A 56,995-nucleotide genomic window follows, 5' to 3' on the forward strand; every position below is an offset into this window, starting at 1 on the left:
TGCGCACGGATCGCGGCGGCCTCCGTCGCACGCACGAGCTCGAGGGCCAGGTTGCGGTCGGGCTGGAGGAACAGGGAACCGGTCTCCGTAGAGGGCTCGTCAGCGAGTGAAGGCATGGCTCCCATCATGTGACCTGCAACGATTTTTGTCTAGACAGTCCAACGCGTATAGACACAAGCAGCAATCTCGTCGTACTGTGTGTCAGCGGCTCGCCCAACGACGTAGCAGTCTCCGGGAGAACGCCCTGAAACGGCGGGTGCAACGCATCCGCGACGCGACTCCCGAGAGGATCAACGAAGATGCGCGCAGTAGTGCTCGACGGCACAGGCTCGATAGAAATCGCGGACATCCCCGCGCCGACGCCCGGCCCGAACGATGTCGTCATCGCCCCCGAGGCAGTCGGCATCTGCGGTACCGACATCCACCTTGCCTCCGGCGACTACCCCACCGGCACGTTCCCCGTCGTCCCCGGGCACGAGTTCGCCGGTACCGTCACAGCCACTGGTGCTGAGGTCACGAAGTTCGCCATCGGCGACCGCGTGTCGGTCGACCCGAACGTGAACTGTGGCCACTGCGAAGAGTGCCTCGCCGGCGCGACGAACCTGTGCGAGAACTTGGACCCGATCGGCGTGACCGTCAACGGCGCGTGCGCCGAGTTCGTCGCCGTGCCCGAAAAGGTCGTCTTCAAGCTGCCCGAAGGGGTCGATTGGGCAACTGGCGCCCTCATCGAACCACTCGCATGCGTGCTGCACGCGTTCGGGCGCATCAAGCCGATCGAAGGCCAGCGAGTCCTCATCTACGGAGCCGGCTCCATCGGACTGCTCGCTCTCGCGGTTGCGAAGGCGCGTGGCGCGAAGAGCATCGAGATCATCGAACCGAGCCCCGTCCGTCGCGACGCCGCGATCGATTTCGGTGCGGACTCCGCTGGGGCGCCTGGTACGAACTCCGGCGTGCAGGACATCGACCTCGTGATCGAAGCCTCCGGACACCCGGCGGCGGTCTCCGACGCTCTGACCCGACTGGCGAAGCGCGGCACGCTCCTGCAGATGGGCGTGGTCAGCCCCACCGCCACCATCGATCTCCGCCCGTACGACCTGTTCGACCGCGAACTCTCCATCGTTGGCTCGCAGTCCCTCGCTACCTCCTACCCCGACGCGGTCACCGAGATCGTCACCCTCGACGACCTCGCCCCCCGCACCGTCACCCACACCTTCGGGCTCGACGACTACGCCGCCGCGCTCGAGGCAGCGAAGTCCGAATCTGCCCGCAAGGTGCATCTCCTCCCGCAGCAGTGACGCTGCCCTCACGGAAGAAACCCGCCATGTCCACCACGCACATCCGTACCAGCGGCCCGGCCTCGACCGGCTTCATCGACCGACTCGGACTTCCCCGCCCGCTCGTCTGGGGCTTCGTCGGCCTGCTCCTCTTCATGATCGGCGACGGCGTCGAATCGGGCTACATCGCGCCGTTCCTCGCGAACAACGGCGCGGGCACCGAGACGAACGCCGCCATCATCATCTCCGTGTACGGCGCCGTCGTCACCATCGGCTCTTGGTTGTCCGGAGCCTTGTCCGACGTCTGGGGCCCCCGACGCGTGATGATCATCGGCGCCGTCACCTGGGCCGCACTCGAGGTGCTCTTCCTCGCCGTGGCACTCCCCACCCAGAACTACTGGCTGATGCTGGTCATCTACGGCCTCCGCGGTATCGGCTACCCGTTCTTCGCCTACGGATTCCTCGTCTGGGTCCTCGCGGGCAGTCCCGCACACCGGCTCGGATCGGCAGTGGGCTGGTTCTACTTCGCCTTCACCGGCGGCCTTCCCACGCTCGGATCCCTGCTCGCGAGCGGTACCGAGCCGCTCATCGGCGAGTACCTGACCCTCTGGATCTCGTTGGTCCTGGTGGCGCTCGGGGCCGTCGTCTCGCTCGTCGGACTGCGGGGCGCCAAGGGAGGGAACCGACTCGCCCGACCAGAGGTCACCACGGGACGCAGCATCGTGAACTCCGTCGCCATCGCCTTCACCAGCCCGCGTGTCGGCCTCGGCTGCCTCGTGCGGATCGTGAACACCGCGCCGCAGTTCGGTCTGTTCGTCTTCTTCCCGACGATCTTCGCGAAGGACCTCGGCTTCGGAACCGCCGGCTGGCTGCAGCTGGTCTTCGTCCTCGGGGCGGCGAACATCTTTGCGAACCTGTTCTTCGGAGTGCTCTCCGACCGGCTTGGGTGGCACCGCACGCTGCGGTGGTTCGGCTGCATCGGGTCGGCGGTCGCGGTCCTCGCGTTCTACTTCATCCCACAGGCCACCGACGAGTACTGGGTGTCCGTGCTGTGCGCTGCGTTCTTCGGTGTGACGTTGGCCGGCTTCACACCGATCTCCGTGCTCATGTCCCTCATGGCACCGGGGCAGAAGGGCAACTCCATTGCAGTGCTCAACCTGGGTGCCGGCGCTGCGACGTTCGTCGGACCGCTGATCGTTGCGATCTTCCTCGCACCGCTCGGAGCTGGCGGTGTGACGATCATCTTCGCCGCGCTCTACGTCCTCGCTGGCATCTCCGTTCGTTGGCTGCGCGTCCCGGAGGAGTCCGCGAAGGTCGTTGCCACCGGCGGCACGCTGCAGGACCTCGCCGAAGACCCTGAGATGGTCGCTGGCACGCCGGCTCCGGGAACGCCGGAGCAGCTGAAGTAACGACTTCTCGGCCGCACCGTTCGGCGGCCGGGAGCTACGAGGGTGGACGCGATCGCGTCCACCCTCGTTTCATGTGCGACCGCGCGCGATGCGACAGGCCACGCAACCGGCTCAGAGGTTGATCATGTGGCCGGTCAGTCCGTGGAACGCTTCTTGGAGCGCTTCTCCGAGTGTCGGGTGGGTGTGCACGTTGCGGGCAAGCTCCGCGGCCGTGAGGTCCCACTTCTGCGCGAGCGTGAGTTCGGGCAGCAACTCTGCGACGTCGGCACCGATCATGTGTGCGCCGAGGAGTTCGCCGTGGGCGGCGTCGGCGATGAGTTTCACGAACCCGCTCGGCTCGCCGAGGCCCTGCGCTTTCCCGTTCGCGGTGAAGGGGAACTTTGCGACGATGATCTCGTGGCCGTCGTCGCGAGCTTGCTGTTCAGTGAGGCCGAAGGACGCGACCTGCGGCTGCGTGAAGGTGGCGCGCGGCATCATCCGGTAATCGCCGAGCGGCAGGGTCTCCGCGCCAGCGATCGTCTCTGCTGCGACGATGCCTTGCGCCTCCGCGACATGGGCGAGTTGCAGTTTTGCGGTCACATCGCCGATCGCGTAGATGTGAGGGACGTTCGTTCGCATGAAGTCGTCGATCGCGATCGCGCCGCGTGTGGTGAGCTGTACGCCGGTGGCCTCGAGGCCGAATCCGAGAACGTTCGGGGCGAAGCCGACGGACATCAGCACACGGTCTGCTGTGATCACGTCAGTCGCCCCGGCCGCGTCGACGTAGGAGACGTCGACGCTCCTGCCGGAATCGGTGACGGTGTCGACGCGGGAGGAGGTCAGGATGTCGATGCCGAGCTTCTTGTACTGCCGGGTGATCTCCTTCGACACCTCCGGGTCCTCGTTGGGGAGGGCCCGGTCCAGGAACTCGATGATCGTGACGTCGACGCCGTAGTTGCGGAGCACGTACGCGAACTCCATGCCGATGGCACCGGCGCCGATGACGATCACAGAAGCGGGCAGCTCGCGCTCGAGGATCTGGGTTTCGTAGGTGACGACGTTGCTGCTCAGTTCGACGCCTGGGAGGCTGCGGACGGTGGATCCCGTGGCGATGATCGCATCGTCGAACGTCACCGTTTCCGCGCCGCCGCCGGTGAGTTGGACGTCGATGGTCTGGGCATCGCGGAACACACCGTATCCGTCGATCTCGGCGATGCCGTTCTTCTTCATCAGGTAGTGCACGCCCTTCACGCGGCCGTTGGCTACGCGCCGGCTGCGATCGAACGCGACGGCGTAGTCGAACTGGACGGTGCCGGAGATGCCGAAGACGTCTGCTTGGCGTGTGACGGTGTGCGCCAGCTCGGCGTTGCGCAGCAGCGCCTTCGAGGGGATGCAGCCCACGTTCAGGCACACCCCTCCCCAGTAACGGCTCTCGATGACGCCGACCTGCATACCGAGTTGCGCGGCGCGGATCGCGGCCACGTAGCCCCCTGGTCCAGCTCCGAGGATGACGAGGTCGTAGTGAGTGCTCATGGTGCCCTTCCTTCCGGGTTCGCTTACGCGGCGGTTTTCGCTGCGGTGGTACAAGGCAGGCAGGCGTCGACCTGACTGCGGATGTCGGCAAGGACCTCGTCGAGGGAACGCTGCGCGAACACCGTGGCGGTGGTGCTGACGTGCACGATCGCGGTGACGACGCGAGCAAGCACTTCCGCGTCCTCAGCGGGTACACCACTGCCTTCGAGACGGCGCGCGACGCCCGCCTCCAAACGGCCGGAGAGCATCAGGCCGGTGCGCCGGTGGGGCTCGTCGGGATCTCCGAAGACAAGCTCGTGGAGGTACGTACGGCCGTTCTCAACCTGCTCGCGGACGCACTGCACAACGGGCATCAGCACCGCCATCACACGACACGTCTGCCCCACAGGCTCGGGCGCAGCGAGGCCCTGCTCTACGGCGTCTGCAAACTTGTCGTTCTGCACCATGATCAACAGTTCCGCCTTCGTCGCCGCGTAGAGGTACAAGGTGCCGATCGCTACGTCGGCGCGATCCGCGACCTGCTGCGTCGTCACACCGCTCACGCCACGCTCCGCGAACATCTCACGCGCCGCCCGCATGATGCGGTCGCGCTTGTCGGTCTTGGCCCGTTCGCGCCGCCCTACTGATTTCTCTTGTAGTGCCACAACATCTCCTTGACAAGATAAGTGAGTTGACTCAAACTTGAGTCTACTCGGGGTTTCCGACGTTTCGAAAGGTCGAGAGGACTCATCCATGAGGCTCAGTAAGGGGCCCTGGCGCGATGTACCGACGAGAACCATGGCAGCAGCCGGGACACAGTTCGCGGTTCGTGAGTACGGAGCGCACTCGGAAGTCCCGCTCGTACTCCTGACGCATCTCGGTGCGAATCTGGACAGCTGGGATCCTGCCGTCGTGGATGCTCTGGCGCTGGACCGTCGTCTCATCGCCATCGACTACCGCGGCGTCGGCGCATCCGCCGGAGTGGTAGCGGACACCTTCGACGCTATGGCTGCCGATGTGATCGCTGTGCTCGGGGCACTCGAGTACGAACGGATCGATCTTTTTGGGATGTCGATGGGCGGCATGGTCGCTCAGGCCCTGCTCGGCCAAGCACCCGAGCTGGTCGAGCGGGTGGTCCTTGCTGGCACGGGACCGCAGCACGGCCCGGGGCTGAAGGCGATGACCGGGGTCGCGATCCGTAGCACCGTACGGGCCGCGTTGACGCGCCGGGACCCGAAGCAGCTGCTGTTCTTCACCCGCAGTGCCGCTGGCCGCGCCGCTGCTTCCGCGTATCTCCGGCGGCTGACCGAGCGGAACAGGAACAGGGACAGTTCCGTCACGCCAGCGGTATTCCGGGCGCAACTTCGCGCCGTGAACCGTTGGGGGGACGCGGCGGCGCCGTCGGCGCCGTTGTGGTCCTCCCCAACACTGCTGATCCACGGCGAAGAAGACCGGATGGTCCCCGTCGTCAACGCACACGCCTTGCACGCACTCCTGCCGGACAGCTCCTTGGCCACCTTTCCGGACTCTGGACACGGTGTGGTGTTTCAACACTCCACGGCCGTCACCGACACCATCCGTCAGTTCCTTACCCGCTGACCGCCCGTTCGTATTCATCGCCCCTACCGACAGAGATGGAAGACATCATGCAGGCGTTCGTCCTGACCAAGTACAAGCAGCCCCTTGAACTCCGAGACATCCCCGAGCCCACCGTCGGCGAACGCGACGTCCTCGTCACGGTCGAAGCCGCAGGGCTCAATCAGCTCGACGAGAAGATCCGGGAGGGCGAGTTCAAGCCGATCCTGCCCTACAAGCTACCGACCACTCTCGGCCACGACGTCGCAGGGACTGTGATCCGGGTAGGAGGCAAGGTCAGCCATTTCAAGCCGGGCGATCAGGTGTACTCACGCCCGAGGGACCACCGCATCGGCGCGTTCGCCGAACGTATCGCCATCGACGAAGCCGACCTCGCACTCACGCCGACGACGATCACCACGATCGAGGCCGGATCGTTGCCGCTCGTCGCGCTGACCGCATGGCAGGCACTCGTGGAGCGCGGCAACGTCCAGCCCGGGCAGAAAGTCCTCATCCACGCCGGTTCTGGCGGTGTGGGCACAATTGCCATCCAGCTCGCGAAGCACCTCGGTGCCCACGTCGCCACGACGGCCTCTGCAGCCAACGCCGATTTCGTCCGCCAACTCGGCGCCGATGTGGTCATCGACTACCGCAGCCACGACTTCGAACAGGAACTCTCCGGCTACGACTTCGTCCTCGACAGTCTCGGCGGCGAAAATCTCGCCAAGTCGCTTCGCGTTCTCAAGCCCGGTGGGAAGGCCGTCAGTATCAACGGCGCGCCCGATCCTGCGTTCGCGAAGGAAGCCCACCTGAATCCGGTCGTGAAGCTCGTCGTCGCTGGGCTGAGCCGCAAGGTGCGCGCCCAGGCAGTGAAGCTCGGCGTGACGTACGAGTTCCTGTTCATGCGAGCCGACGGTGCGCAGCTGCAGAAGATGACCGACCTCTTCGAGCGCGGGATCATCCGCCCTGTCGTCGGCGCGACATTCCCGTTCGAACAGATTCCGGCTGCACTGTCGTCGCTCGGGAAGACGAGTATCCGCGGCAAGGCCGTCGTCACACTCTCTTAGCCAGCATCCGACATCGAGACCGCACTCTCTCTTGATCCCAACGAAGAAAGCCCCGTCGTCATGAGCACTCCGACCGAACCCGTGATCACCTCGTACGCGAACGCGCCCGCGAAGACCATCACCACCGGCGGCGACACGTTCGCCTACCGGGAGCTTGGACCCGAGGGCGGCATTCCGGTGGTGTTCTTCACCCACCTTGCTGCGACCCTGGACAACTGGGACCCACGGCTCGTCGACCCGATCGCCAAGCAGCGCCACGTGATCACCTTCGATCAGCTCGGAGTCGGCGCCTCCAGTGGCGCCGTCCCAGCCACCCTCGAACAGGCAGCGGACGACGCCTATGCGTTCATCACCGCCCTCGGCTACGACAAGATCGACGTCTTCTCCTTCTCCATGGGAGGCATGATCGCGCAGGATCTGACTGTCAAGCATCCATCCCTGGTCCGCAAACTCGTTCTCACCGGGACCGGCCCGCGCGGCGGCAAGGACATGGACAAGGTCGTCGGGGCCACCTACTACGACATCCTTCGCGCCGCCCTCACCCGGTCCGATCCGAAGGAGTTCCTGTTCTTCAACCGAGACGTCCCCGGCAAGAAGGCCGGCAAGGCGTTCGTGGAACGGCTCAAGGAGCGCACGGTCGACCGCGACAAGAAGATCAACAACAAGGCGTTCGGCACCCAGTTGAAGGCGATCCAGCGGTTCGGGCGCTCACAGCCGTCGGATCTGTCCGTGATCATGCAGCCGACCCTCATCGCCAACGGTGACCACGACCGCATGGTGCCATCGGTGCTGTCGACTGATCTGCGGAACCGGATCGCGAACAGTGAGCTGATCATCTACCCCAACTCCGGTCACGGCGGCATCTTCCAGTACTGGGAGGAGTTCGCCCCTGTCGCGGTGAAGTTCCTCACTGACTGAGCCCACCTCGGAAGGGCGGCAGTGCCGCCCTTCCGTCTCAGGCGAAGGGCGGCAGCTCTGGGTAGAGCGCTTCGATGGGGCCTGCAAGAGCTGCCTTCACCTTCGCGGTCTGCTCGTCACCGATCACCTCGACAGCTCCAGCCTGCAACGCGTCGAACACCTGCCGGACGAGATCGCCGGGTTGCAGCTTCTGCCCCTGCGCCTGCGCCGCCATGGCGGTGTCGACATAGCTCATGTGCACCCCGATGACGTGCACGCCTCGTGGTGCGAGTTCGAGGCGCAAGGCGTTCGTGGCGGCCCAGAGAGCGGCTTTCGCGGCACTGTACGCGCCGCCATATCCAAGCCAGCTGCCGATGGAGTGCACGTCGATCAGGATCGGGTGCGCTGCCTTCAGCAGCGCTGGGGTGAATGCGCGGGCGAGCAGGACCGGGGCGAAGAAGTTGATCTCCATTGTGGTCCGCAGTTCGGACTCGGCAATGTCGATCAAGCTGGCCGTCGAGGGGCTGGCACCGGCGTTGTTGACCAGGACCGTGACGTCGGTGGCGGAATCAGCCGCAGCCTGGATGGAGGTCGGGTCGGTGACATCGAGTTGCAGTGCGACGATGCGCTCATCATCCCAGGCGCGCGGGGTGCGCGCGGTGGCGTACACCTTCGCCGCACCCCGGGCCAGGGCTTCGGCGACGAAGTGGGTGCCGATGCCACCGTTCGCGCCCGTCACGAGGACGACGGCGCCGTTGAGTGAGGTCACGGAGGCTGCTTTCAATAGTGCGCAGGGTCAGCTGCGGGTGAGCGCGGGGTGGTCGGTGTAGCCGTGGGCGCCGCCGGAGTAGATCGTTCCGGGGTCACCCGCTTCGATTGCGGACGGGATGATCGGCTGACGGTGATGCGGGGTGTTTTCCAGGTGCGACGTGCATTCGACGTGCATCAGCTGGGTGAACAGGTGCCCGGCACCGCAGTGCACCCGTTCGGTCACGCGGCGCCACCCTGCGATGCGCTCCGGCGTGAAGATACCGGGGGTGTCGAGATACCCCTGCCCATCTGTAGAGGGTTGTGTTCCCTCGGTGATGAGCAGCTCGAGCGAGGCGCGCTGGCTGTAGTACTCGGCGGCTAGGGCACCCGGGGTCCCATCGGTATTTGCGCGGCTTCTCGTCATCAGGGTGCGAGCGAGCCAGTGCACCAGCTCGATGCGGCCGAGAGTGAAGAGGTGTCAGGGGCGGAGGGTGCGGGCATAAGCGGACTCATCTCGAGGGGTCGACGACGACGGGGAGGGGTCTCCTCGGTGCTTGTGGGAAAGTAGGGCGGTAGGATCTCTTCCCATGCCACTTACTGACTCTGCTCAGCACTGAGCGTAGTCGTCTTCTACTCCCGGAGGGTCGCTCGTGACTGTGCCATCGACAGGAGCCGGCCGGCGCGAACGCAACAAGCAGGACAAGCTCGCTCGCATCACCGCGGCCGCGTCGGCTCTGTTTGCCGAGCGCGGCGTCGATGAGGTGACGACGCAGCAGATCGCTGATGCGGCGGACATCGGCACCGGCACGCTCTTCCTTTACGCGAAGACGAAGGGCGAACTGTTGCTGATGGTGCAGAACCACCACTACAAGGCTGCGCTCGAGCGCGGCACGCGACTCGCCGCGGAATCAGACACCGCGCTCGATGCGGTGATGGCAATCACCGCACCCATTATCGAGTGCAACCGTGCCCAGTTCGATAATGGACGGACGTACCTTCGCGAAATGGCATTTGGGGATCACACGGAAGAGAACCACGCCGCGGCGCTCGCAATCGTCGGTGACACGGAGATTGCGGTCAGCAGCCAGCTCAAGCGGTTTGCTGTCACCCCCGAGGCGGAAGCAATGAATCTTGCCCGCGTGGTGTCGGCGGTTCTGTTCCTGACGATGGCTACTTCGCCGAAGACGCAAACGGTGTCCGAGATAATGGCCGCAACTGAGCAGCAGCTTCGGGCCGCGATACGCCCGCGAAGATAGCGACCCTCCAATGTCGCCGAACTGACGTTGGTCGACCACGATCACAATCTTCTGGTGCGGGCGGTGATCAAGATTAGTTGCCCACAGTGGAATGACTGCTCGTCACGTCGGCATGGCTGGTGCCACTGTGAGGTTTCCGTGCGAGATCCGCTGCCGCCTCGTTCTTGACGTAGCCGAGGTATGACATCGCCGCCAGAACTCGATGCCGGGTGACCGGTCGCACGTGCCCAGTTTTGTTGATCACTCGCGATACGGTTTGGTGGGAGACCGATGCCAGGGCGGCGACGTCATAGATGGTCGGAGCTTTTGGCGGCTGATCCTGCTCGGACAGCCAGCGCGGTCGTCGGCTACTCATCTCCGGGCTCAACATCCATGATCGGCTTGTCCTCTCCGAGAAGCGCGAAGCTGAGTTCTCTCCGCTGTTGGGCCAGCAAGCAACGGATCCATGGACCACCGCTCGCTGTATTTCGAGAGCTGAAAGGTCAGGGCTTCGCTTGATGGTGTCCAGGCGACTATTTTGGCGCTCGGATGCTCGTGGTGGAGTCAGTGCTTCGACGACCGACCGAGATGGGGATGATGGCCAGCGCGCCAAGAATCCCGACGATTCCACCGACGATGTACACCGCGGTGTAATCGCCGGTCGCGAGTGCGATGATCCCTCCCGCGACGAGCGGCCCGACGGCCTGCGGCACCTGGTTCGCCAGTTGGATAATGCTCATGAACCGGCCGTTTTCGTTCTCCTCGCGTGGCAGAACGTCCTGCTGAATCGCTTGATCGACTGCGCCGTAGACACCGACGGCGAGCGTGCTGAGCGCGCTGCCCAGGAGGAACTGTCCCTCGCTCTGAGTGAAGGCGACCACGACCATTCCGGCGGCCAGAATGAACGCACTTGCGATCAAGAACGGCTTTCGGCTGTGGAATCGGTCCGAGAGGTACCCGCTGGCGATGGCGCCGACGATCGCCGTGACGATGCCGATGAGACCCGACGTTGCAAGGATCGGGGCGGCCTCCGCGAGCGTGATGTCGAGACGCTGCCCGAGGAGGTAGACGCCGTAAGTCGTGGAGAAGGACAGTGCGAGGAAGACCAGAGCTCGGCTGATCCATACCCAGCCGACGTTGGGGAACTTCCGTGGGTTGAAGTAGAACCCTCGCGCGATGGACTTGATGTCGACGGGCTTGCGCTCGCTCACCGATCGCTTGTCCTTCATCAGGCCCGCGAAGATCAAAACGAAGATGAGCGCGAACGCCGCCGGAGCCGCGAACATGATCACGGGGATCTTCACGAACGCACCAGCGAAGAGGATTCCGACGATCGGGCCGATCTGCGTAACTGAACCGGTGAGGCCAGAGACCTTCCCTCGCTGTTCCTCGGGGATGAGGTCGCTCTGGTGCGTCAGGAGCATTGCGCCGGCAGTCGAGTATCCGACGTAGGCGATGGACCATCCGACGATGAGGAGCGGGATGGACGGTGCGAACCCGACGATGAGCGATCCGAGCAAGCCCACGATTACCCCGCCGATGATCCAGGGGCGCCGGCGGCCGAAGCGGGATCGAGTGCGATCGCTGAGGAGCCCGGCGAGCGGGGTGGTGAAGAGGACGATGATGCCCGGGATCGCGATGGCGAGTGCGATCGCGCCGTTTTTGCCGACCGGGTCGATCTGCTGTACCCGAATGGAGAGGGAGTAGCCGATCGGGGTCACCCACGCGACGTACAGCGCGAGTGTTGCCACGACCAGGCCAATGATGTAGCGCGCGCTGATCTTCTTCAGGGGGTCGGCGCCGTGGCGGACCGCGTCGCCAACTCCCTCCGCAGCGATTTCGAGTCCGCTCGGAATTCCGAGTGGGACCTCGTTTGGCTTTGCTGAGGAGTGCGGCGCGGTGCCGTCGGGTGAGGACATATCAGAACTCCGTTGTTGTGATGAGTGACGCAGGCGGTCAAGTAACGCGCGTTACCGAAGTATCGCCAGTGCAGGGTCTAAAAGCAAGAGGTGGTACTGATCTGGCGTAACGCGCGGTACCAGCGGCCGTGCACCCGCTGCTGAGGTGGCGGTCACGCTTGCCGAAGGTGAGAAGACGTCGCTTGGCATGACGTCTTCGTTCCGCTCCTAGTGACCGTGTCGGAGATCAAACGTCGTGGATCGACAGGGCGGCGACGAGGTCCCGTTCCATCGCCGATGAGTTCGGGTGCTGCTGCGCGAGGGTGCGCACCGGCGCATCGCCGAGGCGGCTACCCGCGGCTTCGACCGGCACACCCGGGAAGTACGAGCGGAGGACGTCGAGAACGGCGGCCCAGACGGCGTCGTCCTTCATGGTCTCTTTGACGCTGGAGTCGAGTGTCAGCTCTGCCTTCTCGCCGAACCCTGCCGGCGCCGCGTACCGCCATGAGTGCCGACCAGGAGCGACATCGACGGCGAGCTGTTCTGGATGCAGCGGGGGGATTACGGTGGCGGTGGCTCCATCGGGTACGACAACCTCCAGTACGAGGTCACCGTCGTCGACGTACCAGTGGCTTTCCACCCGCCCGAGCACCGTGTCGTGTTTGGCGTGGGCGGATGTGAGTCCTCCACCCGGCTGCGGGGCCACCGTGAATGTCCGCCAGCCCGGCGCAGTTCGGGTGAGACCGCCGACGACACGGTGAAGCCAGTCGGCGACGGCCCCGAGGGCGTAATGGTTGAGCGACGTCATGCCAGTGGCGTTGACCGTACCGTCGGCGAGCACAGCGTCCCAGCGTTCCCAGACCGTGGTCGCACCCATGAGGACGGGGTAGAGGAAGGAGGGACTCTTCGTCTGCATCAGCAGGTCGTACGCGACGTCGACGTGTCCGGTGCTGCTGAGCGCGTCGGCGACGAGCGGGGTGCCGGCGAATCCCGTGGCGATCGTGGCGCCCGACTCACTGATGATCGCTGCGAGCCGATCTCCAGCGACGCGCTGCTGGTCGTCGTCAAGCAGTCCGAACATGATGGGAAGGGCGTATCCGGTTGCCGATTCGCTCACCACGCGGCCGACGGGGGTCACGAAGTGACGCCGGAAGGCCGTCCGCACACGTGTGTGTAATTCGTCGAAGTGCTGAGCGTCTGCATGCTCACCGAGAACTGCCGCAGTTTGCGCCATCTCCTTCGTCGTCTTGGCGAGGTACGCCTGGGCGACGAGGTACCGGTCCGTCTTTCCGCCGGCGGGGTTGTCGGACGGAGCGTCGGGGTCGAGCCAGTCACCGAACTGGAATCCGTGGCCCCAGAGCCCGTCGTCGTCGAGTACTGATTCGACTTCGTCGACGAAGGCCGTCATCGATTCGTAACTGCGTCGGAGGATCTCCGACTCCCCATACTCCTGGTACAGGGCCCACGGCAGGCTGACCGCCACGTCACTCCACAGCGCGGTAGCGGTTGACGGTGTCGGGAGGACGTCCGGGATGCTCCACGGGACGGTCCCGGTCTCCTGTTGTTCAACCGCGAGGTCCTTCAGCCAGGAGCCGAGCACCTCGCGGACGTCGTAGAGGAACGTGGCGGTGGGCGTGAATGCGTTCAGATCGCCCGTCCATCCGAGTCGTTCGTCACGCTGCGGGCAGTCCGTCGGTACGCCGACGAAGTTGTCGCGCATCGACCAGACGGTGTTCTCGTGCAGCTTCGTGATGCGGGGGTCTGATGCCTCGAACCAGCCGGTGCGAGTCATGTCCGTGTGCACCACAATGGCGCGCAGATCAGCGACTGTGGGTACCCCGGGCCATCCTGTTACCTCGACGTATCGGAAACCGTGGAAGGTGAAACGTGGCTCCCACGTCTCCGCTGTGCCGCCCCGGAGGATGTACTCGTCGGTCGCGGCCGCGCTGCGAAGGGTCTCGGTTTCAAGGGAGCCGTCTGGCTTCAGCAGTTCAGCGTGACGGAGCGTGACGGTGTCGCCGCTTTGCCCGTTCACCGTCAGTCGCACCCAGCCGGAGATGTTCTGCCCGAAGTCGACGATCCACTGCCCAGCGGACTGCTCGGTCACGGAAACCGGCTCTAGTTCCTCCATCCGCCGGATAGGGGGTGCACCGCCCTCGACGAGCGTCTTGGTGTCCCAGTCGAAGGCTCGCGCGGCGCACCAGTTCGCAGCGTCGAACGCCGCTGTCGACCATCCGATCGGTTCACTGCGCGCGTCGTAGCGTTCGCCAGCGTAGATCCCGCTCGAGTGCACCGCTCCGGTGCTCACGAGGACTTGCTCGTCGCTTCCGATGACGTCGATGTGATCGTCGTACTCGAGTTCGAGGCGCGCCCAGAAGGCAGGCCGGTCCGCGTAGTTGTGTCGCCGGTTCTCCCAGGTGAGAGCACCGACCGCCCACCCTTCACCGACGATCGCGCCGAACGCGTTCTCGCCGTTCGTGAGGAGACCGGTGATGTCGTGGCGTCTTGCGACGAGTCGGTGCCGATACGACGTCCATCCTGGGAAGAGCACTTCATCACCGACGCGGTGTCCGTTGACGTACGTCTCAGCGATGCCCAGCGCAGACACCGTGAGCGTCGCGTGGCGGAGTCCTTCGGCGACCGTGAAGTCACGCCGGAAGTACGGTGCCGGGTCGCCTTCGACGCTTGCAGTGTCGGCGCTGACGAAGACGGGTTCGGTGGACTGTGTCATGGCGTTCCTTCTAGGTTCGCAGAGGAGGAGAACGGTTCCGGCGGACGGTCAGTGCACGGTGAGTTCGACGATTGCGGATGCACAACCGGGTGCAGTGACCGTCACGGTGATGACGCCTGCAGCGGTCGGTCGGACGATTGCGAGGGCGGTTCCGTCGAAGGTGCACCGAGTTGTCTCGGCGAAGAGCGACACCGGTGCCGGATCCCCACTGCCGAACGACTGAAGGGTCCCTGTGCCCTCAACGAGGACAGTCACCTCGCGATCCATCAGCGGTCGAACGACGCCCGCGGTGTCGGTGAGTGAGATGTCGATGTATGCAAGGTCGGTCGTGCCGTTGGTGATCTCCGTCCGGTCCGCCGAAACGGAGAGGATCGTCTCATCGGCGGCGGAGCGGAGCGACGTTCGACCGGTCTCGACACCGCCGGTGTACGCCACTGCGGTCAGTTCACCGGGCTGCCACACCGTCTCGATCGTTGCCCGGAACGCCAACTCGGCTCCGACGGCGGCGCGACCGATGATGTCGCCGTCCAGCAGCAGCTCGACCTCGTCGGCGTCGCTGTAGACCTCGACGGTTACGGGAAGGCCGTCGTAGCCGTCCCAAGCCCAGCTCGACACACTGTCGCTCCACGACCAAGGGGTTCCGAGCACCGTCTGACCGTGACGCGAGGGCCGCTGCACGGCAACGTACGGCTCGCGGCGAAGGCCGAACACGATCTCTCGGTAGTACGAAACGGGACGACGGCGTCCGATGATGTCGAGGTCGCCGCTGGCGGCGGCGAGCCAGGGCCAAGCCTTCGCTGCGGCAGGACCGGCTGCCTCGTCGTGATAGCTCACGCCGCCGAGGCCCGCTTCGCCGAGGTAGTCCCACCCCACCCACGTGAAGTCGCCGATGACGTGGTCCAGCCGCTTGACGAGGTCCCAGTTCCGGGCGATGTGCGAGGGGAACGTCTCGCTTCCGACGATGACGCGGTGCGGGAAGAGCTCGTGGTCGAGTTCGTACCGCCCGTCGCCGTAGTTCATGCCGGCGACGTCGAGCACGGAGAACGATTCTTCGGTCCGCGCGGTCACGGGCGGCGAGGCCGAGATCTGGTTCATCATGTCGCCGACCTGGCTCATCATCGCATTCACGCCGCCGGCTTGCGGCTCTGCGGATGCCAGCGCCTCCCGCTGCTGCGCCATACCGGCGGTGACCAGGTCGAGGACTGACACGAATCCGTTGATGCCGTTCGTGACGAACCGGTTGGGGTCGAGCGAGCGGAGCTTCTCGGCGAGACGCCTGCTCCAGATGCCGCCACTGATGGAACCCGTTTCTGGGATTTCGTTGCCGATGGAGTACATGATGACGCTCGGGTGGTTGACGTCCTTGGCGACCATTGACTCGACGTCTCGCTCCCACCACTGGGTGAAGTCGGACGCGTAGTCGAAGTCGGACTTGCTCGAGGTCCAGACATCGAACGTCTCGTCCATGACCAGCATGCCCAGCCGGTCGCACGCTTCGAGTAGCGCCGAACTCATGGGATTGTGCGCACTTCGGATCGCGTTGAACCCTGCGTCTTTGAGCAGCTCGATTCGGCGCTCCTCTGCGCGGACGATCGCGGCAGCACCCAGGGGGCCGTTGTCGTGGTGGATGCATGCTCCGCGGAGCAGGACAGCTCGTCCGTTGATCCGAAGTCCGCGTACGGCGTCGAGCTGCAGAGTGCGGATGCCGAAGGTCACCTGTTCGCGGTCGACCTCGTCGTCACCGTCGGTCAGGACGACGGTCGCGCCGTACAGCGTCGGCGAGTCCACGTCCCACAGCGATGGGTTCGTCACAGGCAGTCGGAGTCGGACGGTGGAGCGCTCGCCAGGAAGGAGACTGACCGGAGCGCTGCTCGTGACGAGGGAAGCGGACGATTCGGCCTGGGTCACCTGCGTGATGTTGGTCGTGAGACGGAGAGTGCGGGTCGTTGTGCCGCCGTTCTCGACCTCCGCAGCAACCTCGACGACCGCTCTGTCCACATCGACGTCCGGGGTGGTGACCTGCACGCCGTCGACTGCGATCCGCGCGGCACTCTTCACGATGAGACGAACGTCGCGGTAGATTCCGGCTCCGGTGTACCAACGGCTGTCCTGGTGAGTGCGGCAGTCGACCTTGATCGTGTTCGTTGTCCCGGCCTCGAGCCACGGGTCGATCCGCACCACGAATCGGGAGTATCCGAACGCGTGTTGGCCGGCGAGTGCACCGTTGACGTAGACCATCGCATCTCGGTGGACACCGTCGAATTCGAGCGCCCAGAGCTGACCACCGAAGTCCGCTGGAACTGAGACCTCGGTGCGGTACTCCCATGCTCCACCCGGGAAGTAGCCAGGCGCGGCGCCGTTCCGGAGATCAGGCGTTCGCGCCGTGGTGATCTGTGCATCGTGCGGCAACGTCACGTCTTCCCAGTCGCCGCCCGCGCCGCCGAGTTCGGCAAACGCGCTGACCTTCGGACGGTAAGACCAACCCTGGTTGAGCAGCTGCACGGTCATCAAGGTCTCCACAACGTCATCGTCTGCGCAGGTATCGCGCGTTACCTAGCCAATCAGCTCGGGTATTGCGTGTCAACCGCCGAGACGGTTCCCCCGCATGCCGATCACTGGGGGCCACTGATCCAGGACGGACGCGGCCGAGCACCCTCGCCGACGACCCGCCAAGCCCAAGGCTCCGGTTCGTTGCGTCGCACCGAAGCACTCGCGGACAACGCGGTGCCGATCGGCATCCTTTTGCACCGGCTGGGAACCTCAACAGCATCCCGCTCGAACCAGATGGCGCGGTTGACGTGGACACGCGACCGCTCTAGCGTCAGTTACGCGCGTTACCAACGAAGGGATGGACACGTGTCCGAGTCGAACAAGCCACTCACTGGCCACACAATGATCGGAGCGTGGCTTGAGCACCCCGCCGGGGGTGCGGTGCTTCGCCAGTTCGGTGAACAGCTCGGCATGCAGGAATCGGCCCTTCGCCTACTCCGCCGTGTGCCACTCGAGACCTTGATCGCTGGGATGGGGGACCGAGGTGACGGAGTGCTCGATACTTTGACTCGGGAGGCGAACGGGCGAGAAGTGTCTCCGGAAGAAGAAGCCGAAAGTGCGGGCTGGGTGGAGCGCATCTCCGCCGGTCGGTTCGACGGCCGCACCGTCATCGTCACGGGCGCCGCTTCGGGTATCGGCCGTGCCGTCGCGGTGCGTATCGCCCGCGAGGGCGGAACCGTTGTCGCTGTGGACATCGCCGAATCGCGCCTCGCCGACCTGGTGGCAGCGTTCCCGTCCGTGCGGCCCGTCGCAGCGGACATCACCGCCGATGACGGCGTCACGCGGATCGTTGAGGCTGCCGGAGCCCGTATCGATGGGCTCGCGAACGTCGCGGGCCTCCTCGACGATTTCAGTCCCCTTCACGAGACGGACGACGCGATGCTTCGTCGCGTGTTCGAAGTGAACGTGTTTGGTCTGGTACGACTGTCTCGAGCGGTCATTCCAGCGATGATCGCCGCTGGCCGCGGATCAATCGTGAACGTAGCGTCCGAGGCTGCCCTGCGCGGCTCCTCTGCGGGGTTGGCGTACACCGCGTCGAAGAGCGCCGTCCTCGGCGTCACGCGCTCGTCTGCGTTCATGTACGAGCCGAACGGGATCCGCGTGAACGCCGTCGCTCCTGGCGGTACCCTCACCGGCATGCGTCCGACAGCGACGAACACCTTCGGTCAAGAGCGATTGAACAGTCACACCGCCGACGTCCCGATCGCCGTTCCGGAGGCGCTTGCAGCATCCATCACGTTCCTGCTGAGCGACGACGGCGTCAACGTCTCGGGCGCCCTTCTGCCGTCTGACGGTGGTGAGTCCGTGTTCTGACGCATGCGGTGAGCGTCGGATCGTTCTCCTCGGGTCAGGTAGTACCACGCACGACGACCCGAAGCGGGTTCTCGGCCGGCTTCGGGTCGGTCGTTGTGAGCCCGAGTCCTTGGATGACTCGGTTGATACTTGACCGCGCCGCGCTCTCCAGATCGACGTGCACGGTCGACAGGGGCGGGATGGTCACTGCTGAGAGCGGGGTGTCGTCCATTCCGATCAGCGCGACGTCCTCGGGGATGCGGTACCCGCGTCGCGTTCCCGCGGCGAGCAGAGCAGTTGCGACGTCGTCGTTGTAGCAGGCAATCGCGACACCAGGCGCGGCAAGCGAATCAAGGGCGGCGTCTGCGGAGTCAGCGTTGATCTCGACACTCACGTTCAACGGGTCCGGGAGGCCGGCGGCGCGGCAGGCGTCTCGCACTCCTGCCTCCCGGGCCTGACCGAAGGGGTCGTCACGCGCATCGTGAAGATGAGCGAACGCAAGGCGTTGGTGACCCTTCTCGATGAGGTGCTCAGCCTGCAAGCAGCCGATACTCCTGTTGACGTCGTCATCTGCGGCGCGCGGTCCCGGGTCGACGGCGAGGACCCCGTTCCGTTCGAGTAGCTCTCGCTCGAAGCTGTCGAAGAGCGTGAATGAGATCACGGCACGTGGATGCAGACCGCGGACCATCCGATTGAGTGACTCGGCCGATGCGGTCGGGAATCGCAGCAGGAGCGTCAGGCCACGATCGGCAAGCTCGTCGGTCGCTCGCTCGAACAGGTCCTGCAGGTTGCCGTGGAATGTCGTGTTGGGGATGAGGGCGATGACGATGTCGCTGGAACCAGTCGCGAGGGCCCGTGCCGCGACCGACGGCTGGTACCCGAGGTCGAGAGCGATCCGTTCGACCCGTTCGCGCGTCGCGGGTGAGAAACGTGCACCGCGACCGTTCAGGATTTGGCTGACGGTCGCTCGCGAGACACCAGCGGTACGCGCCACGTCTTCGCTCCTGGTCACCATGCGGTCTCCTCCCGGCCGTGCCCAGCTTAACGGGGCGGTGACGCGCGATACGCGACCGACGAAGATCGTCTAACTGCTGGTGGATCCGACGAGTGCTGGATGGAGCACGGTCCTCATTTCCGTCTCACGCCAGCGTCGAAGCAACGAGTGGAACCGCACGGGACCGGGACTGTAGCTCCCGCCGCCGCGGCGGCGAGTCCCCTCGCCGTTGTAGTACCCAGGCGTGCACTCGGCGAGGAACGCCGCATTGTTCGTCTCGACGGCGCTGATTGTCTCGGCCCAAGCATCTTGCGCCTCTTGAGTCGGTTCGACGAAGCGGGCGCCCTCGCTTCTCGCTCGTCCGAGGATGGCGGCGATGTGGGTTGCCTGCTCCTGGAGGACGTGGACGAAGTTCACTGAGTTGGCGTTCTGCAGCGACCCGAGGTGGAAGAGGTTGGGGAAACGATGCGACATGAAGCCGTGGAGCGTCTTCGGCCCCTCCGCCCACGCCTGGAGGAGCTGGTCCCCGCCGCGACCGAGTACCGGTAGCGTCCCGGAGACGACTCCGGAGACGCCGGTCTCGAATCCGGTGGCGAAGATGACGCAATCGACTTCGTACTCGTTGTCGCCGACGACGACCGTGTGCTCCGTCATGGCGGTGATGCCGCCGCTGTCGGCCGTGTCGATCAGAGTCACGTTCTGCCGGTTGAAGGTCTGCAGGTACGTGTCGCTGAAAGTGGGTCGCTTGCACATGTACCGGTACCAGGGCTTCAGCTTTGCGGCGGTGCCGGCGTCGTCGACGATCGCGTCGACGCGGGCGCGGATCCGGTCCATCTTCTGCGCGTCTGCAACCTCGATGACGAGGCCTCGGTCTGGTGCATCGACCCTCTCGTCACTCTGACCGGTGAGCATCGTCCGTTGTAGGGCAGCGGTGGAGGTCCACCCGTCCTGGACGAGGTCGACGTCTGTCTCCTCGCCGGACACGACCGCGAGGAAGTTCTCCATTCGTTCTTCCTGCCAGCCGGGCGGCAGCGACTGGGTCCAGCCAGGCGGCAGGTCTCGGTTGTCCCGGACATCGACGCTGGACGGGGTGCGCTGGAACACGAAGAGGTGCTCAGCGGAGCGAGCGACCTGAGGAATGACCTGGATCCCGGTGGCGCCGGTGCCGACGACCGCGACCCGCTTGTCACGCAGCCCTCCGAGGTCGCCGTCCTGCGTGCCCCCCGTGTAGCCGTAGTCCCAGCGGCTCGTGTGGAAGGTGTGACCGCGGAACGTCTCGATGCCAGGGATCGCGGGGAGCTTCGGCTGCGAGAGTGTCCCAGACGAGACGACGACGTACCGTGCACGGAAGCTGTCACCACGATCGGTTGCGACCTGCCACTCGGCGTCGTCCTCGTGCCATCGCAGTTCCGTCACGCGGGTGTGGAACAGGACGTCGTCGTACAGGTCGAACTTCCGGGCGATGGCCATCGCGTGCTTTCGGATCTCCTCACCCGGCGCGTAGCGCCTGGAGGGGATGGTGCCGACGTCCTCGAGCAGTGGCATGTAGATCGACGACTCGATGTCGCAGTGAACGCCGGGATATCGGTTCCAGTACCAGGTGCCACCGAAGTCGCCGCCCTCCTCGGACATGCGAACGGACGTGAAGCCGGCCTGCCGCAACTTCGACGCGGTGAGCAACCCACCGAACCCGCCTCCGACGACGAGCACTTGGACTGCACCGTGTTCCACGGTCCGTTCCTTGCGCGGCGTGTAGGGATCGGTCTCCCAGTATCCGAAGGACCCGCGGGTTCGTCGGTACTGCCGGAGCCCATCTGGCCGGATGCGACGGTCGCGCTCCTGCGCGTACCGCGCGCGGAGCGCAGGCATGTCGTTGGCGGTGGGGTCGGTCATGTTCCTCCAGAACGGGACGATCGGTGACGATGCGTGACCGCCTCGGTCGACGGCCGGTTGGTCGACGGTGAGTTCGCTCGTCAGTCTTCAAGCGCGATCGCGAGAGCCGGGCAGACCGCGACGGCGTCGCGGACCTCCTCGACTTCTTCTCCGGTCACGTCGTCCTTGAGGAGAAAGGCGATACCGTCCTCGTCTCGTTGGTCGAAGACGTTCATGGCAGCCATCACGCACTGACCGCTTGCGACGCACTTGTCTTGGTCGAGGATGACCTTCATCGGGTCTGCTCCTTCTCTTCCTTCTGTGGGTGAGCCGGGCACCAAGTGACCGGGAGTTCGTACACCCCGTAGACGGATCCGTCGTGCTTGAAGGGGATCGCGTCGAGGGTGGTGGCGAGTGTCAGCGTGGGGATACGTCGGAGCAGCGTGGCGTAGGCGACCTGCAGCTCCATTCGTGCCAGCGGTTGGCCGAGGCACTGGTGCACGCCGAACCCGAACGCAACGTGCGTTCTGGGGTTCCGTCCCACGTCGAGCCGGTTTGGGTCGCTGAACACGGCGTCGTCCCGGTTGCCGAGGTCGGTCGCCACGATGATCCCGTCGCCAGCGCGGATGGTGACGCCGTCGATTTCGATGTCCTCGACAGCGACTCGCTTACGCCCGTCGTGCGTGATGGTGAGGTAGCGCAAAAGCTCCTCTACCGCGGACGCCACGAGCGCGGGGTCGGGATCGTCGCGGAGTCGCGCCAACTCGTCAGGGTGTTCGATGAGCGCGAGCGTGCCGAGGGCGATCATGTTCGCCGTTGTCTCGTGACCGGCGATGAGGAGCAGGATGCCCATCTGCACAGCGTCGGACATCTCCAGCTCGCCGTCGGTGACGCGGCGGCCGAGGTCCGAGAGCAGGTCCTCGCCTGGTTCGGCGATCTTTCGGTGCAGGAGCTGCGCGAGGTAGGCGCCGAGCGATTCGAAGGCGCGACGCTGTTCCTCACGAGCGACACCGCGCTTGATGATGGTTCGACTGTGCTCCTGGAAGTCGTCGTGATCGCCATAGGGCACGCCGAGCAGCTCGCAGATCACCAGCGACGGGAGCGGAAGCGCAAATTCTTCGACGAGGTCGACTGGTCCGGTGCGGGAGAGCATCGAGTCGATCAGGTCGTCTGCGATCCGTTGCACTGCCGGTCGCATGACCTCGATGCGCTTCACCGCGAACGGCGCCGTCACCATCCGGCGCAATCGCGCGTGGTCGGGATCGTCCATGAGGATGAAGCTCAGACCGGAACCGCCGCCGTCGACAGGAGCCGGGGATGGGTAGCCGGGTCGGCTGATGTCCGCGCTGATGCGGGCATCAGCAAGGATCGTCCGCGCTTCAGCATGTCGAGTCACGTACCACGGCGTGGAACCGTCCCAGAGGCGAACCCTTCGAATCGGTCCCTGCTGCTGTTCATGGGTTGCCGCTGGAGATGGGTCGAACGGACATGCGCTCGCTCGCCGCATGGGGAACGCTGGCGGTTCAGCCTGCTGCGTCGATGCAATGACATCAGTCATCGGGTTTCCTTCCTCTCGGTGTTCAGATGACAGCGGCTTGACCGGCGAAGAGGTCAGTGAGCAGCGCGCTCGCGAGGCGTGCCTGCTTCGGCATCCCCCACCCCAGGACACCGACGGGTTGACCGGCCCGTGTGGCGAGCGCGACAAAGCGACCTTCCTCGATCGATCCCTCGATGACTGCGCTGTCATCTGCGTCGCCGGGGAAGCCGTACGCCTGGATCTTGATCCCGTACTGATCAGACCAGAAGTACGGAACCGGCACGTAGGGTGCTGCCGCGTTCGCGTCGAGGATGTTTCGGGTCACTGCCGCCGCTTGTTCCGTTGCGTTGGTGCGGTTCTCGAGCCGAAGGTCCCGGCCGAGGCCTTCGTGACGCCAGCGTGCGACATCACCAACTGCCCAGATCCCGGGTGCAGCGCGACAAAGACCATCACACAGGACACCGTCAGACACATCGAGACCGCTGTCGCTGAGCCACTCCGTGTTCGGTGTCGACCCGATCGCCACGATCACTCGACCAGCCTGAAGCTGTGTGCCGTCATCGAGTACGGCGCCGACCACGCTGCCGCGATCCGGCAGGAGTGATCTGACGCGGGACTCACCGCGCAGGACGACGCCCGCGTCTTCATGGCGGCTGCTGAGCAGGGCAGAACCGACGGAGCCGAGCTGGGCGAGCATCGGAGTCGGCTCCGGGCCGACAAGTGTGGTTGCGGACCCAGAAGCGACTGTCGCCGCGGCGATCTCGCTGCCGAGGACCCCGTTCCCGACGACGAGTGTGGGCACCGTCGATCGGAGCGACTCGCGGAGTTCGCGCGCGTCATCGAGCGAGCGAAGGACATGGACTCCGAGGAGGTCGTGCTGGAGAGGAAGCTGACGAGCACGGACACCGGTCGCAATGACGATGTTGTCGGCTGCGATGGCCTCGTTGCCCGCCGATACTGTTCGGCGCGCAACGTCAAGTCCGGTGGCGGAGTGCCCGAGACGGAAGACCGCGCCGAGGCCATCCAGCGACCGTTGCGGCCGGAGCATCACCTGCTCGAGGTCCCAGTGGCCGCTCAGGTACTGCTTCGACAGCGGCGGACGGTCGTACGGGGTGTGCTGTTCGTTGTCGAGCAACGTCAGCGGGCCGCTGTGCCCTCGTCGTCGCAGCCCTTCCGCAACAGCGATCCCCGCGGCGGACGCACCGACGATGAGCACGCTGCTGTCGATTGCAGATGTCGTCATGTATGCCTCCGCACGGAAGCCGAATCTGCGAGTCAGAGACGCTCCGTCAGGGGTAGTCAACTCCGACGAGCAAGATTTTCAAACACGTGATTTAGATTCTCACCGCTTTCTCACCCGCCCGTGCCCCACGGTCCCCTCAACGGAGGACCCACGGCCCAGGTCACGGCAGACGGTCAGCCGTGGGCAGATCGACGAACCACAGCGCGGAGATCGCGTTGGTGAGTGCTGCTGCGACATCCGACCAGTCGGACCAGATCCTGGGCCCTCCGCGCTCGAGGGACCGCTCGTGCTCCGCGATCATCTGCGTCAACAAGATCCGGCCCATGGCATTGCGTTCCGCCCGCACCTGCCGAGGGAGGTCGGGTAGGCAGCTCCTGATGCCTTCAGCGATGCGAAGGAGGCTCGGAGTCTCGCGCGCCTCGTCCATCGCGATGTCTGCCCACGCCGGGTCGGTGGCGACCTGTGCGCTGAACCGGCCGTACCAGGTGGGTGAGCCGAGTGCTGCGAGATGTGTCGTTGTTGCTCGCACGAAGCATCCGATCCAGTCACGAACGTCGGTGGACCCGTCGATGCGCGCAAGTTCCAGGAGACGCAGCTCGTTGATGCGCCGCTGGTGTCGTCCGAGGATGGCGCGGATGAGTTCGTGCTTGCTGCCGAAGTGGTAGCTGACGACTGCGGTGTTTCCTTGGCCCGCAGCCTCTCCGATCTGCCTGTTCGAGATGTGTGCGATGCCGTACTCCGCGTAGAGACGCTCGGCGGCGGTCAGGATCAGTTCTCGCGTTGCTGTGACGCGCTTGCTTCGAGCGCCTTCTTCACCGGTGGTCATCGCGATTCCTCTCCGCGATGAGATCGTAGCGACTGCGCTCGTTGGGCTGTGCGCGAATGGGACCTGCCGGTCAGTCGCAGGCAGACGACAGCGGGGGTACCGACGAAAGATTCGTCGATACCCCCGCTGTCGGGAATGTCAGGAGGCCTTGATCGCCTCTCGCTGCGGCTCAGTGTTGGCAGCCGTTTCGTCCTCGGTCAGGCTGTGACCCTCGGTGTCGAGATTCGGCACGATTCGCTCCAGCCACTTCGGCATCCACCATGCGGCGCGTCCGGCCAACGCCAGGAGCGCCGGCATCAGGACCATGCGGACGATGAACGCATCCGCTAGCACGCCGATCAGGAGTCCGAACGCGGTCTCCGACGCGAACGTCATCTCGCTCGACGCGAAGCCGCCGAACACGAAGGCCATGATCAGGGCTGCGGCGACGATCACCGGGCCGGACTTGCTGAAGCCCGCGAGGATGGCTTCCTTGGGCCGGAGCCCGGAGACGTACTCTTCGCGGATCCTGGAGACGAGGAAGACCTGGTAGTCCATGGCGAGTCCGAAGAGGACGCCGACGAGGATGATGGGGAGAATGCTGCCGAGGGGGTCGCCCTGGGGTGCGGCGATGATGAAGTCCAGCCACTTCCACTGGAACACCGCAGTGAGTGCACCGAGTGCGGCACCCAACGACAGCAGGTAGCCGAGGGTCGCGAACAGCGGTACGAGGAGCGACCGGAACATCACGACCAGCAGCAGGAACGACAAGACGACGATCACGACGACGTACTGGATCAGTGCCTTGTTCATCTGTGCGGTCGTGTCGAGACCGATTGCAGTTTCGCCGGTCACTTCGAGGTGCACACCACCGACAGAATCGGCTTGGTCGCGGATGTCGTGGACAAGGTCCTTCGTGCCGTCGTCGATCGGGCTGCCGTTCGGGATGACGGTGAACAGGGCCGTGTCACCGGAGGTGTCGATCTGGGCAGGGGTGACCATCCGAACGTGAGCGAGGTCATCGAGCGCGTTCTGCACGTCAGGAGCCTTGTCCTGAACGTCGTTGCCTTCGGCGAGGACGAGGAGCGGTGACTGCGTGCCACCGAACTTGTCCACGATGAGGTTGTACGCGTGGCGCTGTGTGGAGTCCGGGTTCGAGCCGCCCGGGATGTTTGCGGCGGTCTTCATGCTGAACAGCGGGATCGCAACGATGGCGAGAACTGCAACGCCTCCGATGAGCATGAGCAGGGGGTGCCGGGTGTTCGCCGTTCCCCAGCTGCGCAGGAACGAACGCTTCTTCGGGGCGACGTCGATCGTTCCGCCGGCGCGGAGCGTTTCGCGGTCCCTCTTCGGCAGGGCGCGAAGGCCGAGGCTCCGCAGGATGACGGGCAAGAGGGTGAGGGCTGCGAGCACGGCGATCGCGATTGCGAAGGCTCCTGCGAAGCCCATGTCCTCGATGGTGCTGATCCGAGTGACGACCAAGCCGACGAGCGCGATGATCACGGTGAGGCCAGCGAAGACGACGGCTGTGCCGGCCGTGCCCGTGGCGTGAGCGACGGCGTCCTCGACCTTGCGGCCGGCACGAAGCTCAGCGCGGAAACGTGTGAGGATGAAGAGCGAGTAATCGATGCCGACCGCGAGGCCGAGCATGCCTGGCAAACTGATCACGGTGGTGTCGAGAGGGTGGATTGCCGACCATGCGAGCACGCCGAGGATGCCTGCTCCGACGCCGCTGAGGGCGACAAGCATGTTGGCGCCGGCGGTGATGAGCGATCCGAAGGTCAGGAAGAGGATCAGAAACGCAACCAGGAGGCCGACGATCTCCCCGGCTCCGCCGATCGGGTAGCTGTCCTCGGCGATCTGCCCGCCAACTTCGATGCGAAGATCTGCGTCGTGCGAGTGAACGAAGGAGAGGACCTTGTCGTAGGTCTTCTCAGCGTTGCTGTCCGTGATGCCGCTGAACGTCAGCGTGGACACGGCGGTGGTCTGGTCCTTTGACACGTAGGGCTGCTGCTCGTCGAACGGGGAGGTCACGGACTCCACGTGCGGGAGGTCCCCCGCGGCGTCCACGATGCGAGTGACTCGGGACACGGAATCGGCGTCCGTGATGTTGGCGCCGTTGCGGCCTTCCATCACCAGCTGCAGGGTCTTTGCCTCCGAGCCGGAGGATTTCATGCCCGGGAACTTGTCTTGGAGTGTGTCCAGCGCCTTGGACGCGGGGGTGTCAGGGGCAGTGGTCTTCCCGCCGCCCAGGTCAGCTGATGTGGCGGTGATTCCGGTGAAGACGGCGATGATCAGCAGCCAAGCTGCGATCACGATCAAGCGGTGTCTGGCGCTGAATCGCCCGACAGCCGCGAGGAACTTCGGCATGAGTGCTCCTGAAGAATGAGGTGCCGCCCTGGAGGAACTCGGGCCGGCAGTTGATGTCTCAATCCTCGGGTGACGCAGTCGTCGGGGCGTCGTCCGTGCGAAGCGCCGTTCCTACTTCATCTGCAGTAGATGACGCTCCGATGTCCGGAGGGTCAGACGAGTCCAGCGCGGTAGGCGAAGGCGACGAGCTGAGCGCGGTCGCGCGCTGCGACCTTCGCCATCGCGCGGGTGGCGTGAGTCTTGACGGTGAAGGGTGAGACGAACATCGCTGCGGCGATCTGCTCATTGTCACCGCCCGCGGCGACGGCGATGACGACGTCGAGTTCGCGGGGCGTCAGCGCTGCGAAGCGCTGTGCGAGTTCGGCGTCGACTGGTCGTCGGGGACCAGTTTGGACGTGTCCCACGACCGCGCTCGACGCAGCTGGGGAAAGCACTGCATCACCCTGCACCGTTTGCCGGAGTCGCTCGAGGAGCGCGGCTGGGCCGACGCCTTTGCCGAGGAACCCGTTGGCACCGGCCTGGAGTGCGTCGAGAACCACGGCGTCGTCCTCGAAGGTGGTGAGGACGATGATCGGGAGTTGCTGCGCTGATCGTGTCGCTCGTACCCGTCGGGTTGTCTCGACTCCGTCGATCCCAGGCATCCGTACGTCCATCACGATCAGGTCTACGGCCTCGTGGTCGAGAATCCGTAGGGCCTCGAATCCATCGGATGCTTCGGCCACGACAGCGAAGTCCGGGCTGGAATCGATGATGGCTCGGAGACCGAGAAGGATCATCTCCTGGTCGTCGACGAGTAGTACGCGACAGGTCATGCTTGCTCCTCGGGGATGGTCACGAACACTGCGAACACGTCATCGTCGACGTCAATCCGAACGGTGCCACCAACAGATTTGACGCGCTCCTGCATGCCCATGATGCCGAACCCCGTTCCGTGAACATTCGATGCGTCCGGTCGGGTTGGGTTCGTCACCTCCACGTGCAGCGCACCGGCGGCAGCGTGGAGCGTGAGTGCTGCCTCGCCGGCGCCGTATCGATGAGCGTTCGTGAGCGCCTCTTGCACGACTCGGTAGACGGTCACGCCCACCGCGTCCGAGGTTTTCGGCAAGGGAGTTGGGATCTGCGCGTCGACGTCGAGACCGATCTCGGAGAACGATCGAACAAGCGCGGCCATGTCCTGGAGGTTCGGCAGCGGGCTCGATGCCGCGGCTGCGTGCTCGTCTGCGCGGAGAACCCGCAGGGTGTGCTGGGTTTCTGCGAGGATGCGTTGCGTGGCGGTCTGTGCGGCCTCGACGGATGCGGCAGTCCGTGAGTCAGTCGCCAGCCCGGATACGGCAATCGCCCCGAGATGCATGTTCACGACCGCGGTCTGGTGTCCGATGATGTCGTGGAGATCACGAGCGATACGGATGCGCTCCTCAGCGACTCGGCGAGTTGCCTCAATGTCTCGGGTGACGATCGCGTCCTCGGCACGTGCTCGCAACGCCTCCCAGGACCTGTACTGCTGGAACAACGCCGATCCGATGGCGCCTGCCGCGACGACGCTCAGAACTCCCGCAGCTCCGTCCCACCGGACAACCCGACCGTGGTCGAGGTAGCCGCTTGCGGCGACGATCCCGGCAACCACTCCCGCCGACAGCAACGTCGTTCGGAACGCCGGGGTGCCGGTAGCCGTGATGGCGAACAACGTGAATGCCACCACCGTGAACTCAGCGAGGGCGTCACGGTGCCCCAGTGTTGCCAGTGCGGTCCCCAGAAGGACTGCCCCGATGCCGACGTGAGGTCGCCGACGTGCCACTACGGCACCGACCGCGCAGACCACGGCTCCCGTGTATCCGAGGAACGACCCGCCGAGAATGATCGCGGTGGCGATCTCGACCAGCATCGCCGTGACGCTGATGTACGGCATGGAGCGAGGTACCGCGCGCTGCGCACGCAGCCATCGGGGCGACTCGATCTCAGGTCGCTGAGGTTCGTCGTTCACGGTTTGATTGTGCCTGGAGAAGATCGGCGCGCGGCCTGCAGACGTCACATGCCTCGGATGTTCGGACGATGTCGTCCTCTGAGCCCTGTTCACCGCCGCGCGCCGGACCGTTCACCGATCGCCAACGGCAGCCTCGCGTTCGTCGGAGACCGGGGTGGCCGAGATGGTGTCGCGCGCCGTGGTCTCTCGCTCTGACGCTCGGCGCTCCGCGGGTTCCGCGGGTTCCGCGGGTTCTACGGATTTCGGGTACTCGAGCAGCACGGCAGTCATGTCGATCGGAACGGTGTCCTGCAAGAAGAGATCGTCCGGGCGGACGGTCTGTCGCAGCAGTACGGATTCCGCATCGGAGCGGCCGAAGCTCATCGTCATCGCGAGATCACCGTCACAGCGAGCTTCTCGACACCCATGGCGACGAGCACAACCATGAATCCGGCGAACCGGACCACCTCGGAAACGGTCATGAGTGTCCCCCAGGCGACCAGCTTGGGAACTCGGGCAGTGCGCGCCACGGCACCCTCAGCGGGACGGATGCGTTGCACAGTTGACGGTGTGGCGGACTGGATCGCGGTCATGATGACTCCTTTGTGCAGGGTCTAGCCCCGATGAGTTCATCCTCAGCGCCGGACGGCGGCTGGTCGTCGTCCGGCAAGACTCGATCGCCTACTGCAGATGGAGTAGACGGCTCCCGCGACCCCGTCTACCCCCTGATCTCGGCCCCACCGACTTCGACAGAGTCACCGGCGGAGAGTTCACGGTCTGAGTGCAGGTCCGACGAGTGGCGTGGCACGAAGGCCGAACGCCCTCGGCTCCGCCTCCAGGATTCGAACCCGGACCTAACGGCACCAAAGGCCGTCGTGCTGCCATTACACCAAGGCGGAACGCACCCGTGGGTGCACGTCCATCCTCCCATGACCGACGAGGCTGGCCGTCCGCCCCGGGTTCGGCCAAGATGGAGGGATGCCGCACCAGGACGAGGTCGACCGGATCGTCGCGGCGTGGGGTCGTGAGCGTGCCGACCTCGACTTCGGCCCGCTCGAGGTCCTGTCCCGCGTCGACCGGCTCGCGCGGCACCTGGACCGCGCGCGGCGAGCAGCGTTCGACGCGGGTGACATGGAGCCGTGGGAGTTCGACGTCCTCTCGGCCCTGCGGCGGGCGGGTGAGCCGTACGAGCTGAGCCCGAAGACCCTGCTGCAGCAAACCCTGGTGTCGAGCGGCACGATGACGAACCGTGTTGACCGGCTCACGGCGCGGGGCTTCGTGGGGCGACGGACCGACCCGAGGGACGGCCGCGGCATCCTCGTGTCGCTGACGGGCAAGGGCCGGGTGGCGGTGGACGCGGCGATCGCGGACCTGCTGGCCGCCGAACGCGACATCCTGTCCGGGGTGTCCGACGCCGAGCAGGACCAGCTGGCCGGGCTGCTCCGACGACTCATCCTGGGCCTCGGGGACTAGTCTCCGGCCCATGCACGCGATCACCCTGGCCGTCGCCGACGTCGCACGATCGGCGGACTTCTACCGCGCCCTGCTCGGGATCGAGGGCAGCGGCGTCATCGGCACCGAGTACCCGCCGACCGAGACCGAGGCGGGCGGCACCACGGCGATGTTCACCCTGGACGACGGTCTGATCGTCAGCGTCTACGGGCGGGACGACATGGCGAAGGACTCCGGTGTCATCCTCGCCGACGGCCCCGCGGCGACGATCGGGCACTTCGTCGACAGTCAGGCCGACGCCGAAGCGTTCCTCGACCGGGCCCGGATCGCCGGCGCGACGATGCTCGCTCCCCCGTACACGCGGCCGTGGGGCATGTGGTCCGGCTTCTTCCAGGACCCGGACGGCCACCTGTGGGAGGTCGTCGCGAACCCCGGCGGCGGGGCTCCCGAGGACGCGAAGCCAGCGGAGTAGACCCACTCAGACCCCGAGCAGCTCCGCGACCTCGAGCCAGCGCTCTTCGAGCTGCTCGATCTCGGCCTCGTGCGCCGCGAGCTTCGCCTGCAGCTCTCCGAGCCCGGCGTAGTCCGACTGGTCGTGGGTGGCGAAGTCGTCGAGCAGCTTCTTCCGGTCCGCGCCCACCTTCGCGATCTTGCGGTCCAGCGCCGACATCTCCTTCTCGGCGGTGCGCCTGTCCGCACCCGACAAACCGGGCGCGGCAGGGGCAGTCGACCCGGCAACGGCACCGGCCGAGCCGGTCCCGCCAGCCGTGTCGGGCCTCCCGGCAGACGCGGCGGCAGCCGCAGAAGCGGTCCCGCCACCGGTGCCGGCCGCACGCAGCCGCATGTACTCGTCGACGCCGCCGGGCAGGTGCCGCAGGTGCCCGCCGAGCACGGCGTACTGCTGGTCGGTGACGCGCTCGAGCAGGTACCGGTCGTGGGAGACGACCAGCAGGGTGCCCGGCCAGGTGTCGAGCAGGTCCTCCATGGCGGCGAGCATGTCGGTGTCGAGGTCGTTGGTGGGCTCGTCGAGGATCAGCACGTTCGGCTCGTCGAGCAGGATGAGCATGAGCTGCAGGCGGCGCTTCTGCCCACCGGACAGGTCCTTGACCGGTGTGGAGAGCTGTTCGGCCGTGAAGCCGAGGCGTTCGAGCAGCTGCGCCGGCGTCATCTCCTTGCCGTCCGCGACGTAGCTCGTCTTCTTGCGGGCGACGACCTCGCGCACGCGGTCGTTCGCGAACTGGGCCAGGTCGGCGAGCTGCTGGTCGAGGATCGCGACCTGCACGGTCTTGCCGGTCTTCACCCGGCCGCTCGTCGGCGCGAGCGTGCCCGAGACGAGGTTGAGCAGCGTCGACTTGCCGGCACCGTTCGGGCCGAGGATGCCGGTCCGCTCCCCCGGTGCGATGCGCCACTCGATGCGGTCGAGGATCTGGGTGCCGTCGAACGAGACGCTGACGTCGAGCAGGTCGACGACGTCCTTGCCGAGGCGGGCGGTCGCCGTCTTCGCCAGCGCGACCGTGTCACGGATCGGCGGGACGTCGTCGATCAGGGCGTTCGCCGCGTCGATGCGGAACTTCGGCTTGCTCGTCCGGGCCGGTGCACCGCGGCGCAGCCACGCGAGCTCCTTGCGGGCCAGGTTCTGGCGGCGCTGCTCGCTGGCGGCTGCCTGCCGGTCGCGCTCGACGCGCTGCAGGATGTACGCCGCGTAGCCGCCCTCGAACGGGTCGACGACGCCGTCGTGGACCTCCCACGTGTCGGTCGACACCGCGTCGAGGAACCACCGGTCGTGCGTCACGACCACCATGCCGCCCTGGTTCGACGACCAGCGGCGGTTGATGTGTTCGGCGAGCCACTGGATGCCCTCGACGTCGAGGTGGTTCGTGGGCTCGTCGAGGAACAGGACGTCCCAGTCGCCGACGAGCAGCCGCGCGAGTGCAACGCGGCGGCGCTGGCCACCGGACAGCTCGTCGACGCTGACGTCCCACGGGATGTCCGACACCAGACCGCCGATGACGTCGCGGATCTTCGGGTCGCCGGCCCACTCGTGCTCTTCGAGGTCGCCGACGACGGTGCTGCCGACGGTCGCGCCCTCGGGCAGGATGTCGCGCTGGTCCAGGTAGCCGACGGTCAACCCACGGCGGTGCGTGACGCGGCCGTCGTCGGGTTCGAGGCGCTGGGACAGCAGCGCGAGGAGGGTCGACTTGCCGTCGCCGTTGCGTCCGACCACGCCGATCCGGTCCCCCTCGTCGATGCCGAGGGTGACGTTGTCGAAGACGACCTTGGTGGGGAACTCGAGATGCAGGTTCTCGGCGCCGAGGAGATGAGCCACGCGTCAAGGGTAGGCGGCGTGGCGGGGTGGTCGGTGCGGGGCGGGTGTGTGGGTGGGGCCGGGCGGGGCCGGGCGGGGCCGCGCGGGGCCGGTCGCACGGTGCGGGCTTCGGCAGGTGGTGCGAGGTTGACCGCTCGCTGCGAGGTTGTAGCGGCGCACGGAGCGGACAACCTCGCACCAGCCGACAGACCGCGCACGGTGCGCCCGGTGCGACCGCGCACGGCGCGACGGCGCGTCGACCTGGAGGCCCGGGTCAGCTCACCGGGGCCGGCTCGGCTCCGGCTGTCGGGTACGTCAGCTCGCGGGAGCGGCGTCGCCCTCGCCGGCGGCTTCCTTCGCGCGCTTCAGGCGAGCCTGCGCCTCCCAGTACTCGATCTCGCGCTCGAGTTCGGCGAGCTCCTGCTCCGTGCCGCTGATGCGCTTGGCGCCGTGGGCGCTGCGGGCATCACCGAGGGTGGCGTACCGGTCCTCGTGACGGGCGGGCTCGATGTAGCGGCCGTGGTTCCGCTCACCCGGGGCCCAGTCGTGGCCGATGGCGAACCAGACGATGCTGCCGACGACGGGGACCAGGATCACGAGGATCACCCACGCGATCTTCGGGAGCCCGCGGATCTGGTCGTCGTTCTTCGTCAGGATGTCGATCAGGGCGAAGACCAGCAGGATGACGGTGATGCCGGGCAGCAGAACGCTCATGTTCGCGATTCTATGGAGAACCTGAGGGCTGTCGCCACGCCCCGAACGCATGCCGGTGTTGCGATCCGGACACGGTCAGCTGCGGGGCCGTACAGGGTCGACGTCCGTGCGGTGCTGGGCTGCGAGACAGCGCCGGGCGAGCACGGTGCGACGCACCGACCACACGAACTGGGCGACCGTGAACAGACTTCCGGTCAGGTAGACCGGCCAGAAGGCCGTCCCCGCGACGGCGATCGACGACCAGACGACGAGCAACCCGGCCTGCATCGGGAGTGCGGCACCGCTCGCCAGGTCGGTCGCGACGGCGTCGACCACGATCCGTCGATCCGCCGGCGCGTCCGCCTGGCCGACCGCCGCACGCAAGACCGCACGCTGCTCACGCTGCAACAGCGACGCGACGACTTGCTCACGGACGACGGTGCGTCCTGCACGGCGCCGGAACCGGACCGCTCGGATGATCTCCACCACCAGGATGAGCACCGCGATGCTGAGTCCGACGGTCGAGAGCATCAGCCGTGCATCGGAGCCCGGGGGCAGCGCGACGCCGACGAGCACCAGCAGCGCGATCACGAGGGCCACCGCCAGGACGAACCCGCGGATGGGCAGGACACGACGATCACGCGACTGCGCGAGGTACGCCTTCGCCCGGATCTCCGCGTCGGCCCACCGCCGATCGGCGGCCGTCTGTGCTTCGGTCACCGATCTGAGTGAACCAGCTCGACCTGAGCATCCGTCACAGGGCCGCGACCCACTCGTCCGTGCCGTCGGTGAACCGCTGGTGCTTCCAGATCGGCACTCGCTCCTTGACCAGGTCGACCAGCTCCCCGCACGCTGCGAACGCCTGCGCCCGGTGGGACGACGCCACCGCTGCGGCGAGCGCGACGTCCCCGATGCCGAGCGACCCGACGCGGTGCAGCACGGCGATCCGGACGTCGGGGTGGGCGTCTGCGACGGTGCGGGCGACCTCGGCGATGACGTCGCCGGCGCTGGGGTGCCGCTCGTAGTCAAGCGCGGTGACGCCCTTGCCGCCGTCGTGGTCGCGGACGACGCCGGCGAAGGTGACGACGGCACCGTCCTGGTCGGTGGCGACGACGGCGGAGACCTCGTCGACGGTGATCCCCCGGTCGACGACGTCGGCGAGCACGACGCGCGCGTCCGGTGCCGGGGACGGGGTCGACGACGCGCTCACGACGCACTCCGCGGCGCGTGGCCCTCGCCGTGCACCTGCGCGAGCACGTGGTCGACCAGCCCGTCGAGCACGGCCAGTCCGTCCGCCACCCCGCCGCGCGACCCGGGCAGCGTGACGATCAGGGATCCGCCGGTGCTGATGCCGGCGATGCCGCGGCTCAGCAGTGCGGTCGGACCGGCCCCCGCGAGCCCGCGACGACGGACCTCTTCGAGGACACCCGGCAGCTCCAGGTCGATGAGGGGCGCGACGGCCTCGGGCGTCCGGTCGGTCGGGGTGATGCCGGTGCCCCCGGTCGTGATGACGATCCGGGCCCCGGCCAGCAGTTCGGCGGTCACGGTCTCGGTGATCGCCCCGCCGTCGGGGACGATCACGGGCTCGGCGACGGTGAAGTCCCGCTCGCGCAGCCACCCCGCGATGACGGGCCCGGTGCGGTCGAGTGCCGGATCGGCGGCGGCCTGCGTGGACACCACCACGACGGCGGCACGGACCCTGGTCGTCTGCGAGGTCATCGGTTGCTCCAGTCTCCGGACCGACCGCCGTGCTTCTCGAGCACTCGGACGTCCGTGATCGAGGCCGCCCGGTCGACGGCCTTCACCATGTCGTACACGGTCAGCGCGGCGACGCTCGCGCCGGTCAGCGCTTCCATCTCGACGCCGGTGCGCGAGGTCGTGCGGACCGAGACCTCGATCAGCACGCGGTCGTCGGCGCCGGTGATGTCGACCTGCACCCCGGCGATGGGGAGCGGGTGGCAGAGCGGGATGAGGTCGGAGGTCTTCTTCACGGCCATGATCGCGGCGATGCGGGCGGTGCCGATGACCTCGCCCTTCGGCAGGGAGCCGTCGAGGATGCGAGCGACGACATCGGGCCGGGTGACGAGCGTGGCGGTGGCGGTCGCCGAGCGGTCGGTCACGTCCTTCGCGGACACGTCGACCATGTGCGCGGAGCCGTCGGCGCGCACGTGCGACAGCTCGGCCGCGTCGGACGGATCGGCCGGCTCGGACGTGGCGACGGGTTCGGTCATCGGAGACTCCAGACGGTCAGGACGTCACCGGGCTCGACGGCGTCGACCCCCACCGGGACGTGCACGAGGTGCGTGGCGGCGGCGTAGTGCGCGAGCAGGTGGGAACTCGGTCCGCCCACGAAGTGGACGACCCCGTCGGCCACCCGGCCACGCCGCACCTGGTGCTTGCCACCCGGTGACTGCGCAGCCGAAGCAGCGGGCAGGTGCAGCTCGGGACGGTCGGCCGGCAGCCCGACGAGGGGCGCGAGCAGCGGACGGAGGAAGACCTCGAACGAGACGAGCGCCGACACCGGGTTGCCGGGGAACGACACCACCGGCACCGGTCGACCGGCGAGCTCCACGCTGCCGAACGCCTGCGGCCCGCCAGGCTGCATCGCGACCGGGGTCACGGCGAGCCCGCGGGGTTCGAGTGCCTGCCGCACGACCTCGTACGCGCCCGCACTGATGCCCCCGGTGGTGAGCACGAGGTCTGCCCAGTCCCCCACGGCGTCGTCGAGCGCGGTGACGAACGCGTCGACGTCGTCGGGGACCCGGACCGTGCGGGACGAAGCACCGATCTCGGCGAGCGCCGCCTGCAGCGCGATGCCGTTCGCGTCGCCGATCGTCGCCGCGTCGGTGTCGGCTCCCTGCAGCTCGGACCCCGTCGAGACCACGAGCACCCGCAGTGGTCGACGAACCTGCACGGTGGACACTCCGGCGGCTGCGAGCGCACCGAGCAGGGCGGGGGTGATCGGCGCTCCGGTCGGAGCGATGGATGCACCGAGGGCCAGGTCGCTGCCGGTCGCCCGCACGAAGGTGCCCGGCACGAGGTCAGCGGGCACCGTGACGTGCCCCAGTTCGAGCGCAGCCGGGAAGGACCCCGGCGACGTGGCCTCCACCGGGAAGACGGCATCGGCGCCGTCAGGGATCCGCGCGCCGGTCATGATCGGTGCCGCTGTGCCGGCGGAGAGCGGTGCGGGGACGACCCCGGCGGGGATGGGCGCGACGACCCGGACGTCCTGCCCGGCATCGGCCACCCGGACCGCGAAGCCGTCCATCTGACTGTTGTCGAAGGGCGGCAACGGGACCGGTGAGGCGACGGGTGCAGCGAGCAAGCGGTGCCCGTGACCGGCACGGCCGTCGACGGCCAGGTCGTCGATCCGCCACGACGCACCCCCGAGGCCCGCCAGGACCGGCGCGAGCAGCGCTGCCAGGTCGTCGCGGTGCTGACCGATCGTTCGCACAGGTGCCTCCGAACAGGGATGGTGTCGCCGCTCCCGGTTCGTCCGGGGCCGGCGTCAGTAGCGTATCCAGCGCGCAGACCGCGCCGACGACCTTTCGGAGGACCTGTGGAGAACGACGAAGCCGTGACGATCGGTGTCATCGGGGGCTCCGGCCTCTACCAGCTGTTCGAGGAGGGGACCGCCGAGGAACTGGACGTGCCGACGCCGTTCGGCCCGACGTCGAGCCCGATCAGCATCGGCACGATGTCCGGACGTCGGGTCGCGTTCCTCACCCGGCACGGTCGTGAGCACTCCGTCGCCCCGCACCGCATCAACCACCGCGCGAACCTCTGGGCGCTCCGCTCCCTGGGCGTCCGGGCGATCGTGTCCTCGAGCGCCGTCGGTGGTCTGCACCCCGACTACGCCCCGGGCACCTTCGTCGTGACCGACCAGCTCATCGACCGCACCTTCGGCCGCGCGGACACGTTCTTCGAGGAGGACGTCCAGCACCTGTCGTTCGCCGACCCGTTCGACCCGACGCTGCGCCGCGCGGCCGTCGACGCGATCGCAGCACTCGACGTGCCGTTCCGTCCGACCGGCACGTGCGTGGTCATCCAGGGCCCCCGCTTCTCGACGCGCGCCGAGTCCGTCTGGCTGCGCGAGGCCGGCGGCCACACCATCAACATGACGATGACCCCCGAGGTCCCGCTCGCCGCCGAGCTCGGCATCGCGACCGTCAACCTGTCGTTCGTCACCGACGCCGACGCCGGCCTGGCCCCGACCGAGGACGAAGCCGCAGCCGCAGCCGCCCACGCGGCCACGGCGGACGCAGCGGCCACGGCGGGCACAGCGGCCACGGGCGACGCAGCCGACGACGCCGGCGCACCCGTCACCCACGCCCTCGTGATGGAGCGTCTCGCCCGCGCCAACGAGGTGATCGTCCGCGCCATCGGCGGGATCGTCGGCGCGATCCCCGCCGACTTCACGCCGCGCGAACTCGTCCCGGCGAGCGCCAGCGCCAGCATTATGCAGACCCAGCCCACCGCCGCGACCCCGGGACCCACCACCACCACGGGCACCGCCGCATGACCCGCCTGCTCGTCACCGGCGGCGCCGGCTTCATCGGCTCTGCGATCGTCCGCCGCGCGCTGGCCGACGGCCACGAGGTCCGCGTCCTCGACTCCCTCCGCGACGACGTCCACGGCGACCCCGGCGAGGTCGTGCGCGCCCACCAGCAGCAGGGCATCGAGTTCGTGCACGGCGACGTCCGCGACCGGGTCTCGCTCGACGCCGCGCTCGACGGCGTCGACGTCGTCTGCCACCAGGCCGCCAAGGTCGGCCTCGGCGTCGACTTCCAGGACGCCCCCGACTACGTCTCGTCGAACGACGCCGGCACCGCGTACGTCCTCGCCGGCATGGACCGGCACGACATCGGCCGACTCGTCGTCGCGAGTTCGATGGTCGTCTACGGCGAGGGTGCGTACACGACGTCCGACGGCGAGCCCGTCCGGCCGCCGGCCCGCCGCCGCGAGGACCTCGATGCCGGTCGCTTCGACCCGATCGGCGCGGACGGTCACCCCCTGCTGCCCGGACTGATCGACGAGTCCGCCGCGCTCGACCCCCGCAACGTGTACGCGCAGACGAAGGTCGCGCAGGAGCACCTGGCCTCGAGCTGGGCGCGCGCGACGGGCGGCCGGGCGATCGCGCTCCGCTACCACAACGTCTACGGACCCGGCATGCCCGCGAACACCCCCTACGCCGGTGTCGCCTCACTGTTCCGCTCGGCACTGGCCCGCGGCGAGGCCCCCCGCGTCTTCGAGGACGGCGCCCAGCGCCGGGACTTCGTGCACGTCGACGACGTCGCCGGAGCGAACGCCGCCTCGATCGCCGCGACCGCCGACCTGCCCGCCGACTCGTTCCGCGCGTACAACGTCGGGTCCGGCGTCGTGCACACGATCGGCGACATGGCCGCTGCGATCGCGGGCCCCGACGGCCCCCAGCCGGTCGTCACTGGCGAGTACCGCCTGGGCGACGTCCGCCACGTCACGGCGAGCTCGGACCGCATCGCCGACGAGCTCGGCTGGCGCGCCGAGGTCGACTTCGCGGCCGGCATGCGCGACTTCGCGACCGCTCCCCTCCGGAGCGCCGTCCAGTAGCCCCACTTCGTGAGCAGGAATGGTCGGGTCGGCGGACGCGACCCGACCATTCCTGCTCACGAAGCGCGCGCACCGCGCGCCCCGCGCGCCCCGCGCGCCCCGCGCCCAGCGCGACCACGCGGCGGACGCGACCCGACACGAACGCCCGCCACGGGCCTCCCGTCCGCTTGTCCCCCGTTCTGGGGACCCCGCCCCGAAACAGTGCGCTGACTGACCATCGGGTACAGATTTCCTGTACCCCGACGCGCGTCGTCGTGTTACGTCGAGTGCATGACAGGACACACCCGTCGATCTGACGACCGGCACCGAATGACGGACATGAGTGTCGACGTCATCCTCCCGTGCCTCGACGAGGCCGATGCCCTGCCGAAGGTGATCGCACGCCTCCCGGAGGGCTACCGCGCGATCGTGGTGGACAACGGCTCGACCGACGGTTCCGCCGACGTCGCCCGCGCCCACGGCGCCCTCGTCGTCACGGAACCGGTGAAGGGCTTCGGCTCCGCCTGCGCCGCGGGCGTCGCGGCCGCCACCGCCGACTTCGTCGCCTTCTGCGACGCGGACGCCTCGATGGACCCCGCCGAACTGCCGCCGCTCGTCGACCGCGTCGCGAGCGGCCGCGTCGACCTGGCGCTCGGCCGACGTGTCCCGACGAGCAAGGGCGCGTGGGCGCCGCACGCCCGGTTCGCGAACCGCGTCCTCGCCGTCCTCATGCACCGCGCGACCGGCTACCGCCTGCGCGACCTCGGCCCGATGCGCGTCATGCGCCGCGAGGACCTCGTCACCCTGGACCTGCAGGATCGCCGCAGCGGCTACCCGCTCGAGATGGTCCTGGCCGCGCACGCGTCCGGCTGGCGCGTCGACGAGTCCGACATCGGCTACGCGCAGCGCATCGGCGACAGCAAGGTGACCGGGACGCTCCGCGGCACCATCAACGCGGTCCGCGACATGACCCGCCTGCTGCGCGCGTACCGCCGGGAGGCCCGTGTCCGGGTCGTCGCCCCGGCGTCCGTCCGCCACGTGGCCGGCTCCACCGCCGCGACCGGTTCCGCGGCACGGCCCGACTCCGCACCCGTCACCGCCTCGGTCGAGGGGACGCGCGCATGACCGCCGGCATCACCGTGGCCGTGGTCGCGAAGGAGTGCCTGCCCGGCAAGGTGAAGACTCGGCTGACCCCGGCGCTCTCCCCCGAGGGTGCCGCCCGTGTGGCGTCCGCGAGCCTCGCCGACACCCTGTCGACCGTCCGCGCCCTGCCCGCAGAGCGCCGCGTGCTGTTCTTCGATGGCGACGTCGTCCCGGAGTCGGCCGAGGGCTTCGACGTCCTCCACCAGCCCGGCGGCGGGCTCGACGAGCGCCTCGGGTTCCTGTTCGACGCCATCGACGGCCCGTTGCTCCTCGTCGGGATGGACACCCCGCAGGTGTCCACCGACGCGCTCGCCCCGGTGTTCGACCGGCCCGAGCGCGACGCGTGGTTCGGCCCCGCCGAGGACGGCGGCTTCTGGTCGCTGTACCTGCAGGCCCCGACCGGCGATCTGCTCCGGGGCGTCCCGATGTCGCAGGACGACACCGGCGCCGTCCAGCTCGCACGTCTGACCGACGCCGGCCTCGACGTCGGGATCCTCGGCGAGCTGCTCGACGTCGACACGATGCCCGACGCCGAACGCGTCGCCGAACTCGCGCCGGACTCCGGCTTCACCCAGGCACTCCGTGCCGAGACCGCGGGGAGTCTCCGATGACCATGCACGCACCCGTCTCCTTCGGCGCCGGCGGCGGCGAGCCCTACGCCCGGGCGCTGCGCTCCGACGGACGGCTCCGGCTGACCGACCCGGACCGCCCCGACGTCGTCACGACGATGGACGTCGGCCGGTGGAGCGCCGCGGCTGACCGGGTCGACCGCTCGCTGCTCGACGACGCCGACGGCCCCGTGATCGACATCGGCTGCGGCCCCGGGCGGATGCTCGTCGCCGCGCGCAACCGCGGCATCCCCGCACTCGGCGTGGACGTCTCCGCCGAGGCCGTGGCGATCGCCCAGCGGTCCGGTGGCACCGCGATCCAGGGATCGGTGTTCGACGCGGTCCCCGACGAGGGCCACTGGGACACCGCCCTGGTCATCGACGGCAACATCGGCATCGGTGGCGACCCCGCCGCCCTGCTCGAGCGCTGCGGCGAGATCGTCCGCGCCGGTGGCCGGGTGATCGTCGAGACGAACCCCGACCCGCTGGCCGACCGGGTGTACACCGCCCGCGTGGTGGACGCCGACGGCCACGAGAGCGCCGGGTTCCCCTGGGCCGAGGTCGGACTCGACGCGCTGCACCGGCACGCGGCGGACGCCGGGCTCGTGGCGCGGCAGAGCTGGACGGTCGCGGGCCGGAGCTTCTGCGAGCTCATGGCCTGATCGCGCACATTCGTGCACTTCTTTTGCATCATGCAAGACAGTCACGTACGGTCGAGCGCATGACGAACAGCACCTTCCCGCTCGGCGGCACCTTCGTGTCCGGACTCCGCGGCCGCGACGAGCGCGGGTCCTTCACGGGCACCCGCTCCATCGACTCGGTCGGCACCTACACGGGTGCGCCGATCACCGGACGCCTCGGGCGCTTCACCGACGTGCAGCGGTCGCGTCCCGGCACCTGGACCGCCTCCACCCGCACGGCCACCGGCTCGTTCCGCACGGCGACCGGCTCCTTCCGCACCGCCTGAGCCGTGCCGTCGCCCCGGTCGGCGAACACGGCTCTGGCCGCGCTCTGCGGCCCGGGCTGTGCGCCGGCCGGACGCGTCCGGGTGCGCGATGCCAGGATGGACCCATGAACGACCGCGCCGGCACCCCCGCGACCGCAGACGACCTCGTCGACATCGACGCGCTCGTCGCCGCCTACTACGACCGTGTGCCCGATGTCTCCGTCGCCGAGCAGCAGGTCGTGTTCGGCACCTCCGGCCACCGCGGCTCCTCGCTCGACTCCGCCTTCAACGACACCCACATCGCCGCGATCACGCAGGCGATCGTCGAGTACCGGCAGTCGCAGGGCACCGACGGCCCGCTGTTCATCGGGCGCGACACCCACGCCCTGTCCGGCCCCGCCGAGCGCACCGCACTCGAGGTCCTGGCCGCCAACGGCGTGCACGTCCTGGCCGACAGCGACAACGGCTACGTGCCGACCCCGGCGTTGAGCCACGCGATCATCCGCTACAACCGCGCCGGCAACCCCGACACGGCGGACGGCATCGTCATCACGCCGAGCCACAACCCGCCCCGCGACGGCGGCTTCAAGTACAACCCCCCGCACGGCGGCCCCGCCGACAGCGACGCCACGAGCTGGATCGCCAACCGGGCGAACGCGATCATCGAGGGTGGCAACGCCGAAGTGCAGCGCACCGAGCACGCCACCCCCGACCGCTACGACTTCCTGCACACCTACGTCGCCGACCTCGAGAACATCATCGACATCGCCGCGATCAAGCGTGCCGGGGTGAAGATCGGCGCCGACCCGCTCGGTGGTGCATCGCTGCCGTACTGGAACCTCATCCGCGACCACTACGGCCTCGACCTGACCGTCGTGAACCCGGACGTCGACCCGACCTGGTCGTTCATGACGCTCGACTGGGACGGCAAGATCCGGATGGACCCGTCGAGCCCCTCGGCGATGGCCTCGGTCCTGGCGCACAAGGACGAGTTCGACGTCCTGACGGGCAACGACGCCGACTCCGACCGGCACGGCATCGTCACGCCCGACGGCGGCCTGATGAACCCGAACCACTACCTCGCCGTCGCGATCGAGTACCTCTACGCACACCGTCCGGCCTGGCGCGACGACGCCGCGATCGGCAAGACCCTGGTGTCGTCGAGCATCATCGACCGCGTCGCAGAATCGCTCGGGCGCCGTCTCTGGGAGGTCCCGGTCGGCTTCAAGTGGTTCGTGCCCGGCCTGATCGACGGCTCCGTCGCGTTCGGTGGCGAAGAGTCCGCCGGGGCGTCGTTCCTGCGCACCGACGGCACGGCGTGGACCACCGACAAGGACGGCATCATCCTGGCGCTCCTGGCGTCCGAGATCGTCGCCGTCACCGGCAAGACCCCCTCGCAGCTGTACGTCGAGCTGACCGAGCGCTTCGGCGACCCGGTCTACCAGCGCGTCGACGCCGCGGCTTCGAAGGAGCAGAAGGCACGCCTGTCGAAGCTCGACGGCGACGCCATCACCGCCGAGACCCTTGCGGGCGACCCGATCACCGCGAAGCTGTCGAAGGCCCCCGGCAACGACGCGGCCGTCGGCGGCGTCAAGGTCGTCACCGACAAGGCCTGGTTCGCCGCACGACCGTCCGGCACCGAGGACGTCTACAAGATCTACGCCGAGAGCTTCGTCGGGCAGGAGCACCTGGAGCAGGTGCAGCGCGAGGCCAAGGAGATCGTGGACGCCGCACTCGGCGCCTAGTCGGTCACCCGCAGGACCCGCACTGGCGGCGGCCGAGGATCAGTCCTCGGCCGCCGCCAGTGCCAGTTCGCAGAACATCGCGTCGGCCCACGAGAACCACGGGCGCGAGAACTGCGTCGGGTCCTCGACGTCGAACGACTCGTGCATGTCGCCGGTCCCGCCGTCGGTCGCCACGAGCACGTCGAGCAGCTCCCGACGGCGCGCTGGCGACCCGGAAACCAGCCCATCGACCGCCAGGGCGATCGGCCACACCCGCTGCGGCAACGTGTGTGGGCTGCCGACACCGGCGGCCGCGGTGCCGCTGAACCAGTACGGGTTCGCCGGTGACAGCACGAAGTCCCGCGTCGCCGCCCACACCGAGTCGTCGAGCACCGACGGCGCCGACAACGGCAGGGACAGCAGCGACGGGGTGTTCGCGTCGTCCATGAGCAGCACGCCGCCCAGCCCGTCGACCTCGTAGGCGTAGACGTCCTCCCCCGCGGGCCCGGGCACGACGCCGTGCTGCCGGACGCCGTCCAGGATGCTCGCGCGCAGCACGTCGGCGTCGTCCGCCAGGCCGGTGTCGGACCAGACGTCCCGGGCGATGGCGGCGACGGCGAGCAGCGCCTCGGCGGCGAAGAGGTTCGCCGGAACGTTGTAGCCGTACGTGCAGGCGTCGTCCGACGGGCGGAACCCGCACCACGTCATGCCCGTCACCGCGACCGGGGTGCCACGGCCGTCGCGCATCAGGGTCTCGGTCGGGATCGCCCCGTCGCGCACGAACCGGTAGGCCGAGGCGTCGTGGTCCTGCTCGGCCCGCCACTGCGTCACGATCGTCCGGAACACCCGGTGCGCCCGTTCGTCGAGCACCGCGGTCGACCCGGTCGCCCGCCACAGCGCGTGCGCGAAGGTCACCGGGTAGGCCAGGCTGTCGACCTCGTACTTCTGCTCCCACACCAGCGGGTCGGCGTTGAGGTCGTCGGGGTCGTAGTGCGCGCCGTTCGGCTCGCGGTTGAACGAGTTCGCGTAGGGGTCGTGCTCGATCAGCCGGAACTGCCGCCGCACGACCGCCCAGAGCAGGTCCGCGAGCGCCGGGTCGTCCGCCACGAACCGCAGGTACGGCGTCATCTGCGTCGTCGAGTCGCGGAGCCACATCGCCGGGATGTCCCCCGTGATCACGAAGGCGCCGTCGTCGTCGAGCGAGATCGTGTCCCGCAGCGTGCGGACGAGCGCGCGCTCCACGCGGTCGCCGACCTCGGTGCCGACCGCGGCCCGGACCCGGTCGGCGGCCGCCACCAGCGTCGGCGTGATCTCCTCGAGCTGCGTCTGCGTCACGACACCCATCGCACTGACTCCTGTCCGTCGGTGACGCGGACGGTCCGCGTCGACCCGGGTGGATCGAGCACGTCGTCCGTCCAGCAGTCGAGTTCGAGCGGCCGTGCACCGAGCCGGAGACCAGCGTCCCACGTGCCGAGCGCATCGAGTCCGAGCGCGTACGCGGTGTCGACGGTCCCACCGGCGGGCACGTCGACCGTCACCAGGGCGAGCAGTCGTCGTCGCCGCGGACGGACACCGGGTTCACGCCGCCGCCCCCACAGGGGCACCGAGACCCGACGGGGTGCGTCCGACGTGTTGCGCACCGTCACCGGGACGGTCACCGTGCCCCCGGCCAGGAGGCGCACAGCAGTCACCGCGTCGCTCCCCTCCGCCAGGCGGACGTCCACCCCGCCACCCGGCCCGGGTGCACCGGTCACGGTCGAGCGGCTGGTCGCGTCGACGTAGCCGCGCGCCGTCTCGAGGCGTTCGTCGTGCGCCACGGGCAGGACGCCGTCGGCGCCGGGCCACGTCGCGGGGAGTCGCCCCTCGGCCGGGGCGCCGAACAGCACGTCCGCGACGGCTCGACCGCCGGAGGGCCCCGGGAACGGCACGACGAGCACGCTGTCGGCCAGGGCGAGCACCTCGGTCAGGACCCGTGGTCGACCGTCGACGACGACCGCGACGACCGGCAGACCGCTCTCGCGGGCGGCGCGGAGCACGTCGAGCTGCGCGTCGGGCACGGCGATCGAGGCCAGGTCGACCCCCTCGCCGTTCGTGGTGTCCGGTGCCGGACCGCTGACGGCGCCGTTGTCCTCGAAGCCGTCGTCGTACGCGCGACGACTCGAGCCGCCGAGCACCACCACCGCCACGTCGGCGCCGAGGAGCGCCGTGCGGACCGCGAGGAGCCCGTCGGGGCCCGGCAGGGGCTGTCGGAGCCCGCTGCCCCGGGCGGTGCGGATCCGGGCGGGGCCGAGCCGGGCCTCCAGGGCGGAGCGGACGGTGGACGCACCGGGGTCGACGGGCGGCCGCGGGGGTGAGTAGTCGCCGAGCAGGGCGTCGACGTCGTCGGCGTTCGGGCCGACCACGGCGACGACGGCGTCGGGTGCGATCGCGGGCAGTGCTCCGCCCAGGGCGACCACGGCGCGGTGAGCGGCGCGTTCAGCGAGCGCGATGGTCGCGCGTTCCGGTGGCTCGGCGTTCTCGGCTGGGCCGGGTGCTGGTGCAGGTGCAGGTGTCGCTGGTGGTGCTGGTGTCGGTGTCGCGAGCAGGCCGACGCGGCGCTTCAGGGCGAGCACGCGGTCCACCGCCTGGTCGAGGTCGTCGGTGCTGATCAGGCCCCGGTCCAGTGCCTCGTCGAGGTGCGTGTAGGACTCGTCCCACAGGCTCAGGTCGACCCCGGCACGGAGCGCGAGCGCAGCCGCCGAGGCCGGGTCGGGGGCGACGTCGCGCAGCCGGTCGATGGCGGTGCCGTCGGCCATCACGAGCCCGTCCCAGCCCCACGTGTCGCGGATCGTGGTGGTGAGCAGGTCGCGGTTGCCGCAGCACGGCACCCCGTCGACGTCGTTGTACGCCGCCATGAACCCGGCGACGTGTTCGCGTGCCGCGGCGAGCGCCGGCGGCAGGTGCACCTCGGCGAGCTCGCGGCGGCCGATCGGAGCACCGGAGCCGTTCCGCCCGCCGATGCCGGCGCCCTGCCCGGCCAGGTGCTTCGCGACGACCGCGACGTGCCGGTCGTCGATCGGGCCCGGACCGCCGCCCTGCATGCCCCGGACGGTGGCGGCGACCATGATCGTGACGAGCGCGGCGTCCTCCGACCAGCACTCCTCGCTCCGACCCCATCGGGGATCGCGCAGGACGTCGAGCCCGGAGACGAGGGCGACGTGGGTGCCGCGGGCGCGGACCTCGGCGGCGACCGCGGCCGCGAGGTCCTCGACGAGCTGCTCGTCCATCGCGGCGCCGAGGGCGAGGTTCACGGGCACCGTCGTGCCGCCGAGGGCCTGCAGCCCGTGCGGGACCTCTTCCACGAAGAGCGTCGGGACGCCGCCGTCACTGTGCGCGACGACGTGGTCCTGCACGGCGGCGTAGGCCTCGGCGGAGCGTTCGGGCGGGATGCCGTTGCCCCAGTGCACACCGGACCAGGGGTCGGCGCGGAGCACTCCGTAGACCGCGCCGATCCCGCCCCACCGGTCGACCTCGGCGCGCAGGACGTCGGTGATCCGAGGGCGGCCGTCGACCCAGCGGACGGCCTCCCAGCCCTTGAGGCGCTGGTTGAGCTGGCCGATGCGGGCGCGGACGTCGAGGCTCGTCGCGGTCGGGTGCTCGGTCGGGCGCGCGGTCGGGTGCTCGGTCGGGCGCGCGGTCGGGTGCTCGGTCATCCCTTGATCGCTCCGGAGACCAGGGCGCGCTGCATCTGGCGCTGCAGGATCGAGTACACGAGGTACACCGGCAGCAGCGTGAACAGCGTGCCGGCCATGAGCATCCCGTAGTCGGTGCCGGCATCGACCTTCAGCGTCGGGAGCGCCACCTGGATCGTCCGCTGCGCGGTGTCCGGACCGATGAGCACCAGGGCGTACAGGTACTCGTTCCAGAACGACAGGAAGTTCAGCAGCAGCACCGTGGCGATACCCGGGATGCAGATCGGCAGGTACACCTGGCGCATCACCTGCCACGCCGAGGCGCCGTCCATCGACGCAGCCTCCTCCAGCTCGCGCGGGATCGTCCGCATGAACTGCGTCAGGATCACGACGGCCAGGGGCATCGCGGTCGCCGGCAGCAGGAGCACGAGGAACGTCCGGGTGTGGAACAGCCCCATCCCGGCGGCGAGCAGGAACGTCGGGAACAGCGCCGCGAACGACGGGATGAGGAACCCGAGCGAGAAGAGTCCCTCGACGATCCGTCCGGCGCGGCCGGTGGCCCGGGCGAGGGCGAACGACGCCGGCAGCGCGAGGACGAGGGTCAGCACCAGGGCCGCCACCGTCGTGATCGCCGAGTTCGCGATGGCCGGTCCGAGCGAGGCCTGGCGGATCGCCTCGGTGAAGTTCGACAGGTCCCACGACGCGGGCAGCGCCAACGGGGACTCGAAGATGCCGTCGTTGTCCTTGAACGACGACACCACGAAGTAGTAGAAGGGCAGGATCAGCAGGGCGGCGTAGATCCACGCCACGGTGCCGCTCGTGATGGAACCGATCCGGTCACGCAGCCGGATGCCGGCGGTGGGTTTCGCCATGGTGGTCTCCCGGGGTCTGTCGGTCAGGGGCGGTCGGTCAGGGGTGTCACGGTCAGTGGGTCTTGCGCAGGACGCGGCGGATGACGAACATCCCGGCGAGTCCGAGCACGAACAGGACGACGCCGACGGCCTGGCTGTAGCCGAGGTCGGTGTCGACGAACGCCTTCTGGTACACGAGGTACGACAGCGTCGTGGTCGCGGTGCCCGGGCCGCCCTGGGTCAGCAGGAGCACGTTCTGCGCCGAGCTGAAGAGCATCGACAGGAACTGCAGCATCGCCACCACCCCGATGAAGTCGCGGGCGATCGGCCAGTACACACCCCACGCCAGCCGCCACGATCCGGCGCCGTCCATGCGGGCGGCCTGCACGACCTCGGTGTCGACGCCGTCGAGCCGGCTCGCGATGAGCACCGCCGAGTACCCGATGCCGGCCCACAGGTCGACGACGATGAGCGCGCCGAGGGCGGTCGCGGGGTCGGCCAGCCAGGCCTTGCCGCCGATGCCGAGCGTCGCGAGCACCCCGTTGACCAGGCCGTCGGGATTGAGCATCGCGTAGAACATCATCGCCGTGGCCGGTGCCGAGATGAGCGCCGGGATGAAGAGCAGGTAGCGGAGCACCTTGTGCCCGCGCGGCTTCTGCACGACGTGGAAGGCGAGCAGGAACGCCAGCACGATCATGATCGGCAGCCCCACCACGATCTGCACCGTGCTGTTCCGGACCGCGGCCCAGAACGTCTCGTCGGAGAACAGCACCCGGAAGTTGTCGAGCCCCGCGAACGTCGGTGAGACGAGCATGCCGGGCCAGCTCAGGAAGGCGATCACGATCATCGCGACGACCGGCCCGATCATGAACAGGCCGTACCAGACCAGCGCCGGGATCGCGAAGGTCGGGAAGCTGCCGCGGGTGCTGCCGACGGCGCGGGATCCGCGGCGGACAGGTCCGGGCGGGGTCGACGCCGACCGGACGGGTGGTTCCTCGACGAGCACTGCCATGGGGAGCTCCTTCTCGCAGGGTCGGGTGGGTCAGGCGGCCGTGTAGGCGCGCTCGAAGAGGTCGATGATGCGGTCGGCCGAGGTGCCCGAGCCGTACGCCAGGCTGGTCGCACGGATCATCGGCTCGTACGCCGAGTCGGGCACGAGCAGGTCGGGCAGCATCACCGGGGTGACCTGGTCGTCGGTGAGCTTCGACGCCTGGGCGACGAGCGGGAAGTCGCGGCTGACGGTGTCGGTGATCCGGCTCATGTCGCGGCCGGAGTCGAGGACGAACTCGGTCGTCACCGCCGACGAGTACAGGTACTGCACGAACGGCTTGATGAGGTCGAGCTTCGCCCGGCCGTTCTCGCTGATCCAGATGCCGTGCCCGTTGTAGCTCTTGATGACGCTCGGGTGCGCGATGGCCGCGTGCTGTGAGGGGACCGGCCAGCCGCCCACCGTGACCTCCTTCGCGCGTTCCTTCGACACCAGCGCCAGGGCGGAGGACATCGCGGGGACGATCGCGGCCTTGCGCGTGGTGAACTGCGTCAGTTCAGAGTCCGAGGTGAACCCTTGCACCGAGTCCACGAAGACCCCGGCGTCGCGGAGCTCGACGAAGTGCTCGACGCCGCGGACCGCACCGGCGCTCTCCGAGATCCTGCCCGTGGAGAAGACCTTCGCCGCTTCGTCCTGGGACACGAACCCCTGGATCACCTGCATGAGGAGCTTCTGCCCGCTCCAGTCCGACCCGCCGACGGTGACCGGCCCGATGCCGGCGGAGCGCAGGCGGTCGGCTGCGGCGATGAGCGCGTCCGAGGTCGTCGGGATCTCGCTGACACCGGCCTGTTCGAGCAGCGCCGTGTTGAACGACACCGGCCAGTTCGTCCGGGTGAACGGGAACGCCCGGAGCCGGCCCTGGTCGTCGGTCCACTCCTCGAGCGCCTCGGGGATGATCTTGTCGCGCAGGTCCCACTCGTCGAGGAACCGGGAGACGTCGATCGTGGCGTCCTCACCCGTCCAGGACAACGTCCGCCCGACCATGTTCACGATCGCGACGTCGGCTTCCTTGCCGGCGAGGGAACTCGTCTCGAAGACGATCGGCAGGTCGGACCCGTTCGACAGCAGGGCGACCTTGCGGTCCGTGCGGCGGCGGTAGGCGGCGACGACGTCCGTGAACGTCTGCGCACCCGCGACCGCGCCGCTGAGCTGGGTGTGCACGCTCAGCGTGCCGGGGCCGCTCGAGGCCGGGGTGAGCGCGCTGCACCCGGCCAGGATCGGCGCGAGGATGCCGGCGCCGAGCCCGGCCCCGATGAGGGTGCGCCTACTGATGCCGTCCGTCACGGTGCCTCCCTGGCAGTGGATGGTGGAGCGATCGCGATGCATTTGGTACAGCGGTGTACTTCAGGTGACGAGCAACGTATACCGCTTTACACGAGGTGGTCAAGCCTCTACGCTCGACGGCATGAGCGACACCACCGCCGGAGCCGTCGACCGACGCCGCGTGACCATCGCGCAGGTCGCCAAGCGCGCCGGCGTCTCGACCTCGGCGGTCTCGCACGTGTTCAACGGGCGGCCGAACGTGTCCGCCGCCACCGCGGCCCGGATCCGCAAGGCCGCCGACGACCTGAACTGGCGGCCGAACCTGGCGAGCCGCAAGCTCTCCGGCAACGCGGGTCGCAGCCTGGGACTGGTCCTCGCCCGCTCACGCGACACCTTCCAGCGCGACCCGTTCACGATGCGGCTGATCGCCGGGCTGACCGAACCCCTCGCCGCGATCGGGTGGTCGCTGTCCGTCACCCTCGTGCAGGCCGACGACGAAGCCGCCGTCTACCGGCAGTGGTGGACCGAGCAGCGGGTCGACGGCTTCCTGCTCGTCGACGTCCGCACCGACGACCCCCGCATCCCGATGCTGCAGCACCTGGCAGCCCCGGCCGTCATGCTCGGCGCACCGATCGCCGGCAGCACCGTCCCGGCGGTCACGGTGGGCGACGCCGACGCGACCGAGTCCCTGCTGGACCACCTCGGTTCGCTCGGGCACCGCCGGATCGCCCGCGTCGGGGACGGCCCGGCGCTCGCGCACACCGGCGCCCGCGACGCCCGCTTCACCGCCGCAGCCGCGCGCCGGGGCGTGGACGCGCTCGTGCTCGGGTGGCGAGCCGACGCCGAGGACCCGGTGGCCGACCTGCTCGCCCGACTGGACCGCGCCACGGCGATCGTCCTGGACGGCGAGGCGATCGCGGCCGAGGTGATCGCGCACGCCCCCGAGCTCGGTGTCCGCGTGCCCGAGGACCTGTCCGTCGTCGCGTGGGAGGACTCGTGGGTCTCGTCGATCGTGCGTCCGTCGCTGACCGCCCTCGACGCCCCCGTCGAGGAGTCCGCCCGCACCGCCGTCGCCCTGGTCGAACGACTCGTCCGGGGCGACGAGGTCACCGATGCCGAGGTCGGCGGGCGGGCCCTGCACGTCCGCGGCTCGACCGGCCCCGCCCCAGCCGCCGCCACCGTTCCCTGATCGAAGGAGACCGATGACCACCGCCACGCGCTTCGGCGTGAACTACGTGCCCTCGACCGACTGGATGTTCCAGTGGCAGTCGGTGGAGGAATCAGCGATCCGCCGCGACCTCGAGGCGATCGCCACCCTCGGCCTCGACCACGTCCGGCTGTTCCCGCTGTGGCCGACCCTGCAGCCGAACCGCACGCTCATCCGCCGACGCGCCCTCGACGACGTGGCCCTGGTGGTCGACATCGCCGCCGAGTTCGGGCTGGACGCCAGCGTCGACGTCGTCCAGGGGCACATGTCCGGCTTCGACTTCGTCCCCGCGTGGCTCGTGAACTGGCACGACGGCAACATGTTCACCGACCAGCCGGCGATCGACGCGCAGGCTGCCCTGGTCGCCGCCGTGTACGACGCGGTGCGCGACCGCCCGAACTTCACCGGGCTGACCCTGGGCAACGAGCTCAACCAGTTCCAGCCCCCGAACCCCGCCGCGATGCCCGCCGACACCGCGCAGGTGACGCACTGGCTCGAGTCCCTGCTCGGCGCACCCCGCGACAAGGACCCGCGGCACGTCGTCACGCACTCCGAGAACGACCACCTCTGGTACCGCGACGGCCACCCGTTCGTGCCGGCGCACGCCAGCCGGCTCGGAGACGTCACGACCGTGCACTCCTGGATCTTCAACGGGGTGGCCGGTCGGTACGGCGCACTCTCCGACGAGTCCGTCCGGCACGCCGAGTGGATGATCGAGCTCGCTCGCGCCTTCGCCACCGACCTCGAGCGGCCCGTCTGGCTGCAGGAGGTCGGGGCGCCCGACCGGCACCTCGCCGAGTCCGAGATGCCCGAGTTCCTCGAGCGCACGGTCGCCGCGGCCCTCACGACCGAGCGCCTGCACGCGGTCACGTGGTGGTGCTCCCACGACGTCTCCCGCGACCTGGGCGACTTCAAGGACCTGGAGTACTCGCTCGGTCTGCTCGACGTCGACAACCGCGTGAAGCCGCTCGGCCGGCGCTACGCCGAGGTCGTCGCCGACGCACGACGCTCCGCCCCGCTCCCGACCCCGCGGACGAGTGCCGTCGTGGTCGACGTCGACGAGGCCGACCTGCCGATCCGTCGGGCGGACCTGGCACCGGGCGGCACCGTCTTCGAGCGCTGGCACCGCCTGCGCGCCGCCGGCGAGGCAGTGGCCGTCGTGACGAGCCGGACCGCAGCCGAGCCCGCGGCGCTGGCGGCACGCGGTGTGACCCGGGTCGTGGAGACCGCAGCGGTCTGACGGGGCCGAGCCGGGCCTCCTGGCCGTGGACCGGGATCGTCACCGAGCCCGCGATCCGGGCGTACCGTGACTGCCGATCCACACAGGAAGCCGCTCCTGAGCAACCGAGCACTTGCGGCAGATGTAACTTTGCAGGCAGCGCAAAAATCGTTTCGCCAGCGCATCGGTACCGGGAGACCCTGCTCATGACCCAGACGGCGACCGCACCCGCGGCCCCCACCACGGCGTCCAACGTCGTGATGAACCACCGACAGATCCTGTTGGTGATCTACGGCCTGATGGCCGGGATGTTCCTCGGCGCCCTCGACCAGACGATCGTCGGCACCGCGATCCGCACGATCGGTGACGACCTGCACGGCCTCGACCAGCAGGCCTGGGTCACCACCGGGTACCTGATCGCCTCGACCGTGACGACGCCGATCTACGGCAAGCTCTCCGACATCTTCGGTCGGCGGCCGCTGTTCATCACGGCGATCGGCATCTTCATCGTCGGGTCGTTCCTCGCGTCGTTCTCGACCTCGATGCTCATGCTCGCCGGGTTCCGTGCGCTGCAGGGTCTCGGTGCCGGTGGCCTGATGTCCCTGCCGCTGGCGATCATGGGCGACATGCTCGCCCCCCGCGAGCGGGCGAAGTACCAGGGCTACTTCCTGGCGGTCTTCGGCATCTCGTCGGTGATCGGTCCGCTCGTCGGTGGCGTCTTCGCCGGCGCGAGCGAGCTGCTGTTCATCTCCGGCTGGCGCTGGGTGTTCCTGATCAACGTGCCGATCGGCGTCATCGCGCTGTTCATGGTGCTGACGTTCCTGCACCTGCCGAAGTTCGGCGACCGCGGCAAGCCCCGGATCGACTGGTGGGGTGCGACGCTCGTCATCGTCACCCTCGTGCCGTTGCTGCTCATCGCCGAGCAGGGTCGCGAGTGGGGCTGGAGCTCCCCCGGCGCCTTCGCCTGCTACGGCATCGGTGCAGCCGGCCTGATCGCGTTCATCATCGTCGAACGGGCGATGGGCAGCGACGCGATCCTGCCGATGAAGCTGTTCGGCTCGCGGGTGTTCTCGATGTCCGCGATCCTGTCCGTGCTCGTCGGCTTCGGCATGTTCGGCGCGATGCTGACCATCCCGCTGTACCTGCAGATCGTGAAGGGCGTCACCCCGACCGAGTCCGGGTTCGCGATGCTCCCGATGGTGCTCGGCCTGATGATCTCGTCGATCGCCTCGGGACAGATCATCTCGCGGACCGGCAACTACCAGGTCTTCCCGATCACGGGCACGGCGTTCACGGCCATCGGCTTCACGATCCTGACGTTCCTGACCGCCGACCGCCCCCTCTGGTTCCTGATGCTCGGCATGTTCGGCATCGGCCTCGGGCTCGGGCAGCTCATGCAGACGCTGACCCTCGCGGCGCAGAACTCGGTGTCCCCGCGGGACATCGGCGTCGCCACCAGCGCCGCGACGTTCTTCCGGCAGATCGGCGGCACCATGGGCACCGCCGTGCTGCTGTCCGTCCTGTTCACCCTGATGCCGACGAACATCACCGCGGCGATGCAGAACGAGACCGACCTGAAGAGCGCCCTCAACGCCGCGCTCACGCCCTCGGTCGCGAACGCCTCCGAGAACAAGGGCGTGATGGACCAGATCTGGACGAAGATCGTCGATCCCGTGCAGAAGAACGTGCAGGACGGCCTGAACAACGGCGCCGTACAGGCGAAGGAAGCCGCCGACGCTGCCGTCACGAAGCAGGTCACGGCCGCCGTGCAGCAGCAGGTCGCGGCCGGCAAGCTCCCCGCCGCCGCAGCCGACACCGTCATCGCCCAGCAGGTCGACGACGCCAAGCCGGCCGCCGAGCAGCAGGCCCTCGAGACGGCTGCGGCCAAGGCGAACGCGACCGTCGTCGACGGCACGCTGCAGGTCGACTACTCGGACAAGGCACAGCGCGAGAACGTCGTCGACGAGGTCGCCCCGACGCTCATCAAGCAGCTGAAGAGCGGCGACTCGAGTGCGAGCTCGTCCGGTTCCGCGGCGACGAGCGACACCTCGTTCCTGAACGGCGCGGACAAGCGACTCACCCGTCCGTTCCTGGTCGGTTTCAGCGACTCGGCCGTCCGCGTGTACTACGTCGGCCTCGCGGTGATCCTGCTCGCGTTCGTGCTGACCTGGTTCTTCCGGGTGCCGCCGCTGCGCAAGACCTCGGCGCTGCAGGAGCAGGCGGACGCCGCACGGACCGCTGACGCTGACGCTGCGGCTGCCGGTGCGGGCGCGGGTGCTGCCGGCGCCGGATCGGGTTCGGCCGCGATCGCGTCGTCGGACCCGGTGCCGACCTCGCCCGACGTACCCGCCCAGCCCCGGTCAGCACGCGCAGTGGGATCCTCGGACGTGTCGGTGCTGCCGAACGACGTGCTACCGAACGACGTCGCCACGGACGGCACTCGCGCGCCCCTGCCCGACGCCACAACGCACGGCGCGCACTCGGCGGCAGCGCCCGTGGACGAACCCCCGACGACGACCGGTGCCATCCGGACCCGGGCTGCGCACGCTGCCCCGGTGGTGGACGCCGGAGCCCCTGCGACCGGGGCCGACGCGGCGGAGGCGAGTCGGGCCTCCCGCCCGGACGACGCCGACGACGCGCACCCGCACGGGCGGCACTCGGCCGAGTAGGCGCTGGCGCAGGTCGGCCCTGCCGACTCGGAACGACGAGGTCGACGTCGCACGACGTCGACCTTGTCGTCTCTGCGCGCGTGCAACTGTTGCGGGCGCGCGGTTGCGTCGTCCTCGATGTCGTACGACGTCGAGGATGTCGCACTGCGCGCGCACACTCGGTGCATGTGCATGTTCCGACGAACCACGCGTCGATCACCTCGTGGATCGTCGCAGCATGCACCCGCATCGTGTGCGTGCGCATGTTCCGACAGGACACGCGTCGATCACCTCGTGGAACGTCGCACGATGCACCCGAATGTACCCACGCGCGGCCGCGCACCCGCACTCGCACCGCCGCCCGTCAGCCCGCCGGCACCTCGCCCGCGCGGCCACCCGGCCCCGCACCCGCCACCTCGAACGAGGCCGCCGGCAACCGCTTCCGCATCACGTCGATCGCCGCCGGGTTGTCGTCCACCAGCACGTACCGCCGCCCGAGCGCCGAGGCCACCGCGCCGGTCGTCCCGCTGCCGGCGAAGAAGTCGAGCACCCAGTCGCCCTCCCGCGACGAAGCCTGCACGATCCGCCGCAGCACTCCCTCGGGCTTCTGCGTCGGGTAGCCGGTCTTCTCCTTGCCGGTCGGCGACACGATCGTGTGCCACCAGACGTCGGTGGGGAGCTTGCCGCGCTCGCGCTTCTCGGGCGTGACGAGCCCCGGCGCCATGTACGCCTCGCGGTCGACCGCCGACGAGTCGAACCAGTACTGTGACGGGTCCTTCACGTAGACCAGGATCGTGTCGTGCTTGGTCGGCCACCGCGACTTGGACTTGGCGCCGTAGTCGTAGGCCCAGACGATCTCGTTCAGGAACGACTCGCGGCCGAACAGCGCGTCGAGCAGGACCTTCGCGTAGTGCGACTCGCGGTAGTCGAGGTGCAGGTACAGGGTGCCGTCGGTGGTGAGGAGTCGCCAGGCCTCGATCAGTCGGGGCTCGAGGAACGTCCAGTAGTCCTCGAACCGGTCGTCGAACCGCATCAGGTCACCGCGGACCCGCTCGTAGGTCCGTCCGTGGAACCCCATCACCGGCCCGTCGGCGCTCGGCACCGCGGACGAAGCATGCCGCCGCTGGTACCGCCCCGTGTTGAACGGCGGGTCGAGGTACACGATGGTGAACGTCCCGTCGGCGAGCGCCGGGGTCACGTCGAGGGCGTCGCCGAGGACGACGCGGTCCGGGCCTCGGTCGTCTCCCGTGTGCACGGGACCATTGTGGCGCACGGACCGCAGCCAGCGGCGACGCACGGGTCCCCGCCCAGAAGGCCCAGCCAGCGCAGCCAGCGGCGACTCGGCCTCGCGGCGTAGCCTCGGCGCATGGCAGCACCCGAGGTCCGCAACGACACCGACAAGCAGCAGTACTCCCTGGTCGAGGACGGCGAGGTCATCGGCTTCGCGGCGTACGAGGTCGACGGCGACGAGATCCGCTTCGTGCACACCGAGGTCGACCCGTCGCACCGCGGTGGCGGGCACGCGTCGATCCTCGTGCAGCACGCGCTCGACGACGTGCGCGACGGCAGCCTCCGGGTCGTGCCGCAGTGCAGCTACGTCCGCGCGTGGATCGAGCGGCACCCGGACTACCAGGAACTCACGACGCGCTAACGCGAGCGGCGAGCGGCGAGCGGCGAGCGACCGCCGGCGGTTCAGTA

At 68.3% G+C, this 56,995-nt stretch carries 53 protein-coding genes and 1 tRNA gene (1 of these 54 cut by a window edge); 20 read left to right on the top strand and 34 right to left on the bottom strand.

Annotation, left to right across the window (positions count from 1 at the left end; genetic code table 11):
* Positions 1–299 precede the first annotated feature (299 nt).
* Together HQQ88_RS13125 and HQQ88_RS13130 are read left to right on the top strand one after the other, a co-directional pair.
* Complete coding sequence (locus tag HQQ88_RS13125) at positions 300–1,295, top strand: alcohol dehydrogenase catalytic domain-containing protein (protein WP_123293784.1); 996 nt, start codon at positions 300–302, stop codon at positions 1,293–1,295.
* 26 nt (positions 1,296–1,321) lie between these two features.
* Positions 1,322–2,683, top strand: a complete 1,362-nt coding sequence (locus HQQ88_RS13130; RefSeq protein ID WP_123293783.1) for an MFS transporter — start codon at positions 1,322–1,324, stop codon at positions 2,681–2,683.
* A gap of 111 nt (positions 2,684–2,794) precedes the next feature.
* Here the strand turns inward: HQQ88_RS13130 and lpdA are convergent, their stop codons facing one another.
* Together lpdA and HQQ88_RS13140 are read right to left on the bottom strand one after the other, a co-directional pair.
* Positions 2,795–4,195, bottom strand: a complete 1,401-nt coding sequence (lpdA, locus tag HQQ88_RS13135; RefSeq protein ID WP_173169688.1) for a dihydrolipoyl dehydrogenase — start codon at positions 4,193–4,195, stop codon at positions 2,795–2,797.
* 23 nt (positions 4,196–4,218) lie between these two features.
* Entirely contained in the window at positions 4,219–4,839 is a 621-nt protein-coding gene (locus HQQ88_RS13140) for a TetR/AcrR family transcriptional regulator (protein ID WP_173169689.1), read from the bottom strand.
* Between the two features lie 133 nt (positions 4,840–4,972).
* Here HQQ88_RS13140 and HQQ88_RS13145 point away from each other — a divergent pair, with 133 nt between their 5' ends.
* Genes HQQ88_RS13145 through HQQ88_RS13155 form a run of 3 tightly spaced genes read left to right on the top strand, consistent with a single transcriptional unit; the run spans position 4,973 to position 7,734 of the window.
* Positions 4,973–5,773 (top strand): alpha/beta fold hydrolase, encoded by an 801-nt coding sequence (locus tag HQQ88_RS13145; protein ID WP_173169690.1) that lies wholly within the window; start codon positions 4,973–4,975, stop codon positions 5,771–5,773.
* A 47-nt stretch (positions 5,774–5,820) separates the two neighbouring features.
* Complete coding sequence (locus tag HQQ88_RS13150) at positions 5,821–6,816, top strand: NADP-dependent oxidoreductase (RefSeq protein ID WP_123293858.1); 996 nt, start codon at positions 5,821–5,823, stop codon at positions 6,814–6,816.
* Between the two features lie 60 nt (positions 6,817–6,876).
* A complete protein-coding gene (locus HQQ88_RS13155) occupies positions 6,877–7,734 on the top strand; it encodes an alpha/beta fold hydrolase (protein WP_123293779.1) in 858 nt (285 codons plus the stop codon).
* A 37-nt stretch (positions 7,735–7,771) separates the two neighbouring features.
* Here the strand turns inward: HQQ88_RS13155 and HQQ88_RS13160 are convergent, their stop codons facing one another.
* Entirely contained in the window at positions 7,772–8,482 is a 711-nt protein-coding gene (locus HQQ88_RS13160) for an SDR family oxidoreductase (protein ID WP_123340205.1), read from the bottom strand.
* Positions 8,483–8,509: 27 nt separating this feature from the next.
* Positions 8,510–8,911, bottom strand: coding sequence for a hypothetical protein (locus HQQ88_RS13165; RefSeq protein ID WP_243648834.1), 402 nt, complete (start codon positions 8,909–8,911; stop codon positions 8,510–8,512).
* Between the two features lie 202 nt (positions 8,912–9,113).
* Here HQQ88_RS13165 and HQQ88_RS13170 point away from each other — a divergent pair, with 202 nt between their 5' ends.
* Positions 9,114–9,719, top strand: coding sequence for a TetR/AcrR family transcriptional regulator (locus tag HQQ88_RS13170; RefSeq protein WP_123293777.1), 606 nt, complete (start codon positions 9,114–9,116; stop codon positions 9,717–9,719).
* Between the two features lie 73 nt (positions 9,720–9,792).
* Here HQQ88_RS13170 and HQQ88_RS13175 read toward each other — a convergent pair whose 3' ends face one another.
* The 4 genes from HQQ88_RS13175 to HQQ88_RS13190 form a co-directional block, all read right to left on the bottom strand.
* Complete coding sequence (locus HQQ88_RS13175) at positions 9,793–10,089, bottom strand: LacI family DNA-binding transcriptional regulator (RefSeq protein WP_347812705.1); 297 nt, start codon at positions 10,087–10,089, stop codon at positions 9,793–9,795.
* 142 nt (positions 10,090–10,231) lie between these two features.
* A complete protein-coding gene (locus HQQ88_RS13180) occupies positions 10,232–11,617 on the bottom strand; it encodes an MFS transporter (RefSeq protein WP_123340203.1) in 1,386 nt (461 codons plus the stop codon).
* 226 nt (positions 11,618–11,843) lie between these two features.
* Positions 11,844–14,327, bottom strand: coding sequence for an alpha-L-rhamnosidase (locus tag HQQ88_RS13185; protein WP_173169691.1), 2,484 nt, complete (start codon positions 14,325–14,327; stop codon positions 11,844–11,846).
* A 48-nt stretch (positions 14,328–14,375) separates the two neighbouring features.
* Positions 14,376–16,835 carry a glycoside hydrolase family 2 TIM barrel-domain containing protein gene (locus tag HQQ88_RS13190; protein ID WP_123937587.1) on the bottom strand — a complete coding sequence of 820 codons (2,460 nt, stop codon included), beginning with the start codon at positions 16,833–16,835 and terminating at the stop codon, positions 14,376–14,378.
* Positions 16,836–17,183: 348 nt separating this feature from the next.
* On the opposite strand from HQQ88_RS13190, the gene HQQ88_RS13195 reads away from it, so the two are divergent.
* Positions 17,184–18,191, top strand: a complete 1,008-nt coding sequence (locus HQQ88_RS13195) for an SDR family NAD(P)-dependent oxidoreductase (protein WP_367917018.1) — start codon at positions 17,184–17,186, stop codon at positions 18,189–18,191.
* Positions 18,192–18,225: 34 nt separating this feature from the next.
* On the opposite strand, the gene HQQ88_RS13200 is transcribed toward HQQ88_RS13195, so the two are convergent.
* From HQQ88_RS13200 to HQQ88_RS13255, 12 genes are all read right to left on the bottom strand, one after another.
* Positions 18,226–19,185, bottom strand: coding sequence for a LacI family DNA-binding transcriptional regulator (locus HQQ88_RS13200; protein ID WP_123340200.1), 960 nt, complete (start codon positions 19,183–19,185; stop codon positions 18,226–18,228).
* A 69-nt stretch (positions 19,186–19,254) separates the two neighbouring features.
* Positions 19,255–21,057 (bottom strand): NAD(P)/FAD-dependent oxidoreductase, encoded by a 1,803-nt coding sequence (locus HQQ88_RS13205; protein ID WP_123293855.1) that lies wholly within the window; start codon positions 21,055–21,057, stop codon positions 19,255–19,257.
* Between the two features lie 80 nt (positions 21,058–21,137).
* On the bottom strand, positions 21,138–21,332 hold the full coding sequence (locus HQQ88_RS13210) for a ferredoxin (RefSeq protein ID WP_123293772.1): 195 nt from the start codon (positions 21,330–21,332) through the stop codon (positions 21,138–21,140).
* Positions 21,329–22,594, bottom strand: coding sequence for a cytochrome P450 (locus HQQ88_RS13215; RefSeq protein ID WP_123293771.1), 1,266 nt, complete (start codon positions 22,592–22,594; stop codon positions 21,329–21,331). The genes HQQ88_RS13210 and HQQ88_RS13215 overlap by 4 nt, the downstream gene beginning before the upstream one ends.
* Positions 22,595–22,616: 22 nt before the next feature.
* A complete protein-coding gene (locus HQQ88_RS13220) occupies positions 22,617–23,816 on the bottom strand; it encodes an NAD(P)/FAD-dependent oxidoreductase (RefSeq protein ID WP_123340197.1) in 1,200 nt (399 codons plus the stop codon).
* Between the two features lie 160 nt (positions 23,817–23,976).
* Positions 23,977–24,642 (bottom strand): TetR/AcrR family transcriptional regulator, encoded by a 666-nt coding sequence (locus tag HQQ88_RS13225; RefSeq protein ID WP_123293769.1) that lies wholly within the window; start codon positions 24,640–24,642, stop codon positions 23,977–23,979.
* Positions 24,643–24,780: 138 nt separating this feature from the next.
* Positions 24,781–26,991, bottom strand: coding sequence for an MMPL family transporter (locus HQQ88_RS13230; protein WP_173169692.1), 2,211 nt, complete (start codon positions 26,989–26,991; stop codon positions 24,781–24,783).
* 152 nt (positions 26,992–27,143) lie between these two features.
* On the bottom strand, positions 27,144–27,803 hold the full coding sequence (locus tag HQQ88_RS13235) for a response regulator transcription factor (protein WP_123293767.1): 660 nt from the start codon (positions 27,801–27,803) through the stop codon (positions 27,144–27,146).
* Positions 27,800–28,897 carry a histidine kinase gene (locus HQQ88_RS13240; RefSeq protein WP_173169693.1) on the bottom strand — a complete coding sequence of 366 codons (1,098 nt, stop codon included), beginning with the start codon at positions 28,895–28,897 and terminating at the stop codon, positions 27,800–27,802. The genes HQQ88_RS13235 and HQQ88_RS13240 overlap by 4 nt, the downstream gene beginning before the upstream one ends.
* 186 nt (positions 28,898–29,083) lie before the next feature.
* The gene (locus HQQ88_RS13245) at positions 29,084–29,341 is read right to left on the bottom strand and encodes a hypothetical protein (protein WP_123293765.1); all 258 of its coding nucleotides are present in this window, start codon (positions 29,339–29,341) and stop codon (positions 29,084–29,086) included.
* Positions 29,338–29,544: a hypothetical protein gene (locus tag HQQ88_RS13250; protein ID WP_123293764.1), complete on the bottom strand. Its 207-nt coding sequence runs from the start codon at positions 29,542–29,544 to the stop codon at positions 29,338–29,340. Before HQQ88_RS13250 ends, HQQ88_RS13245 begins: the two co-directional genes overlap by 4 nt.
* 234 nt (positions 29,545–29,778) lie before the next feature.
* Positions 29,779–29,850, bottom strand: a tRNA-Gln gene (locus HQQ88_RS13255).
* Positions 29,851–29,929: 79 nt separating this feature from the next.
* On the opposite strand from HQQ88_RS13255, the gene HQQ88_RS13260 reads away from it, so the two are divergent.
* Together HQQ88_RS13260 and HQQ88_RS13265 are read left to right on the top strand one after the other, a co-directional pair.
* A complete protein-coding gene (locus HQQ88_RS13260; RefSeq protein WP_173169694.1) occupies positions 29,930–30,424 on the top strand; it encodes a MarR family transcriptional regulator in 495 nt (164 codons plus the stop codon).
* A 10-nt stretch (positions 30,425–30,434) separates the two neighbouring features.
* Positions 30,435–30,875: a VOC family protein gene (locus tag HQQ88_RS13265; protein ID WP_173169695.1), complete on the top strand. Its 441-nt coding sequence runs from the start codon at positions 30,435–30,437 to the stop codon at positions 30,873–30,875.
* Positions 30,876–30,881: 6 nt separating this feature from the next.
* On the opposite strand, the gene HQQ88_RS13270 is transcribed toward HQQ88_RS13265, so the two are convergent.
* The 7 genes from HQQ88_RS13270 to glp all read right to left on the bottom strand — a co-directional run bounded on the left by HQQ88_RS13270 (position 30,882) and on the right by glp (position 36,855).
* Positions 30,882–32,729: an ABC-F family ATP-binding cassette domain-containing protein gene (locus tag HQQ88_RS13270; protein ID WP_131921216.1), complete on the bottom strand. Its 1,848-nt coding sequence runs from the start codon at positions 32,727–32,729 to the stop codon at positions 30,882–30,884.
* Positions 32,730–33,023: 294 nt separating this feature from the next.
* Positions 33,024–33,422 carry a PLDc N-terminal domain-containing protein gene (locus tag HQQ88_RS13275; RefSeq protein ID WP_123340192.1) on the bottom strand — a complete coding sequence of 133 codons (399 nt, stop codon included), beginning with the start codon at positions 33,420–33,422 and terminating at the stop codon, positions 33,024–33,026.
* 75 nt (positions 33,423–33,497) lie between these two features.
* Positions 33,498–34,121: a hypothetical protein gene (locus tag HQQ88_RS13280; protein ID WP_173169696.1), complete on the bottom strand. Its 624-nt coding sequence runs from the start codon at positions 34,119–34,121 to the stop codon at positions 33,498–33,500.
* A 34-nt stretch (positions 34,122–34,155) separates the two neighbouring features.
* The gene (locus HQQ88_RS13285) at positions 34,156–34,539 is read right to left on the bottom strand and encodes a molybdenum cofactor biosynthesis protein MoaE (RefSeq protein ID WP_207913280.1); all 384 of its coding nucleotides are present in this window, start codon (positions 34,537–34,539) and stop codon (positions 34,156–34,158) included.
* Between the two features lie 68 nt (positions 34,540–34,607).
* Positions 34,608–35,120 carry a molybdopterin-binding protein gene (locus tag HQQ88_RS13290; RefSeq protein ID WP_173169698.1) on the bottom strand — a complete coding sequence of 171 codons (513 nt, stop codon included), beginning with the start codon at positions 35,118–35,120 and terminating at the stop codon, positions 34,608–34,610.
* Positions 35,117–35,632, bottom strand: coding sequence for a cyclic pyranopterin monophosphate synthase MoaC (gene moaC / locus HQQ88_RS13295; RefSeq protein ID WP_173169699.1), 516 nt, complete (start codon positions 35,630–35,632; stop codon positions 35,117–35,119). The genes HQQ88_RS13290 and moaC overlap by 4 nt, the downstream gene beginning before the upstream one ends.
* Positions 35,629–36,855, bottom strand: coding sequence for a gephyrin-like molybdotransferase Glp (gene glp / locus HQQ88_RS13300; RefSeq protein ID WP_173169700.1), 1,227 nt, complete (start codon positions 36,853–36,855; stop codon positions 35,629–35,631). The genes moaC and glp overlap by 4 nt, the downstream gene beginning before the upstream one ends.
* 105 nt (positions 36,856–36,960) lie before the next feature.
* On the opposite strand from glp, the gene HQQ88_RS13305 reads away from it, so the two are divergent.
* From HQQ88_RS13305 to pgm, 7 genes are all read left to right on the top strand, one after another.
* Positions 36,961–37,923, top strand: coding sequence for an MTAP family purine nucleoside phosphorylase (locus tag HQQ88_RS13305; protein WP_173169701.1), 963 nt, complete (start codon positions 36,961–36,963; stop codon positions 37,921–37,923).
* Positions 37,920–38,990: an NAD(P)-dependent oxidoreductase gene (locus HQQ88_RS13310; protein ID WP_133938299.1), complete on the top strand. Its 1,071-nt coding sequence runs from the start codon at positions 37,920–37,922 to the stop codon at positions 38,988–38,990. The genes HQQ88_RS13305 and HQQ88_RS13310 overlap by 4 nt, the downstream gene beginning before the upstream one ends.
* Before the next feature lie 318 nt (positions 38,991–39,308).
* Complete coding sequence (locus tag HQQ88_RS13315) at positions 39,309–40,094, top strand: glycosyltransferase family 2 protein (RefSeq protein ID WP_367917019.1); 786 nt, start codon at positions 39,309–39,311, stop codon at positions 40,092–40,094.
* Positions 40,091–40,723, top strand: coding sequence for a DUF2064 domain-containing protein (locus tag HQQ88_RS13320; RefSeq protein WP_123293703.1), 633 nt, complete (start codon positions 40,091–40,093; stop codon positions 40,721–40,723). The genes HQQ88_RS13315 and HQQ88_RS13320 overlap by 4 nt, the downstream gene beginning before the upstream one ends.
* Positions 40,720–41,382 carry a class I SAM-dependent methyltransferase gene (locus HQQ88_RS13325; RefSeq protein ID WP_123293702.1) on the top strand — a complete coding sequence of 221 codons (663 nt, stop codon included), beginning with the start codon at positions 40,720–40,722 and terminating at the stop codon, positions 41,380–41,382. The genes HQQ88_RS13320 and HQQ88_RS13325 overlap by 4 nt, the downstream gene beginning before the upstream one ends.
* Positions 41,383–41,441: 59 nt before the next feature.
* Entirely contained in the window at positions 41,442–41,687 is a 246-nt protein-coding gene (locus tag HQQ88_RS13330) for a hypothetical protein (protein ID WP_131921225.1), read from the top strand.
* A gap of 104 nt (positions 41,688–41,791) precedes the next feature.
* A complete protein-coding gene (pgm, locus tag HQQ88_RS13335) occupies positions 41,792–43,411 on the top strand; it encodes a phosphoglucomutase (alpha-D-glucose-1,6-bisphosphate-dependent) (RefSeq protein WP_131846971.1) in 1,620 nt (539 codons plus the stop codon).
* A gap of 39 nt (positions 43,412–43,450) precedes the next feature.
* On the opposite strand, the gene HQQ88_RS13340 is transcribed toward pgm, so the two are convergent.
* The 5 genes from HQQ88_RS13340 to HQQ88_RS13360 are packed head-to-tail and all read right to left on the bottom strand — an operon-like array spanning position 43,451 to position 50,244.
* Positions 43,451–44,734: a glycoside hydrolase family 125 protein gene (locus tag HQQ88_RS13340; protein ID WP_173169702.1), complete on the bottom strand. Its 1,284-nt coding sequence runs from the start codon at positions 44,732–44,734 to the stop codon at positions 43,451–43,453.
* A complete protein-coding gene (locus HQQ88_RS13345; protein WP_173169703.1) occupies positions 44,722–47,082 on the bottom strand; it encodes a glycoside hydrolase family 3 N-terminal domain-containing protein in 2,361 nt (786 codons plus the stop codon). The genes HQQ88_RS13340 and HQQ88_RS13345 overlap by 13 nt, the downstream gene beginning before the upstream one ends.
* Entirely contained in the window at positions 47,079–47,933 is an 855-nt protein-coding gene (locus HQQ88_RS13350; RefSeq protein WP_123293697.1) for a carbohydrate ABC transporter permease, read from the bottom strand. Before HQQ88_RS13350 ends, HQQ88_RS13345 begins: the two co-directional genes overlap by 4 nt.
* Before the next feature lie 52 nt (positions 47,934–47,985).
* A complete protein-coding gene (locus HQQ88_RS13355; protein ID WP_123937565.1) occupies positions 47,986–48,924 on the bottom strand; it encodes a carbohydrate ABC transporter permease in 939 nt (312 codons plus the stop codon).
* A gap of 30 nt (positions 48,925–48,954) precedes the next feature.
* On the bottom strand, positions 48,955–50,244 hold the full coding sequence (locus HQQ88_RS13360) for an ABC transporter substrate-binding protein (RefSeq protein ID WP_173169704.1): 1,290 nt from the start codon (positions 50,242–50,244) through the stop codon (positions 48,955–48,957).
* 121 nt (positions 50,245–50,365) lie between these two features.
* Between HQQ88_RS13360 and HQQ88_RS13365 the strand changes: the two genes are divergently transcribed.
* The 3 genes from HQQ88_RS13365 (at position 50,366) to HQQ88_RS13375 (ending at position 55,318) form a co-directional block, all read left to right on the top strand.
* The gene (locus tag HQQ88_RS13365) at positions 50,366–51,412 is read left to right on the top strand and encodes a LacI family DNA-binding transcriptional regulator (RefSeq protein WP_173169705.1); all 1,047 of its coding nucleotides are present in this window, start codon (positions 50,366–50,368) and stop codon (positions 51,410–51,412) included.
* A gap of 13 nt (positions 51,413–51,425) precedes the next feature.
* On the top strand, positions 51,426–52,670 hold the full coding sequence (locus HQQ88_RS13370) for a glycosyl hydrolase (protein ID WP_173169706.1): 1,245 nt from the start codon (positions 51,426–51,428) through the stop codon (positions 52,668–52,670).
* 185 nt (positions 52,671–52,855) lie between these two features.
* Positions 52,856–55,318 carry an MDR family MFS transporter gene (locus tag HQQ88_RS13375; protein WP_173169707.1) on the top strand — a complete coding sequence of 821 codons (2,463 nt, stop codon included), beginning with the start codon at positions 52,856–52,858 and terminating at the stop codon, positions 55,316–55,318.
* Between the two features lie 343 nt (positions 55,319–55,661).
* On the opposite strand, the gene HQQ88_RS13380 is transcribed toward HQQ88_RS13375, so the two are convergent.
* The gene (locus HQQ88_RS13380) at positions 55,662–56,552 is read right to left on the bottom strand and encodes a site-specific DNA-methyltransferase (RefSeq protein ID WP_173169708.1); all 891 of its coding nucleotides are present in this window, start codon (positions 56,550–56,552) and stop codon (positions 55,662–55,664) included.
* Positions 56,553–56,663: 111 nt separating this feature from the next.
* On the opposite strand from HQQ88_RS13380, the gene HQQ88_RS13385 reads away from it, so the two are divergent.
* A complete protein-coding gene (locus HQQ88_RS13385; protein WP_123293692.1) occupies positions 56,664–56,948 on the top strand; it encodes a GNAT family N-acetyltransferase in 285 nt (94 codons plus the stop codon).
* A 41-nt stretch (positions 56,949–56,989) separates the two neighbouring features.
* Here the strand turns inward: HQQ88_RS13385 and HQQ88_RS13390 are convergent, their stop codons facing one another.
* On the bottom strand, positions 56,990–56,995 hold the 3' end of the coding sequence (locus tag HQQ88_RS13390) for a hypothetical protein (protein WP_123340175.1). 324 nt of this gene lie beyond the right edge of the window; the window shows 6 of its 330 coding nt (coding positions 325–330); its start codon lies off the right edge, out of view; it ends in the stop codon at positions 56,990–56,992.

This window comes from Curtobacterium sp. VKM Ac-2861 (genome assembly GCF_013204965.1).
In the GTDB taxonomy this organism is placed as follows: domain Bacteria; phylum Actinomycetota; class Actinomycetes; order Actinomycetales; family Microbacteriaceae; genus Curtobacterium.

Coding starts and splice junctions, on each gene's coding strand:
- HQQ88_RS13185 (WP_173169691.1), bottom strand. CDS start 14,327: ATGACACAGTCCACCGAACCCGTCTTCGTCAGCGCCGACACTGCAAGC.
- HQQ88_RS13340 (WP_173169702.1), bottom strand. CDS start 44,734: ATGGGTGTCGTGACGCAGACGCAGCTCGAGGAGATCACGCCGACGCTG.
- HQQ88_RS13365 (WP_173169705.1), top strand. CDS start 50,366: ATGAGCGACACCACCGCCGGAGCCGTCGACCGACGCCGCGTGACCATC.
- HQQ88_RS13210 (WP_123293772.1), bottom strand. CDS start 21,332: ATGAAGGTCATCCTCGACCAAGACAAGTGCGTCGCAAGCGGTCAGTGC.
- HQQ88_RS13230 (WP_173169692.1), bottom strand. CDS start 26,991: ATGCCGAAGTTCCTCGCGGCTGTCGGGCGATTCAGCGCCAGACACCGC.
- HQQ88_RS13215 (WP_123293771.1), bottom strand. CDS start 22,594: ATGACTGATGTCATTGCATCGACGCAGCAGGCTGAACCGCCAGCGTTC.
- pgm (WP_131846971.1), top strand. CDS start 41,792: ATGAACGACCGCGCCGGCACCCCCGCGACCGCAGACGACCTCGTCGAC.
- HQQ88_RS13275 (WP_123340192.1), bottom strand. CDS start 33,422: ATGAGCGTTCTGCTGCCCGGCATCACCGTCATCCTGCTGGTCTTCGCC.
- HQQ88_RS13245 (WP_123293765.1), bottom strand. CDS start 29,341: ATGACGATGAGCTTCGGCCGCTCCGATGCGGAATCCGTACTGCTGCGA.
- HQQ88_RS13175 (WP_347812705.1), bottom strand. CDS start 10,089: ATGTTGAGCCCGGAGATGAGTAGCCGACGACCGCGCTGGCTGTCCGAG.
- HQQ88_RS13260 (WP_173169694.1), top strand. CDS start 29,930: ATGCCGCACCAGGACGAGGTCGACCGGATCGTCGCGGCGTGGGGTCGT.
- lpdA (WP_173169688.1), bottom strand. CDS start 4,195: ATGAGCACTCACTACGACCTCGTCATCCTCGGAGCTGGACCAGGGGGC.
- HQQ88_RS13375 (WP_173169707.1), top strand. CDS start 52,856: ATGACCCAGACGGCGACCGCACCCGCGGCCCCCACCACGGCGTCCAAC.
- HQQ88_RS13130 (WP_123293783.1), top strand. CDS start 1,322: ATGTCCACCACGCACATCCGTACCAGCGGCCCGGCCTCGACCGGCTTC.
- HQQ88_RS13225 (WP_123293769.1), bottom strand. CDS start 24,642: ATGACCACCGGTGAAGAAGGCGCTCGAAGCAAGCGCGTCACAGCAACG.
- HQQ88_RS13205 (WP_123293855.1), bottom strand. CDS start 21,057: ATGACCGACCCCACCGCCAACGACATGCCTGCGCTCCGCGCGCGGTAC.
- HQQ88_RS13150 (WP_123293858.1), top strand. CDS start 5,821: ATGCAGGCGTTCGTCCTGACCAAGTACAAGCAGCCCCTTGAACTCCGA.
- HQQ88_RS13235 (WP_123293767.1), bottom strand. CDS start 27,803: ATGACCTGTCGCGTACTACTCGTCGACGACCAGGAGATGATCCTTCTC.
- HQQ88_RS13145 (WP_173169690.1), top strand. CDS start 4,973: ATGGCAGCAGCCGGGACACAGTTCGCGGTTCGTGAGTACGGAGCGCAC.
- HQQ88_RS13200 (WP_123340200.1), bottom strand. CDS start 19,185: ATGGTGACCAGGAGCGAAGACGTGGCGCGTACCGCTGGTGTCTCGCGA.
- HQQ88_RS13350 (WP_123293697.1), bottom strand. CDS start 47,933: ATGGCGAAACCCACCGCCGGCATCCGGCTGCGTGACCGGATCGGTTCC.
- moaC (WP_173169699.1), bottom strand. CDS start 35,632: ATGACCGAACCCGTCGCCACGTCCGAGCCGGCCGATCCGTCCGACGCG.
- HQQ88_RS13315 (WP_367917019.1), top strand. CDS start 39,309: ATGAGTGTCGACGTCATCCTCCCGTGCCTCGACGAGGCCGATGCCCTG.
- HQQ88_RS13310 (WP_133938299.1), top strand. CDS start 37,920: ATGACCCGCCTGCTCGTCACCGGCGGCGCCGGCTTCATCGGCTCTGCG.
- HQQ88_RS13250 (WP_123293764.1), bottom strand. CDS start 29,544: ATGACCGCGATCCAGTCCGCCACACCGTCAACTGTGCAACGCATCCGT.
- HQQ88_RS13320 (WP_123293703.1), top strand. CDS start 40,091: ATGACCGCCGGCATCACCGTGGCCGTGGTCGCGAAGGAGTGCCTGCCC.
- HQQ88_RS13325 (WP_123293702.1), top strand. CDS start 40,720: ATGACCATGCACGCACCCGTCTCCTTCGGCGCCGGCGGCGGCGAGCCC.
- HQQ88_RS13240 (WP_173169693.1), bottom strand. CDS start 28,897: ATGCCGTACATCAGCGTCACGGCGATGCTGGTCGAGATCGCCACCGCG.
- HQQ88_RS13355 (WP_123937565.1), bottom strand. CDS start 48,924: ATGGCAGTGCTCGTCGAGGAACCACCCGTCCGGTCGGCGTCGACCCCG.
- HQQ88_RS13180 (WP_123340203.1), bottom strand. CDS start 11,617: ATGTCCTCACCCGACGGCACCGCGCCGCACTCCTCAGCAAAGCCAAAC.
- HQQ88_RS13265 (WP_173169695.1), top strand. CDS start 30,435: ATGCACGCGATCACCCTGGCCGTCGCCGACGTCGCACGATCGGCGGAC.
- HQQ88_RS13330 (WP_131921225.1), top strand. CDS start 41,442: ATGACGAACAGCACCTTCCCGCTCGGCGGCACCTTCGTGTCCGGACTC.
- HQQ88_RS13125 (WP_123293784.1), top strand. CDS start 300: ATGCGCGCAGTAGTGCTCGACGGCACAGGCTCGATAGAAATCGCGGAC.
- HQQ88_RS13155 (WP_123293779.1), top strand. CDS start 6,877: ATGAGCACTCCGACCGAACCCGTGATCACCTCGTACGCGAACGCGCCC.
- HQQ88_RS13385 (WP_123293692.1), top strand. CDS start 56,664: ATGGCAGCACCCGAGGTCCGCAACGACACCGACAAGCAGCAGTACTCC.
- HQQ88_RS13370 (WP_173169706.1), top strand. CDS start 51,426: ATGACCACCGCCACGCGCTTCGGCGTGAACTACGTGCCCTCGACCGAC.
- HQQ88_RS13290 (WP_173169698.1), bottom strand. CDS start 35,120: ATGACCTCGCAGACGACCAGGGTCCGTGCCGCCGTCGTGGTGGTGTCC.
- HQQ88_RS13190 (WP_123937587.1), bottom strand. CDS start 16,835: ATGACCGTGCAGCTGCTCAACCAGGGTTGGTCTTACCGTCCGAAGGTC.
- HQQ88_RS13345 (WP_173169703.1), bottom strand. CDS start 47,082: ATGACCGAGCACCCGACCGCGCGCCCGACCGAGCACCCGACCGCGCGC.
- HQQ88_RS13220 (WP_123340197.1), bottom strand. CDS start 23,816: ATGACGACATCTGCAATCGACAGCAGCGTGCTCATCGTCGGTGCGTCC.